Here is a 56183-nt window from a genome sequence, read left to right as displayed (position 1 = left end):
CGGCGGACCTCGAAGCGGGCCAGCGAGGCGAGCATGGAGGCGCGGAATTCGCCGTCGGCGGTCGTGAGGTCGATCTCGCCGTCGACGGTGAGGAGGCGGGCCCCGGTGTCGATGATCGTCGCGAGGTCGCGGGGGTCGCGGAGGAGGCGGTCGAGGTCGACGGCGACCACGATCTCGGCCTCGCCGCGGCGAAGGGCGGCGAGCATCCGGGCCCATTCCGTGCCTTCGCCGCGCTGCTTGAAGGCCGATGTGTCGTTGTCGCGGTAGCGGGCGACGACGTCGTAGCCGCGGACGGCGGCGAGGGCCTCGCAGCGCTCAATCTGGCGGTCGATGCCTTCGCGGACGTCTTCGGACTGGCGGGCATAGATCGCGACGCGGGCGGAGGGGGAGGTCAAAGCGGTCATGTACTTATCGTAGGTTTCGCCAACGCAACAGGCTCATTGCCGCGGCGTCCGATGCCACGGTCGTGCTCGAGGCGGGCCTGCGCTCGGGCTCGATCAACACCGCCGGGCACGCCGCAGAGCTCGGCCGGCCACTCGGCGCCGTCCCCGGACCCGTGACGAGCCCGGCCTCGGCGGGGTGCCATCGACTGTTCCGGGAGTACGACGCCGTGTGCGTCGTCGACGCCGAGCAGATGGCGGAGCTCGCGGGCGGGGGAGAGCCGGTGCGCGCCCGTGGCGATGTGCGTCCGAACGGGGCGAGGCGCCGCGGGGGTCCCGCGGATCTGGATCAGGATGTCGCGGCGCCCTCACCCGACGTACTGCGAGTCACCGATGCACTGAGCACTCGGAGTCCGCGCAGCATCGACGAGATCGCGCGCCGCTCGGGCATGTCGGTGCGCGAGGTCATGGGCGTGCTCGGGCCGCTCGAGCTCCACGGCGTCGCGATGCGTCGCGACGACGGCTGGATCCGGCGGTCGAAGGGGTGAATGCTGTGTCGACGGACGTCAGTCGAGTCAGCGCTCCGACCACCAGCGCGGCAGGTCGGCGATCGAGTCGAGCACGGCGTCGGGCGTGACCTCGCTTGCGAGGTCGGCCTCGGTGAACTTGCCGGTGCGCACCAGCACGCCGACGAGACCCGCGCGTTGGGCGCCCTCGACGTCGGTGAGAACGTCGTCGCCGACCATCACAGCCTGGTCGGGAGCGAGGTTCAGGTCGTCGACGGCCGTGCGGTAGAACGCCGGGTCGGGCTTTCCGAGCACCACCGCCTCCCGGCCGCTCGCGTACTCGAGGGCGCGCACGTACGCGCCGGCGTCGAGACGCAGGCCGTCGTCGGCGCGCCAATACCTGGTCAGGCCGAGCGCGACCAGCGGGGCGCCGGGGTCGGCCATCAGCAGGCGGAACGCACGATTGAGCGTCGCGAAGTCCCATCCGCTCCCGAGGTCACCGACCATGACGGCGTCGGCGCCCTCCTCGGCCGAGACGGGCAGCGGTTCCAGGCCCGCGAACTCGGCCGACGTGGCGTCCGGCACGAACAGCGCCGGGCGTTCGACGCCCTCCCGACGCAACCACGCCGCCGCGACGACGCCGGGCGTAAGGATGCTCGAGGCGTCCGCGGTGATGCCCATGCGCGCAAGCTTCTCGACGATTGCGCTCCGCGGACGCGAGGTGGTGTTCGTCAGATAGCGATGCGCAATGCCCTCGCGCGCGAGCCACGAAACCGCCTCGGCGGCACCGGGCACCGCCTCGTCGCCCACGTAGACGACACCGTCGAGATCCAGCAGGACACCCGCCATGCCTCCATCATGCACGCCGAACGCGACCCTATGCTGGGCGAGGACGCCAGAGCGCGAGGAGGCCCGGATGCAGCTCGGACGATATCCCTCGGCCCGACATGTCGTGGCCCACGTGAGCGACACGCACCTGCTCGCTGCCGGCGCCCCACTCGGCGGCGTGGCCGACACCGTCACGGCGCTCGAACGCACGACGCGCCAACTGGCTCGGCTCGACGGCACCCTCGACGCGATCGTCGTGACCGGCGACGTCACGGACCTCGGCGAACCCGACGCGTACCGGCGCGTGCGGGCCGCCCTCGAACCGCTGGCCGCAGAGACGGGCGCCGAACTCATATGGGTCATGGGCAATCACGACGAGCGCGCGGTGTTCCGGTCCGAGCTCCTCGACGAGCCCGCCACCGACCAGCCGGTGCACCAGGTCACGCAGGTCGGCGGACTCCGCATCATCGCGCTCGACACGAGCGTGCCCGGCTACCACCACGGCGCGCTCGACGCGGCATCCCTCGCCTGGCTGGACGCGGTGCTCGCCGATCCCGCACCCGAGGGCACCCTGATCGCCATGCACCATGCGCCCATCGCGACGCCGCTCGCGCTCATGGACGTGCTCGAACTCCGCGACCAGGACGAGCTCGCCGACATCGTGCGCGGACGCGACGTGCGGATGATCCTCGGCGGTCACCTGCACTACGCCACCAGCGGCATGTTCGCCGGCATCCCCGTGTCGGTCGCGGGCGCGACCGCCTACACGATGGATCTCTCCGCACCGCCCGGTGAACTCGTGGGACTCGACGGCGGCCGCTCGTTCACGCTCGTGCACGTCTACGACGACTCGATCGTGACGTCGGTGGTGCCGGTCGGGCCCTTCCCGCTCGTGACGAGCTTCGGCGCCGAGTTCCTCGCCGAACTCGAGCGGCTCACGCCCGAGGAACGGCTCGATCGGTTCTCGCGCAAGCGGCCGCCGGGGCCGTGAGCCCGTCATGAACCTCGACGGGATGGTCGACGAGTACCTCGCGCATGTACGCACCGAGCGCGGGTACTCCGACCACACCGTCGCGGCCTACCGCGCCGACCTCGTCGAGCTCGTCGACTTCGCGGACGGGCGCGGCGTGGGCGAGCCCGCGCGCCTCGACCTGGCGCTGCTGCGCGACTGGCTGTGGACGGCGACGGAGCGTGGACTGGCCCGCGCGAGCATCGCCCGGCGAGCGGCCTCCGCCCGCGGCTTCACGGCGTGGATGCTTCGACGCGGCGTGATCGCCGCAGACCCCGGCGTGCGACTCAAGGCGCCTCGTGCGCAACGCACGCTGCCGCGGGTCGTCACCGAACGGGCGCTCGCCGATGCGCTCGCCGCGCTCGCCGATCGCGCGGCAGGCGGTGACCCGGTCGCCGTGCGCGACGCCGCCATCGCGGAACTGCTGTACGCGTCGGCGCTGCGCGTCTCGGAACTCGTCGGACTCGATCTCGCCGACCTCGACCGACGGCGCCGCACGGTGCGCGTGACGGGCAAGGGCGCCAAGGAACGCGTGGTGCCGTACGGTGCCCCGGCCGCCCGGGCGCTCGACCGATACCTGGAAGTGGCGCGCCCGCAGATCCTCGCGGCCGCGGAGGAGCATCGCGCGAACACCGGTGCACCGGCCGCTTCGGCGGTGTTCCTCGGCGCGCGCGGTGGCCGACTCGGCGTGCGGAGCGTGCACCGCCTGATCGCCTCGATGCTCTCGTCGATTCCGGGCGCAGGCCCCAGCGGGCCACACGCGCTGCGCCACAGCGCGGCGACGCACCTGCTCGACGGCGGCGCCGACCTGCGCGCCGTGCAGGAGTTCCTCGGGCACGCGAGCCTCGGCACGACGCAGATCTACACGCATGTCTCGGCGGAGCGGCTCAAGCAGAGCTACCGCACCGCGCATCCGCGCGCCTGAGTCACGGACCCATCGGCAGCAGCACCGCGCGCGGCAGCCCGCCGAGGAACAGGAACGGCGACACGTACTCGCCGTCGACCCGCACGCCGAAGTGCACGCACACCGCGTCGCAGTGACCGCCGGATGCCACGGCGCCCACGACGTCACCGGGGGCCACCTCCGTTCCGGCCGCCACGGTGGCGTCGACCGGCTCGATCGCACTCAGCACGCCGTCGCCGTGATCGATCGACACGACGCCCCGCCCGGCCACCGGCCCCGCGAATCGGATGACGCCGGCCGCCGGTGCGACCACCGGGTCGCCGGATTCCGCGGTGATGTCGATGCCGCGGTGACCGGCCGAGTACGGGGTGGGCGGCGCCCGGAACGGCGCCACCACGGCGATCGGCGGCGCGATCGGCCACTCCCACGGGGCGGACGGCTCGGGCGGCTCGGCGACCACCGACCTCGGCGGGCCGGCGTTCGCCGCCGCCGGCATCAGCAGCACGGCTGCGACGGAGGCTGCGAGCAGCAGGGCGGATGCCACGACCACGAGCGTCGCGTGGCGGCCGCGCCGGGCGGGGCGCCCGCGGCGGCGGCGTGACGGGGGAACCAGAGGGCGGGAAGCGAGCATGCGTCGATGCTCGCCGTGCCCGCGGCATCCGTTCACCGATTCCGTCCGGACTGTGCGCTGGAGGCGCCGCACCGCGGTTGGGGAGGACCGGTGCCGGTGGTAGAGTGTCGAGAGCGCCTCGGCCTGCCGGGGCGACTACGCGTGCCATTTCGGCCGACGACTCCACTCAGTCCCACTCGCACGAGCCGGGCGGAGCCGTGCCGGGCACCAGGGCTTCCGGCCGCCGGTCGGAGCGACAACTGAGAACAGAAGGAGTACGGCTCATGGCCGTCGTCACCATTCGCCAGCTGCTCGACAGCGGCGTGCACTTCGGGCACCAGACCCGCCGTTGGAACCCGAAGATGAAGCGCTTCATCTTCACCGAGCGTTCCGGCATCTACATCATCGACCTGCAGCAGTCGCTCGCCTACATCGACAAGGCGTACGACTTCGTCAAGGAGACGGTCGCCCACGGCGGCACCATCCTCTTCGTCGGCACGAAGAAGCAGGCCCAGGAGTCCATCGCCGAGCAGGCGACCCGTGTCGGCCAGCCCTACGTGAACCAGCGTTGGCTCGGCGGCCTCCTCACGAACTTCGCCACGGTCTCCAAGCGCCTCGCGCGCATGAAGGAGCTCGAGGAACTCGACTTCGAGGGCACCACGAGCGGCTTCACGAAGAAGGAGCTGCTCATCAAGAAGCGCGAGCTCGACAAGCTGCACAAGTCGCTCGGCGGCATCCGCAACCTGTCGAAGACCCCGTCGGCGCTCTGGGTGGTCGACACCAAGAAGGAGCACCTCGCGATCGACGAGGCCAAGAAGCTCGGCATCCCCGTGATCGGCATCCTCGACACGAACTGCGATCCCGACGAGGTGCAGTACCCCATCCCGGGCAACGACGACGCGATCCGCTCGGTGAGCCTGCTCACCCGCATCATCGCCGACGCCGCCGCCGAGGGCCTCATCGAGCGCCACCAGAAGCCCGAGGCCGAGGGCAACGTGTCGGCCGTCGAGCCGCTCGCCGAGTGGGAGCAGGAGCTCCTCCAGGCGCAGACGCCCGAGCAGTCGTCCGCCGAGACCGCAAAGGTCGACGAGGCGACCGCCGAGGCCGCCGAGGTCGCCGAGGTCGTCGACGTGGTGTCGGCGGATGCCACCGCGGAGGCCGCGACCGAGTCCGAGGCCGACGCCGCGGGCGCCGCCGCCGCCGAGACCAAGTAAGACCACTCCACACACGACCACGAGTCCAGGAGACTTCCACAACATGGCCAACTTCACCCTCGAAGACGTCAAGACCCTGCGCGAGCGCCTCGGCACCGGCATGGTCGACACCAAGAACGCGCTCGTCGAGGCCGACGGCGACCTCGAGAAGGCGGTCGAGATCCTCCGCCTGAAGGGCGCGAAGGGCAACGCCAAGCGCGCCGACCGCTCCACCGCCGAGGGCCTCGTCGCCGCCGTCGACAACGGCGACGGCACCGGCACCCTCATCGAGCTCGCCTGCGAGACCGACTTCGTCGCCAAGGGCGACAAGTTCGTCGCGCTCGCCGAGCGCGTGCTCGCCGCCGTGGCGGCCGCACGCGCCGAGACCGTCGAGGCCGCCCTGGCCGCGCCGGCCGACGGCAAGACCGTCGCCGACGTGATCAGCGAGGAGGCCGCGATCCTCGGCGAGAAGGTCGAGCTGCGTCGCATCCGCCTCGTGAAGGGCGAGCACTTCGCGATCTACCTGCACAAGACGTCGAAGGACCTGCCGCCGCAGGTCGGCGTCGTGCTCGGCTACGCGGGCGACGACGCCGACACGGCGCGCAGCATCGCGCAGCACATCTCCTTCGCCGACCCCGAGTACCTCTCGCGCGACGACGTCCCGGCCGAGTCGGTCGAGAAGGAGCGCGCGATCGTGGAGCAGATCTCGCGCGAGGAGGGCAAGCCCGAGGCCGCCCTCCCGAAGATCATCGAGGGTCGCCTCGGCGCCTACTTCAAGCAGGTCGCGCTCCTCGAGCAGGACTACGCCAAGGACAACAAGCTCTCGGTGCGCAAGGTCGTCGAGGACGCGGGCCTCTCGGTGAGCGACTTCGCTCGCTTCAAGGTCGGCGCCTAGCTCAGGTGAGGGAGTCCGGTTCGCGCAAGCGATCCGGACTCCCTTTTCCGTGCGTGGACGGCTCCGCGCACGGAGCCGGCTCGAGCGGATGCCGCCGCGACGTGCACGGGCATCGATGGTCGCCGCGCGACATCCGGCACCGGCGACTACGCCGAGGTCGGTGAGCCAACTAGTTTTGAGACGGGCACGAAGGGACGGGTCGAGGATGACGGAACGCAAGCGAAGGGTGCTGCTGAAGCTGTCGGGCGAGGCGTTCGGCGGCGGGGCGCTCGGCGTCAATCCCGACGTCGTGGCCGCGCTGGCCAAGGAGATCGCGGATGCCGCGCGCACCGTCGAGGTCGCGATCGTCGTCGGCGGCGGCAACTTCTTCCGGGGCGCCGAGCTCTCGCAGCGCGGCATGGACCGCGGACGCGCCGACTACATGGGCATGCTGGGCACCGTGATGAACTCGCTCGCGCTGCAGGACTTCCTGGAGCAGGCGGGTGCCGAGACGCGCGTGCAGTCGGCGATCTCGATGACGCAGGTCGCCGAGCCGTACATCCCGCGGCGTGCGGAGCGACACCTCGAGAAGGGTCGTGTCGTCATCTTCGGCGCCGGCGCGGGGCTGCCGTACTTCTCGACCGACACGGTCGCCGCACAGCGTGCGCTGGAGATCGGCGCCGACGTCGTGCTCGTCGCGAAGAATGGGGTCGACGGCGTGTACTCCGACGACCCCCGCACCAACCCCGACGCCCACAAGATCGACCGGATCAGCTACCAGGAGGCGCTGCAGCGCGGCCTCAAGGTGGTCGACTCGACGGCGTTCAGCCTCTGCATGGACAACGGGATGCCGATGCAGGTCTTCGGCATGGAGCCGAGCGGCAACGTCACGGCCGCCATCCTCGGCGCCGAACTCGGCACCGTGGTGAGCAACGGCGTGCCGGCGTCAACTCGGTAGACTGTCCCGATAGCGAACCGAAAAGGAGCCCCCGTGATCGCGGATGTACTTTCCGATGCCACCGCACGAATGCACAAGGCCGTCGAAGTCGCCAAGGATGACTTCGCGACCGTGCGCACGGGCCGGGCGAACCCCCAGCTGTTCCAGAAGATCATGGTGAGCTACTACGGCACGCCGACGCCACTGTCGCAGCTCGCCTCGCTGCAGAACCCCGAGGCTCGCACGCTCGTGGTGACGCCCTACGACAAGGGCGCGCTGCGCGACATCGAGCAGGCGATCCGCGATACGCCAAACCTCGGTGCGAACCCCTCGAACGACGGCAACATCATCCGCGTGACGCTCCCCGAGCTCACCGAGGAGCGCCGCAAGGAGTTCGTGAAGATCGTGCGCTCCAAGGCGGAGGACGCCAAGGTCTCGGTGCGCAACATCCGTCGCAAGGCGAAGGACGACCTCGACGCCCTCAAGGGCGAGGTCGGCGACGACGAGGTGGCGCGCGGCGAGAAGGAGCTCGAGCACATCACGAAGGCCAACGTCGACGCGATCGACGATGCGCTCAAGCGCAAGGAAGCCGAACTCCTCGAGGTCTGAGGGGGCACACGATGTCGGGCGTCCCAAGGGAGGATCAGTCGGACGCCGGGGGGCACGACCGAACCGCGCGTGAAGACTTCCGTGCGCAGGTGCATGCACGGAAGGCCGACCTCGAACGGCAGCTCGAGGCCTCGAAGGCGCAGTTCGACCAGGCGCAGGAGAAGATCCAGGCGCGCACCGGTCGCAACCTGATCCTCGCGATCCTCATCGGCCTCGTGTTCGGCGGGGCGCTGCTCCTCAGCCTCCTCGTGATCAAAGAGCTGTTCATGCTCTTCGCGGTGCTGCTCGCGGGGTTCGCGAGCTACGAGCTCGCACAGGCGCTGCGCAAGGACGACTACCGCGTGCCCCGCATCCCGACCGTCGCGGTCGCGGTCGCGGCGGTGCCGGCGGCCTACTACGGCGGCGCCGGCGGGCAACTCCTCGCCGTGATCATCGGCATCGGCGTGGTCAGCCTCTGGCGGGTGGGCGAGCAGTTGGTTCCGAGCCTGCGTCGCACGGGTCCGAGCCTCCTCCGTGACCTCATCGCGGGCGCGTTCGTCCAGGGGTACGTCACGTTCCTCGCGACCTTCGCCGTCGTCCTCACGGCGGCCGAGGGCGGACAGTGGTGGACGCTCGCCTTCATCGTCACGGCCGTGGCGGCGGACACGGGGGCGTACGCGTCGGGGCTCCTGTTCGGCAAGCACCCGATGGCCCCCGTGATCAGTCCGAAGAAGACGTGGGAGGGCTTCGCCGGGGGAGCGGCGGCGAGTCTCATCGCGGGCGTGCTGCTCTCCACGCTCATGCTCGGCAACACGTGGTGGTTCGGGCTCGTCTTCGGCGCGGCGATCTTCCTCACCGCCACGCTGGGCGACCTCGCCGAGTCGCTCGTGAAGCGGGATATCGGCATCAAGGACATGAGTTCGTGGCTGCCGGGGCACGGCGGCTTCCTCGATCGGCTCGACTCGATCCTGCCCTCGGCCGCCGTCGCGTTCGTGGCGTTCCAGATCTTCGGCTGAGCGTCCGGGATAATGGTCCGGTGGATGCCACCTTCCCCCGCGCGCGAAAGCCTCACCTCGGGTACAACGTCGAACAGGTCGAGGAGTTCCTGCAGGTCGCCCGTCGAGCGTACGACGGAACAGCTCGCCCCGGCGATCCGCCGCTCAGCTCCGAGCGGATCCGGCTGACCGCCTTCGCGATGCAGAAGGGCGGGTACTCCACCGCGCACGTGGATGCCGCGCTCGAGCGCCTGGAGGACGCGTTCGCCGCCGAGGAACGCCAGGTGGCCGCTCGGCTGCACGGCACCGAGGCGTGGCTCGCCGATGCGCGCACGACCGCCCAGGTGATCACGAACCGGCTCGCCCGGCCCGAGGGCGAACGCTTCGACCGGGTGAGCCCGCTCGCCCTCGGGTACCGCGTGCGCGAGGTCGACCGGTTCGCCGACAAGCTCACCCGATACTTCCGCGACGGATGGCCGATCTCGATCGACGACGTGCGCACGGTGGTGTTCACCACGCAGCGCGGCGGCTACCGCGAGTCCCAGGTCGACCTCGTGCTCGACGCCGTCGTCGACGTCATGCTCGCGGTTCGGTGAGCCGTTCGACGAGGTCGCGACGGCTCGGATACACTCGACGCATCGTGGGCAGGCACATGGGAACGAACGAGGCGACCGTCGCCGTGCGACCGCACACGAGGGGCTCCAGTACGCGGGGTCCGGTCAAGCAGGCGGCCATCGTGCTCTTCGCCTTCGCCGCCTCGGTCAGCTTCCTCCTCGTGAACGTCGTCGACCCCTTCTCGGGCGCCACCGCCTCCTCCGACTACGCCCACGATGGCGATCGGTTCGGCGGTGCCGAGGTGCAGGCGTACGACGTCGAGGGCGACTACACCATGGGCGTCGCCCGCGAGGGATACGTCGTCGAGAAGAAGCCCGAGGTGCGACTCGCGCCCGCCTCGACGTCCTCCGACAGCGGGTGGGCGCCACCCGCCATCACCCCCGATCCGGGTTCGGCGCAGGCGTACGCCGCCGGCGCGGTGGCCGCGCGCGGCTGGCCGTCGACGGAGTTCGACTGCCTCGTCGCGCTCTGGAACAAGGAGTCGGGTTGGCGGGTGAACGCCTACAACGCCTCGAGCGGAGCGTACGGCATCCCGCAGGCGCTGCCGGGTTCCAAGATGGCGACCGCCGGCGCCGACTGGGAGACGAACGCCGCGACCCAGATCGAATGGGGCCTCGGCTACATCCAGGGCCGCTACGGCTCGCCCTGCGGCGCCTGGGCGCACTCGCAGGACGTCGGCTGGTATTGAGCCGACGGCCGGCCGTGCGGCCCGCAGTCGGCCGCAGCGGGAGGCATCGAACGGATGCCTCGAGCCACCGATCGGCGACCCTAGACTGGAACCATGGCGCGCTCGAACCGATCCCGGGGACGTGCGGCCCGGGCGCGTGAGCCGCATCCCGAACTCGACGTCGAGCGCATGACGGCCGGCTGGCGACGCACCGAGGTCCGCGGCGGACGCGAATGGAACGTCCAGCCCGTCTCCGAGTTGCAGGCCGTGAAGGCGTATCTCTGCCCCGGCTGCGGACTCGAGGTGGCGCCCGGCATCGCCCACCTCGTGGTGTGGCGTGCCGACGGCGTGCTCGGCGACGCCGCCGACCTGGCCGCCCGCCGCCATTGGCACACCCACTGCTGGAGGATCGTCACCCCGTGAACCACGAGAACCAGGTCGAGATCAGGGCCGGCGTCGAGCTGCCGGCGCTCCGCGAGGAGATCGAGCTGCACACCGCCGACGGGCTCACGCTCGTGGGGGAGCTGGCCACGCCGGTCGACCGGCCGCCGGTCGCCACGCTCGTGACGCTGCATCCGCTGCCGACCGCCGGCGGGTTCATGGATTCCCACATCCTGCGGAAGGCGGCCGCCCGGTTGCCCGCCCTGGCCGACCTGGCGGTGCTGCGGTTCAACACCCGCGGCACCACCTCGCCGCGCGGCACGAGCGAGGGCTCGTTCGGCGAGGGCATCGAGGAGCGGGCGGATGTCGCGGCCGCGATGGCGTTCGTCGCCGAGCGCGGCCTGCCGAACCCCTGGCTGGTGGGCTGGTCGTTCGGCACCGAGCTCGCGCTCAAGTACGGGCTCGAGCACGGCATCGCCGGGGCCGTGCTGCTCTCGCCGCCGCTGCACCGCACGAGCGAGGAGGAACTCCGTCGCTGGAACGCCTCGTCGGCGCCCATCGTCGCCCTCATCCCCGAGCACGACGACTTCCTGAAGCCCGATGCCGCTGCCGAGCGATTCGCAGTGCTGCCGCGCGTGCGCCGCATCGACGTGGCGGGCGGCAAGCACCTCTGGGTCGGCGAGTCGCAGACCCGCCGGGTGCTCGAGGAGATCGTCGCGGCCGTCAATCCGTCGGCGCTGCCGTTGCCGACCACCTGGCCCGCGGCATCCGCCACCGGGTGAGCACCGGCCGACGGGCTCGGCCGAGCCTGCGTCGAGCGCGGGATCAGAGCTCGTTCTGGCGCGGGATCACGACCTGCTTGATGATGAGCAGCATCGACGCCGCGAACGGGATGGCGATGAGCGCGCCGAGGATGCCGAGGAGCGATCCGCCCGCGAGGGCCGCGACCACGACGAGCGCACCGGGCACCTTCACGGCGCGGGTCATGATGCGCGGGCTCAGGAAGTACGCCTCGACCTGCATGTAGATCAGGTAGTAGATCGCGGCGACGAGCGCCGTGAGCGGGGAACCGAGGCCCGGGATGAGGCACACCAGCACGATCAGCACCGAGCCCGAGAGGGTGCCGACCAGCGGCACGAGCGAGAACAGGAACGCGAGGAAGGCCAGGACGGCCGGGAACGGCGCCTTGATGATCGAGAGGAAGATGAAGCTCAGGATGCCGTTCACGGCGGCGAGCGACACCTGGCCGAGCACGTAACGCCCCACCGACTGGGTGATCTGCTCGGTCAGGTCGGCGAACCGCGCGCGCTTCGAGGCGGGCACGAGCTGGTAGCTCGCGCGCTTCATGCTGTTGAGGGATGCCGCGAAGTAGAGCGTGAGGATGAGCACGATCACGACCGCGAACAGGCCCGTGCCGAAGGCGATCGCCACCTGCAGTACGCCGCCCGCGAGCTCGCTCAGCTTCTCGGGGTTGGTGAAGAAATCGGTGATCGCCGCCGACACCTGCTGCTGCAGGTCGCTGATCGCGAGCTGCGGGAACTGCTCCTCGAGCGACTCCACCCACTCGAAGCTGCTCACCCGCCGGAAGATGGCCGGGATCTCCTCGACGAGCTGGCCCACCTGGTCGACGATGATCGGCACCACCGCGAGCACCAGCGCGGCGAGCAGGAGGCCGACACCGGTCATGACGATGACGATCGCCGCCCAACGCGGAAGCCCCCGGCGCTCGAGCCAGCTGATCGCCGGGTCGAGGCCGAGGGCCAGGAAGAGTGCCGCGCCGACGTACGCGATGATCGTCGACAGGGTCGCGATGGACGTGAGGATGAGCAGGCCGACGCCGACCCCGAGCGTTCCGACGAGTCCGATTCGGAACGCGTTCTGGATCTTCATCGGCTGACGCGGGTCGCCCGGACTAGCGGCGCGACTCCGCGGCCACCTGCTCGGCCTGCGTCAGCACGCCGCGCAGGCTCTCGAAGTAACCGGCCACCGCATCGCGCTCGATCTTGATCTGCGAGAGGCGGTCCTCGGCGTCGGCGACGAGGGCACGCGTGCGCTCCTCGGCGTCGGCGATGAGCTTGCGGGCCTGGTCGTGCGCCGCGGAGATGCGCTCGCGCGCCTCCTCGTCGGCCCGGTCGCGGACGGCGGCGATCTCGGTGCGAACCTTCGTCTCGAGTCGCTCGGCCTCGGCGCGGCTCTCGGCCGTGCGGGCCACGGCCTCGGCGAGTTCGGCGTTGGCGTCGTCGAGGAACTTCTGCGTCTGCGCGGCGGCCTCCTGGTGCGCCGTGAGCATCTCCTGCTCGGCCTCGTCGCGCTTGCGGGTGAGTTCGGCCTCGAGGTCGAGGTGGGCCTTCTCGATCTCGCGACGCATCCGGTTGACCTCGTGGGTGGTCTTCTTGCGCATCGAGGTCAACTGGTTGTCGAGGTCGATACGGGCCTGCTCGGCCTCGGCCTCGAAGTCGGCGCGCGCCTGCTCCTGCTCGAGGGCGAGGTCGGCACGCATCTGGTCGAGGTCGGCGGCGTGCTTGGCGCGGATGCGCTCGAGCTCGTGCTGCAGCTTGAGGCGCGCGGCCTCCGCCTCGCGCTCGCGGTCGACCTTGGCCTGCTCCTTCTGCTGCGCGAGCTCCTCACGGCTGGCCTCGAGCTCGCGATCGAGGTCGGTGCGGGCCTGCTCGAGCTCGTGCACGAGGGCGGCGCGCCGCTCGGCGATCTCGGCCTCGATGCCGGCGCGTGCCTCGGCGGTCTCGCGCTCGAGGTCGAGTCGCGCCTGCTCGGTCTCGCGGGCCAGGTCGATGCGGGCCTGCTCGGTCTCCTTCGCGAGCTCGGCCCGGGCACGGTCGAGCTCGATCGCGACCTCGGCTCGCGTCTGCTCGGTCTCCTGGGCGAGGCCGGCGGCGGTGGCCCGGGCCTCGTTGGCCTCGGTGTTCGCGGCGACGAGGATCTCGGACGCCTTGCGCTCGGCCGCCGCGACGGTGGCCGCCGCCTCGCGCTTGGCGCTCGACCGGAGCTCGGCGGACTCGGTGGCCACGGCGCCGCGGATCGCGGCGGCGTCGCGAGCGGCCTCCTGGCGGAGCTGCTCGCTCGCCTCGTGCGCGCGGGAGACCATGTCGTCGGCCTCGGCCCGCGCGTTCTCGAGCACGCGGTTGGCCTGGGAGCGGGCCTCGCTGAGGGTGCGCTCGGCGACCTCGTGCGCGTCGGAACGCATGAGGTGCGCCTCGTCCTCGGCGGCCCGGCGGAGCTTCTCGGCGTCGATGTCGGCCTGCGCGATGAGGCGCGTCGACTGCTCTTCGGCCACGCGAAGCGTGTTCTCGAGCTTGGTGCCGAGTCCGGAGAACGTCGGGCTGCCGACCTCCTCGAGCTCTGCGGTGAGTTCGTCGATGCGGGCGAGGAGACGCTTGTTCTCCTTGGCCTGCTCGGCGAGCTGGTTGTTCGCGTTGATGATGTCGCGTCGGAGCCCGTTGAGGCTCTTGTCGACTTCATCCTTGTCGTATCCGCGGAACACCTGCGTGAACTCGGTCTCTTCGACGGCCATTCTTCCTCCGGGCTCTGTCCCGCGTTCGTGGGGGCTCATGCGGGATGTGTCGATTGTACGGGCACGGGCGACTCCTCGTGCACGCTGCCCACAGGCTGTGGTTAGGAGACTCCCAGACACCGCCGGTAGTGTGGAATGTCTTTGTTCGAAGCCGCCGCCGGCGGCACCGGAGGTTTGTTCGTGCGCTTCGCCCTCGCCATCGTGGCCTTCGTCGCCGCGGCCGTGATGATCGGGTTCGGCATCGCCCAGCGCACCGTCTATCTCGACCCCGATCGCGTGACGCTCTCAAGCGAGTTCGAGGGGCAGGCGGCCTACGTCGTCGTCGAACCCGAGGCGCTCGGCGCCTACCCCGGCAAGCAGACGCTGACGGTGTCGGGTTCCGAGACGGTGTTCCTGGCGTACGGCCGTGCTTCCGACGTCGAGGCCTGGCTCGGCGACGAACCGTACGTCGCCGTGCGCTACGACGCCGAGACCGAGGCGCTCACGAGCGAGGTCGTGACGGGGGCACCCGTGGCCGACGACGGCTCGACCGGCACGGAGACGCCGACGACCCCGCCGGCGACCCCCGAGGCCGAGGCCGAGGCCACGCCCGACCCCGCGGCGTCCCCGGCCGGATCCGACCTCTGGCTCGACGAGTTCACCGACGAACGATCCCTCACCACCACGATCGACGTGCCCGAGGGCATCTCGGTGCTGCTCGCGAGCGACGGCACGGCGCCCGCGCCCACCGACCTCGAGGTCTCCTGGCCGCTCGACAACTCCACCCCGCTGGCGGGTCCGCTGATCGCCGGCGGCGCGCTCGTGTTCCTCGTCGGCGTCGCCCTGCTCATCTCGGGCTTCGTGCACCACCGCCGCTCGCGTGGTCCGCGCCGCAACCTCCCGGGCGGGCGGCGCGGAAAGCTCCCGAGCGCGCCCAAGCCGCCCTCGATCCGTCGCAGCCAGGTGACGGGCGGGAGCCGCCGCGCCATCGGGCGGGCCAAGCGCATCGCCCTCGTCCCGTTGATCGCCGTGCCCGCGCTCGCGCTGACGGCCTGCTCGCCCGACTACTGGCCGAGCTTCGACCAGGCACCCCCGTCGACCGCTCCGGCGACGACGTCGACGCCCTCGCCCACGGACGCACCCGTCGAGGAAGAGGACGAGGCCATGGAGCCCGCGGTCACCGTGCCGCAGATGGAGCGCATCATGCGCCGCGTCGCGGTCTTCACCGACGAAGCCGACAAGGCCCTCGACGCCGAGGCCATCGCGCAGCGCTTCGACGGCCCGGCACTCGAGGCCAGGCTGGCCAACTACGCGATCCGGGCGACCCTGCCCGACCATGCCGCGCCCGTGGCGGTCCCGGCGTCGCCGCTCACCCTGACGCTGCCCCAGCAGGTGGCGGGCTGGCCCGCGAGCGGACGCACGGTGCTCACGATCGCGCAGAACTCCGACCCCACGATCGCCCCGACGGCGCTCGTGCTGCAGCAGGCGACGCCGCGCGACAACTACAAGATCGTCTACGCCATGTCGCTCGCGCCCGACGCCGACGTGCCCGAGGTGGCACCCGCGTCGATCGGCGCCCCGCTCATCTCGCCCGAGTTCAAGGGTCTCGTGATGCTGCCCGGCCAGGTCGCCGCGGCCTACGCCGACGTGCTGCTGCTGGGCGACGCATCCGAGTACTACGAGTTCTTCGACCCCGAGGGCGACGTGCTGCAGGAGCAGCTCGGCGTCACCGGCCAGGCGGCCGCGGCCGCCGACCTGCCCGAGACGGCCGACATCGCGTTCTCGAACGCCGTCGGGGACGGCCCGACGGTGGCCCTCGCCACGAACGACTCGGGCGCGCTGGTGACCGTGTCGATCGAGCAGACCGAGAAGGTCGCGCCCAACGACGGCGGTACGATCGGCTTCCAGGAGGGCGCCCCGGGCGCCGCGCTCTCGGGCTTCACCGAGAAGAGCGCGAAGGGCGTGCAGCGCGTCATCGGCGTGCAGCTCCTGTTCTACGTGCCGAGCGTCGGCTCGGATGAGAAGATCCGCCTTCTCGGCTGGTCCGAGAGCCTGATCGGAGCATCGGAGGTACCGTGACCGACCCCACCCCGCCGAGCGCACTGCGCGGAGCCGTCGACCTCTCCGCGCTCGTGCAACGTTCGCAGACCACCCCGCAGCACGGGCAATCGACGCAGGCGCCGGCCGGCGGCGACGCGATCGTGTTCGAGACGGATGACGCGGCATTCGGCTCCGTGCTCGAACTCTCGCGCACCGTTCCGGTCGTCGTCGTGCTGTGGGCCTCGTGGAGCGAGCAGTCGACGCAGCTCGTCGCCACGCTCGAGCGGCTGGTGCGTGCGCGCGAGGGGCGTCTCGTGCTCGCCGCCGCCGATGCCGATCGCAGCCCTCAGCTCGTGCAGGCGTTCCAGGCCCAGGGCATTCCCATGGTCGTCGCGGTGGTGGCCGGCCAGCCCGTGCCGCTGTTCGCGGGGGTCCAGCCCGACGAGGTGATCGGGCAGGTGTTCGACCAGCTGCTCGAGCTCGCCGCGCAGCACGGCGCGTCCGGACGGGTCGAGACCGGCGCGGAGCCCGGCGCCGAGTCCGCCGAACCGGCCGAGCCGCCCCTGCCGCCGCTCCACCAGGAGGCGTACGACGCGATCGAGCGCGGCGACTTCGACGCCGCGGCATCCGCCTACCGAACGGCGATCGCGCAGGATCCGCGCGACGCGCTCGCCGTGGCCGGCCTGGCCCAGGTCAACCTCCTCGCACGCCTGCAGGGCAAGACGCTCGACGAGATCCGGGCCGCCGCGGCATCCGCCCCGGACGATGTCGATGCGCAGCTCGACGTGGCCGACCTCGACCTCTCGGGCGGTCACGTCGAGGACGCGTTCGACCGGCTGCTGACGCTGTTCCCGAAGCTCGACGCCGACGGCAAGAAGCGCGTGCGCGAACGCCTCGTCGAGCTGTTCGAGGTCGCCGGCACCGAGGATCCGCGCGTCATCGCGGCCCGTCGACGGCTCACCAACCTGCTGTTCTGAGGTCCGGCGCCGGCGAGCCGACCCGACCAGCGGTCACTCCGGCGCGAACCACACGGCCGCGAGCGGCGGCAGCGTGAACACGCCCGACGCGGGACGACCCGCCCACGGGGCATCCGTCGCGTCGACCGCGCCGAGGTTGCCGACGCCCGAACCGCCGAACTCCGTGGCATCCGAGTTCAGCACCTCGCGCCAGCGCCCGGTCGAGGGAAGCCCCAGACGGAAGCCCACGTGCGGGCGCCCCGCGAAGTTCACCACGCAGAGCAGCGGCCGGCGGTCGCGGTCGTAGCGGAGGAACGCGATCACGTTCTCGGCGGCGGCCCCGCCCTCGATCCACTCGAAGCCCGCGGCGTCGTCGTCGAGCTGCCACAGTGCCGGGGTCGACCGGTAGGCGCGGTTCAGCGAGCCGACGAACTCGGCGAGTTGCCGGTGGCTCGGCTGGTCGAGGATCCACCAGTCGAGGCCGCGCTCCTCGCTCCACTCCGAGAGCTGACCGAACTCCTGCCCCATGAACAGCAGCTGCTTGCCCGGGTGCGCCCACATGTAGGCGAGGTAGGCGCGCGTGTTGGCGAGCTGCTGCCAGTGGTCGCCCGGCATCTTGCGCAGCAGCGACCCCTTGCCGTGCACGACCTCGTCGTGGCTGATCGGCAGCACGAAGTGCTCGCTGAACGCATACAGGAACGAGAACGTGAGCTCGCCATGGTGATGGGACCGGTACATCGGGTCCTTCCGGATGTACTGCAGCGTGTCGTGCATCCAGCCCATGTTCCACTTGAAGCCGAAGCCGAGCCCGCCCGACGTGGTCGGTGCCGTCACGCCGGGCCAACTCGTCGACTCCTCGGCGATCATCACGATGCCGGGATTGCGCTTGTACGCCGTCGCGGTTGCCTCCTGCAGGAACCCGATGGCCTCCAGGTGCTCGCGGCCGCCGTGGATGTTCGGCAGCCACTCGCCCGGTTCGCGCGAGTAGTCGAGGTACAGCATGGACGCGACCGCGTCGACGCGCAGGCCGTCGACGTGCATCTCCTCGAGCCAGAACAGGGCGTTCGCCACCAGGAAGTTGCGCACCCGCGGGTTTCCGTAGTCGAAGACGAGCGTGCCCCAGTCCTTCTGCTCGCCGCGACGCGGGTCGGGGTGCTCGTAGAGCGGTTCGCCGTCGAAGCGCGCGAGCGCCCAGTCGTCCTTCGGGAAGTGGCCCGGCACCCAGTCCATGATCACCCCGATGCCGGCGCGGTGCAGCCGATCGATGAGGTGTTTGAGGTCGTCGGGGGAGCCGAAGCGGCTGGTCACGGCGAAGTAGCCGGTCACCTGGTAGCCCCAGGAACCGCCGAAGGGATGCTCCGCCAGCGGCATGAACTCGACGTGCGTGTAGCCCAGCCAGTCGAGGTACTCGATGAGCTCGTCGGCGATGTCGCGGTAGCCCTTGCCGGGGCGCCATGATCCGAGGTGGAGCTCGTAGATGCTCATGGGGAGCTCGTGCGGATTCGCGTGCGTCCGTCGCGACATCCACTCGTCATCGCCCCACACGTGCGAACTCGTGCTCACCACCGATGCGGTGGCGGGCGAGACCTCGGCCTGCCGGGCCATCGGGTCGGCCTTCATGACCCACTCGCCGCTCGGCGTGAGGAGTTCGAACTTGTAGATCGTGCCCGGCGGCAGGTCGGGCACGAACAGCTCCCAGACCCCCGTGCCGCCCATGCTGCGCATGGCATGGCCCGCGCCGTCCCAGCGGTTGAATTCGCCGACGACGCGCACCGCGCGCGCGTGCGGGGCCCAGACCGTGAAACCCGTGCCGCGCACCCCGGCGCCCGCGCCCCAGTGCTCGCGGTGGTGCGCGCCGAGCACGCGCCAGAGCTCCTCGTGCCGGCCCTCGCCGATGAGGTGCAGGTCGAGGTCGCCGATCGTCGGGGCGAACCGGTACGGATCGTCGCTCGTCCACTCGTCGTCGCCGTAGCGCGCCCGCACCCGGTAGCCGGTGGGGCCGAAGTCGCCCTCGCCCGCCCAGATGCCGTGCCCGATGTGGCCGAGCGACACGACCCGGCCGTCGTCGAGGATCGCCTCGACGGCGTCGGCGAGCGGCCGGCGGGCGCGGATGACGGTGTGCACGCCAGGCGTGCCGGCCACGTCGAACCCGTGCTGGCCGAGCACGGCGTGCGGGTCGAAGTACCGGCCCTCGGCGACGGCCGCCAGCACGTCGTCGTGCACCGCGGGGCCGGTGCGAGGCATCCGGTCGGTCGTCTCGGGCTCGTGCTCGGGCTCCGTCTCTGGCCGGTCAGGCATCGTCGCCCCCATCCGCGTCTCGCACGACGTGCAGGACGTGCGCGGGTTGCGTGAACGCGTCGAGCCGGACGTAGTTCGCGGCGCTCCAGGTCCAGCGATCGCCGGTGACGAGGTCGGCGACCTCGAAGCGGGCGCCGGGCTCGAGGCCGATGGCGGCGAGGTCGAGATGCACGGTGGTCTCCCTGACGGAGTGGGGGTCGACGTTCGCGACGACGATGATCGTGTCGTCGACGCCGCTGGGCGTGAAGCGCCCCTCGAGGTGCTTCGAGTACACGAGCACGGCGTCGTCCTCGCTCGCGTGGATGCGGAGGTTGCGCAGCTGGCCGAGCGCCGGGTGCTCGGCGCGGATGCGGTTCAGGATGCCGAGGTACAGCGCGAGCGAGCGCCCCTCGCGCTCGGCGGCGGCGAAGTCGCGCGGCTTGTACTCGTACTTCTCGTTGTCGATGGCCTCCTCGGCGCCGGGCCGGGCCACCGATTCGAACAGCTCGAAGCCCGAGTACACGCCCCAGGTCGGCGCGGCGGTCGCCGCGATGGTCGCGCGCACCGTGAACGCCGCCGGACCGCCGAACTGGAGGTACTCGGTGAGGATGTCGGGAGTGTTGACGAACAGGTTCGGCCGCATGAAGTCGGCGGTGTCCTGCGTCACGCTCGTCAGGAACTCCTCGAGCTCGGCCTTGGTGTTGCGCCAGGTGAAGTACGAGTACGACTGCTGGAAGCCCACCATCGCGAGGGCCTGCATCATCGCGGGCCGCGTGAACGCCTCGGCGAGGAACACGACGTCGGGGTCGGTCGCATTGATGTCGCCGATGAGCCGCTCCCAGAATGCGAGCGGCTTCGTGTGCGGGTTGTCGACGCGGAAGATGCGCACGCCCTGCTTCATCCAGTGCCGCACGATGCGGGTCACCTCGACGACGAGGCCCTCGAAGTCGTCGTCGAAGTCGATCGGGTAGATGTCCTGGTACTTCTTCGGCGGGTTCTCCGCGTAGCGGATGGTGCCGTCGGGCAGCTGCGTGAACCAGTTCGGGTGCTCCGTCACCCACGGGTGGTCGGGGGAGGCCTGCAGCGCGAGGTCGAGGGCGATCTCGATGCCGAGCGCGGCGGCCCGCCGCACGAACGCGCGGAAGTCGGCGAGCGAGCCGAGGTCGGGATGCACGGCGTCGTGGCCGCCGGGGGTGCCGTCTCTGAGTGGGCCTCCGATCGCCCACGGCGAGCCGGGGTCGAACGGGCCCGGGTCGAGCGTGTTGTTGCGGCCCTTGCGGTTCGTGACGCCGATCGGGTGGATGGGCGGGAGGTACACCACGTCGAAGCCCATGGCGGCGACGCCGTCGAGGCGCTTGGCCGCGGTGCGGAACGAGCCGCTGCGCCAGCGGCCGTCCTTGAACCGGCGCGCTCCCTCGGAGCGCGGGAAGAACTCGTACCACGAGCCGACGCCCGCGCGGCGGCGCTCCACGAGGATCTCGTGCTCGGGGGAGTCGGTCGCGAGCCGCGTGAGCGGGCGCGGGCCGAACTCCTCGAGGATCGGGTCGTCGATGAGGGCGCGGCGGTGGGCCGCGGATGTCGCGCCGTCGCGCAGCGCGGCGGCGAGCGTCGTGAGCCGCGTCCGCACGGCGCGGGTGCGGGATGTCTCGGCCGCCGCGCGGTCGAGGAGGCGCGCGCCGATCTCGAACATGAGCTCGACGTCGACGCCCGCATCCACCTTGAGCGCGGCGTCGTGCCGCCAGGTCGCGACCTCGTCGTCGAATCCCGTCACGTGCCAGTGCCAGATGCCCTGCTCTTCGAGCAGCGCCTTCGCCTCCCAGCGGTCGGTGCCCGGCGCCAGCGGCGACATCCGCTCGCGCGTGACCCTGCCCGACGGGCTCGTGAGCACGAGCATGGCGCCGACCATGTCGTGCCCCTCTCGGAACACGGTCGCCCGGAACGGCACGACCTCGCCCTCGAAGGCCTTCGGTCTCCACCGCGCGTCGGGGAGCGCGGGGGTGACCCGGGTCACCGGAATCCGGCCGGCCAGCACTGCGTTGGTCGTCACGTTCCGACCGTAGCGCGGATCGGTCGACCAGGCGCGGTGATCGCCGTGCGGCGTGATCGCGTTTCCCGTGACTGAGGAGATCGCGGCGTCCGAGGGCGGATTCTGCGGGGACGACCTGAGAACGCCGGATCTCCTCGGTTACGGGTGGGAGGCCGCGGTGTGGGCGCGGGGGCTCAGCCGCCGAGCGTCGGCGGGCGGAGCTCCTCGGGTGCGGAGCCCACGCCGGCGAGCACGCGATCCGGGCGAACGAGGGCGATCGGGTGGTCGAGGGAGCCCGCTCGGCCGCCGTCGAGCAGTTCCTCCTCCCGCACGACGACCACGGGCAGGCCACGCCAGCGCGGCCCCTCGAGGTCTGGCGTGGCATCGCCGGCCCGGGTCCGCACGACCCAGCACCACCCGGTGCCGGGCAGGCGTGCGGAGAGCCGGCGTCCGTCGGCGAGCTCGGGATCGGGAAGGCGTCGTCCCGCACCGGGACCCGCGTCCATCGGTCCGTCGGGATAGGCGGTCTCCAGCATCCCCGCTCCACGACCGAGCCGCGCGTGCAGGCGGGGGAGTGCGAGCGCGCGAGGGGCGATCCATCCGAGCACGCGTCGGATTCCGCGGTTGCGCACGGTGATCAGCGCCGTCATCCTGGCCACGGTCGCGACCATCTTCGCTCCGGCGGCGCGGCGCTCGCGCTCGTAGCTGTCGAGCAGCGCTTCGGCGGCCGCCCGACTTTGTGCCCGCCCGGACTCGGCGAGCTTCCAGACCAGGTTGTGGGCGTCCTGGATGCCGGTGTTCAGGCCCTGCCCGCCCACGGGGCTGTGCACGTGCGCGGCGTCTCCGGCGAGGAACACCCGACCCCGCCGGTAGGCGTCCGCGACGCCGTGGCTGAGCGTGAATCGCGAGGTCCAGCCGACATCTCGGGCGCCGAAGTCGAGCCCGGTGCGCTCGGCGATCAGGTCGTCGAGGTACGCCGCGTCGATCGTCCTCTCCTCCGCGTCGTCGACGTGCGCGATGATCCGCCAGCGACCGGGCTCCGGCACGGGCACGATGATCAGGAGGCCCTCCGGCGCGAGATAGGCGTACCCCTCGTCCTCGACCAGCGGCGCCGTGCCCGCGACATCCGCGAGCAGGAATCGCACCCCGGATTCGCGACGGTCGAGTCGCAGCCCGATCTGGTCGCGCACGGTGCTGCGGCCGCCGTCGCAGCCGATCACCCATCGGGCTCGGACCTCCTGCGGTTCGCCGCCGACCTCGATCCTCGCAACGACGTGATCGCCTCGGTCGTCGAGGTCGGCGAACGTGGTGCCCCACTCAACGGCGCCACCGAGGTTCTGGAGGTGCTGCTCGAGTACCTGCTCGGTGGCGTACTGCGGGATCGACAGCCAGAACGGGTAGGACGTGTCGCCCCAGGGGAGTCCGAGGAGGTCCACCCTCGTCGGGCGCCTCCCGGGCCCGGCGTGTGCGTTCAGGGCGGCGAACGGCACCCCGGCCTCGAGCATCGCGTCGGCGACTCCCATCGTCTCGAGCACCTCCATGGTGCGGGCGTGCGTGACAAGGGCCTTCGAATGCGTCGACAGTCCCTGCTTGCGGTCGACGATGCGCACCGTCAGTCCGAGTCGGAGGGCCTCGCAGGCCGCGGTCAGGCCGGTCGGGCCGGCGCCGACGACGAGCAGGTCGACGTCGACGGGCGAGGGCGGCTGGGGGAGGTCGGGCGCACGGTTCGGGGAAGGGGTCATGTCGACATCGTATCAAAATGAGACACGTATGTCTCGTTTCGGCTGGGTTCCGGATATGGTGGAAACCATGGATGCCTCCTCGCCCGCCCCGACGCGCCGAAGCGACGTCGCCCGCCACCGTGAGATGCTCATCGCCGCGGCCACCGAGGAGTTCACCCGCAATCCCGAGGCCTCGATGGGCGACATCGCTCGGGCGGCCGAGTTGACGCGGGCGACCGTCTACCGCCACTTCGCGAACCGGGAGGCGCTCGAGGCGGCCATCCGCTCGGATGCGCTCGACCGGGCCTCCGGGGCGCTCGCCGACTGCCGACTCGACGACGGCACGGCGGTGGAGGTGCTGGGCCGGGTGATTCGAGCGCTGAGCGCGCAGGCCATGAGTCTCCGGTTCATGGTGCTGCAGGCTCCTGATTCCGACCCGGAGTTCCTCGCCCGGCGCGCACAGGTGTTGTCGCCCCTTGCAGACGTCGTCAGGCGGGGGCAGCGCGAGGGTCTCCTCGATGATCGTCTCTCACCCGAGTGGATCGTCACGACGATGGCGTCGCTGCTCGTCGCGGCGGTGCGCGCCGCGCCGTCGCCCGACGTCGAGGTGGCGGAGTTGGTGCATCGCACGCTGATGTTCGGGGTCGCGAAGCCCGCGGGCGACTGAGCGCCTCATGGAGCACACGGCGAGGGTGTTTCCCGAACCGGAGCGTCGGGCGTCAATCGGGAAGAGCCTGGACACCCGCTGCACCCGCGGCAGCACGGAGCCGCTCGTCCAGCGTGGCAAGCGGCATCCCAGTGCGCTCGGCGAGTTCGAGGTAGGCCGCGTCGTACGCGCTGAGTTTGTGCGCTGAGGCGACGGCCAGGATCGATGCCATCGATGGCGCCGGAGCCACCTCGATCGGGAGTGACCGCAGCGTCGAGGCGAACAGCACGGCCTTCGCCTCGACCAGTCGTCTCCTCCGCTGGGCGACGGTCAGTGCGTTCGCGATCTCGAAGACCCAGATCGACGGCGCGATCGCGCTGTCGGTGCGAAGCCGAGTCAGGAGCTCATCCGTTTCTACGGTCGACTCGTCCTCGAAGCACCATGCGAGCGTGACCGAGGCGTCGAGTACGAATGACATCAGTACCGACGTCCGTTCTCGATGAGGTCGCGCGTGTGAAGGCCGTCGAGTCGCACTCCCTTTCGGGCTTCGAGCAGCGCATCGACGAGGTCGTCGACCGCAGGACGCACGTCGAAGGGTACGAGTTTCGCGACGGGCCGGCCGTGCTTGGTGATGACAACCGTCTCACCGTCGCCGGCGCGTTCCAGCAGCGACGAGAAGTGCGTCTTGGCGTCGTAGGCGCTGATCGTGCTCATGTAATCAGACTAGTCGTAGACTAGTTTTTCCTCAAGGATCTGCCCGCACATACGGGAGTTGGCCGCGGGTCGTGGCCTCACGAATCCCCGAGTGTTCGGATCAGGGGTCCGTGGTGAAGACCACTTCGACAGCAATATCGACTGCTGGTGACGCCGTCCCCGCAGACCAGCCTGTTCACCCTCGCGGCACTGGCGGCCGATATCGAGGAGCTCACCGGGTTTCCGGTCGATGTCGTCGCTGACTCCGGCGTGTCCGGCTCGGCCGCCGCAACGCGCATCGTGCAGGAAGCCGTTCCTCTCTGATGGATGAATCGACGGGCAGAGGTGCGCGGTTCAGCCGAGCACCTCGACGCGAGACATCCGATCGGTCCGAGCGCGACCGTCTGAATGTCGTGACCGAACTCGCCGAGATCGACGAACGGCTCGAACGAGTGCGCCGGTCGGATCGCAAGGACTTCCATGACGGATCACCGTCATATGACTCGGCGTCGATCGCCGTCGTGCGGCTGACCGGGTTGCTCGAGCGGTCGGAGTTCTCCGACCTTCGTGAGGTGCTGACCGAGGAGGAATCCCGAAGTCTCCGGACGATCCGCAACATCATCTCGCACGGTGGCTACGCCGACATGAACGGCGACGTGTTCTGGGCGACCGTCATCACGCATCTGCCCGACCTCGTGCGCCGGCTCCGCGACGCGTGACCGTCCGAGACGGCACCCCAAGGCGCCCGGAATCCGACGTTCACACGTTCGTCACGCGCTCGCCTTAGGGTGAAACCCGTGAAGCCCATCCGCAAGTTCACCGTCCGTGCCGTCGTCCCGGGCGCGCTCTCGGCCCTCGAAGAGCTCGCGGGGAACCTGCGATGGTCGTGGCACGAGCCCACCAAACGCCTGTTCGAGCACATCGACCCGGCCGTCTGGCAGGGCTCGCGACGCGACCCCGTCGCCTTCCTCGGCGAGGTGGACCCGGCGCGTCTCGCCGAGCTCGCGGCCGACGGCGACTACGTCGAGTGGGCCGAGCGCGAGCGGGCGGGCCTGCGCGAGTACCTCGCCGAGCCGCGCTGGTTCCAGTCGCTCGGTGCGGATGCGCCGCGACTCGTCGCCTACTTCTCACCCGAGTTCGGCATCACCGCCGCCCTGCCGCAGTACTCGGGAGGACTCGGCATCCTCGCGGGCGATCACCTGAAGGCGGCATCCGACCTCGGGGTCCCGCTCGTCGGCGTCGGCCTGTTCTACAAGGCGGGGTACTTCTCGCAGTCGATCTCGCCCGACGGGTGGCAGCAGGAGCGCTACCCCGTGCTCGACCCCGACGGACTGCCGCTCTCGGTGCTGCGGCGCCCTGACGGCGCGCCCGTGCAGGTGACCCTCGCCCTTCCCGACGACCGGTCGCTGCACGCGCGCGTCTGGAAGGCCGCGGTCGGCCGCATCACGCTGCTCATGCTCGACACCGGCATCCCGGCGAACACCGACGAGCTGCGCTCGGTGACCGACCGGCTCTACGGCGGCGGCGGCGAGCACCGGCTGCTGCAGGAACTCCTGCTCGGCATCGGCGGCGCCCGCGCCGTGCGCGCCTACACCGAGCTCGCAGGGCTGCCGTCGCCCGACGTGTTCCACATGAACGAGGGGCACGCCGGATTCCTCGGGCTCGAGCGCATCGCCACGCACATCGCCGAGGGCCTCTCGTTCGCCGAGGCGCTGCAGGTCGTGCGCGCCGGCACCGTGTTCACGACGCACACGCCCGTGCCCGCCGGCATCGACCGCTTCGACCGGGGACTCGTCGAGCGCTACCTCACGAGTTCGCTGCTGCCGGGCGTGGAGCCCGCCGACGCGCTCGCCCTCGGCGTCGAGCCCGGCGCCGACCCCGAGACGAGCGCCTTCAACATGGCCGTCATGGGGCTGCGGCTCGCCCAGCACGCCAACGGCGTCTCGAAGCTGCACGGCAAGGTGAGCCGGCGCATGTTCGGCGACCTCTGGCCAGGCTTCGACGCCGATGAGGTGCCGATCACGTCGATCACCAACGGCGTGCACGCGCCGACCTGGACCGACCCGGCGCTCGTCGGCCTCGCCGAGTCGACGCTCGGCACCGCCGACACCGAGCACGCCGACTGGCTGAGCCCCGCCCTCTCCGACGGCGAGTTCTGGAACGTCAAGCGACGGATGCGACTGCAACTCGTCGAGGACGCGCGCCGTCGCCTCGCCGCGGCGTGGTCGGAGCAGCACGGCGGCGCGTCGGCGCCGGCCTGGGTGACGCAGGTCCTCGATCCCGACACGCTCACGGTGGGCTTCGCCCGGCGCGTGCCGACGTACAAGCGCCTCACGCTGATGCTGCAGGACCCCGAGCGACTGAAGGCGATCCTCACGAACCCCGAGCGGCCCGTGCAGTTCGTGATCGCGGGCAAGTCGCATCCGGCCGACGACGAGGGCAAGCGGCTCATCCAGCAGCTCGTGCAGTTCGCGCAGCAGCCCGAACTGCGCGAGCGCATCGTGTTCCTGCCCGACTACGACATGGGCATGGCCGAGCTGCTCTACCCCGGCTGCGACGTGTGGCTGAACAACCCGCTGCGGCCGCTCGAGGCGTGCGGCACGTCGGGCATGAAGGCCGCCATGAACGGCGCGCTCAACCTCTCGATCCTCGACGGCTGGTGGGCCGAATACGCGGGCGACGACTACGGCTGGGTGATTCCGTCGGCGGATGCCGCGGGCGATGCGGGGGAGCGCGACGCCCTCGAGGCGTCCGCCCTCTACGACCTGCTCGAGCACCGCGTCGTGACCCGGTACTACGAGCGCGACGGCGACGGCGTGCCCGTGGAGTGGGTGCGCCGGGTGCGGCAGACGCTCGCGACGCTCGCGCCCGACCTCGGCGCCGACCGCATGGTGAAGGAGTACGTCGAGCGGCTCTACCGCCGGGCCGCCGAGCATGCGGCGAAGGTGGAGGCCGACGGCGACCGGGGGGCCCGCGACCTCGCCGCGTTCGACGCGCGGGTGCGGGCCGCGTGGCCGAACGTGCACGTGACGCACGTGGAGTCGGGCGGCGTGGAGTCGCCGCATGTCGGCGACGCGTTGCGACTGCGTGCGTACGTCGAGCTCGACGGGCTCGCGCCCGACGATGTCGCCGTCGAGGTCGTCTACGGTCGCAGCCGCTCCGACGAGACGATCGAGGACGTGCGGCGCACGGCGCTCGAACCCGATGGGGCTCCGGATGCCTCGGGCCCCCGCCTGTACACGGGCACCGTCGTGCTCGACCGCGCGGGAGCATTCGGGTACACGGTGCGCGTGGTGCCGCGGCATCCGCTCATGCTCTCGCCCGCGGAGCTGGGACTGGTCGCGGTCGCGGGCTGAGGGGCACCGGCACCTCCGTCGCGTCGCGTCGCGCCGCGTCATGAATGGCGGATATACGATCGGGCGCGCCGGGTTCGGGTGCGAATCCGCGGGGTGGCGGATCGTATATCCGCAGAATCGGGCACTTCGCCCCTCCGGGCTGAGCAGCGCGGGCGGGTCAACGCTCGCGGGCGATCGGGGCGTAGCGGCCCGAGGTCACCCTGATGAGGTCGTCGGGCGCGAGCTCGAGGTCGAGGCCGCGGCGTCCGCCCGACACGTAGACCGTCTCGCAGAGGATCGCCGACTCGTCGAGCACGGTCGGCAGCGCCGTCTTCTGCCCGATGGGGCTGATGCCGCCCACGACGTACCCGGTCTTCCGCTCGGCCACGGCGGGATCGGCCATCTCCGCGCGCTTGCCGCCGAGCGCCTGCGCGAGCGCCTTGAGGTCGAGCTGCAGCGCGACCGGCACGATCCCGACCGCGAGCGCGCCGTCGACGCTCGCGAGCAGCGTCTTGAACACCCGATCGGGGTCGAGTCCGAGCTTCTCGGCGGCCTCCAGCCCATAGGCCGCGGCCCGCGGGTCGTGCTCGTACGCGTGCACCGTGAACGCGATGCCCGCCCTGGCGAGCGCGACCGTCGCAGGCGTGCCGGCCGAGGCATCCGCTCGCCTGGCCATCATCGCTCCCCGTGGGCGCGGAACAGCACCATCGACAGCGGCGGCACCGCGATGCGCTCGCCCGGCGCGTGGTCGGCGCCGACGTCGACGGGCTCGTCGCCCGAGGAGTCCCACAGTCGCGTGTAGCCCGTGACGCCCTCGTGCGTCGGCAGCGACACCTCGGTCTCGGTCTCGTGCGCGTGCACGACGAGCAGGATGCGGTTGAACGCCTCGAACTCGGGCGTCGACGCCGCGAGGTACTGCAGCGTGCGCTGCTCGGGGGAGTGCCAGTCGTCGATGGTCATCGTCGTGCCCTCGGCGTTGAACCAGTCCATCTGCGAGGCGCTCGGGGTCGATTCACCGAACCGGCCGAACCGCACCGGCCGGATCGCCGGGTTCTCGGCGCGCAGGCGCAGCAGTCGCCTCGTGGTCGCGAGAAGTCTCGCGTCGAGCTCGCTGTCGCTCCACGCGAGCCAGGTGAGCTCGGAGTCGTGGCAGTACGCGTTGTTGTTGCCGCGCTGGCTGCGTCCGTACTCGTCGCCGGCCGTCAGCATCGGCACGCCCGCCGAGAGCAGCAGGGTGGCGAGCAGGTTCCGGATGCTCCGCCGACGCGCCGAGAGGATGCTCGCGTCATCCGTCTCGCCCTCGACGCCGTGGTTGTACGAGTTGTTGTTGTCGGTGCCGTCACGATTGGCCTCGCCGTTGCCGAGGTTGTGCTTCGTGTCGTACGCGGTCAGGTCGGCGAGCGTGAAGCCGTCGTGCGCCGTGACGAAGTTGAGGCTCGCGAGCGGCCCGCGCTCGACCGAGAAGGTGTTCGACGAGCCGGCGAGGCGGGTGGCGAACCGGCCGATGCCGCTGCCGGCGGTGCCGGTCTCGCGCTCCCGACGCAGGTCGCCGAGCCAGAAGTCGCGCATGCGATCGCGGTAGCGGTCGTTCCACTCGCTGAACCCCGCGGGGAAGTTGCCGGTCTGCCAGCCGCCGGGGCCGACGTCCCACGGCTCGGCGATGAGCTTCGTGTCGCCGACCACGGGGTCGTCGAGCATCGCCTGCAGCAGCGGATGCTCGGGCGTGTAGGCGCCGTGGTCGTCGCGGCCGAGTGTCGCCGCGAGATCGAGCCGGAACCCGTCGACCTGCAGCTCGTCGGCGAAGTACCGCATCGAGTCGAGCACGAGTCGTCTGGCCGGCTCGCGGCCGAAGTCGAGCGTGTTGCCGCATCCGGTCGTGTCGACGTACCGGCCGTGCGCGTCGTGCCGGTAGTACGCCGCGTTGTCGATGCCGCGGAACGAGTACGTCGGCCCCTGGCGACCCTCCTCGGCGGTGTGGTTGTAGACGACGTCGAGCACGACCTCGAGGCCGGCCTCGTGCAGCCGCCGCACCATGCCGGCGAACTCGCGCCGCACCGCGTGGGCGCCCTCGGCCTGCGCGGCAGCCGTGGCATACGGCGCATGCGCGGCGAAGAACGCGAGCGTGTTGTAGCCCCAGTAGTTCGGGCGGCCCTGCCGAACGAGTCGCTCCTCGGAGACGAACGCGTGCACGGGCAGGAGCTCGACGGTCGTGACGCCCAGCCCCGTGAGGTATTCGAGCGACGCGTCGTGGGCGAGGCCGGCATACGTGCCGCGAAGCGGCTCGGGGATTCGGTCGTTCAGCTTCGAGAAGCCGCGCACGTGCGCCTCGTACACGACGGTGTGGTCGAGCGGGATACGGGGCTTCGTCGTGCCCGACCAGTCGAAGCCGCCGTCGACGAGCGCCTCGAGCGCGACCCCGCGCCACGACCCGTCGGCGACCGGGACGAGCCCACGCGCGTACGGGTCGAGCAGCGTGTGCGCCGGGTTGAACGCGTGCTCGAGGCCCACGGGGCCGTCGACGCACAGGCCGTAGCGGGCGCCCGGGACGAGCGCCGCGGATGCCGCTTCCCACACGCCGTGCTCGTCGCGCACGAGCGGGGCGCGCGACGTCGCCCAGCCCACGTCGCCGTCGTCGAACACCTCGAGTTCGATCGAGGTCGCGTGCTCTGACCAGACCCGGATCGTGCCGCCGTCGGGACCCGTGCGGACGCCGAGGTCGTGCAGGGGGTCGGGCGCGGGCATGCGATCTACAGTAGTTCGTGTGGAAGCGCTCCCCGCGCCGCGGCGTTCCGTGCTGCGGGTCGGGTGCTGAGGGGGTTTCCGGGAGGAGGTGTGGTCATGGTCTACCTCGACCATGCCGCCACGACCCCCATGCGCCCAGAGGCGATCGAGGCGCTCACGGCCGCCCTGAGGGTCGTGGGGAATCCATCGTCGATCCACAGTGCCGGCCAGGGGGCGAAGCGCCTGCTCGAGGAGTCGCGCGAACGCGTCGCCGCGACGCTCGGGGCCGACGGCATCGAGGTCGTGTTCACCGGCAGCGGCACCGAGGCCGTGAACCTCGCGATCAAGGGGCTGTGGTGGAGCCGGCAGGCGGATGCCTCGACGTCCCGTCCGCGCCCGCGCATCCTCGTCCCGGCGGGGGAGCACCACGCCACGATCGACACCGTCGAGTGGCTGGCCGAGCACGAGGGCGCCGTCGTCGAGGAGGTGCCGGTCGACGAGGTGGGGCGGGTGCGGCTCGACGCGCTCGCCGCGGCACTCGAGCGGGACGCGGCATCCGTGGCGCTCGTCACCATGATCTGGGCGAACAACGAGGTCGGCACCATTCAGCCCGTGGCCGAGGTCGCCCGCCTCGCCGCGCGCGCCGGCGTGCCGCTGCACGTCGACGCGATCGCCGCGTACGGACAGCTGCCGATCGATTTCCACGGTCTGCGCCGGGCGACGGATGCCCCGGCCGGCGCCGGTCTCGTCGCCCTCAGCGTCTCGGCGCACAAGATCGGCGGGCCCGTGGGCATCGGGGCGCTCGTGCTCGACCGGTCGGCGACGATCGAGCCGCTGATCCACGGCGGCGGACAGCAGCGCAAGGTGCGCTCGGGCACCCAGGACGTCGCGGCGGCCGCGGCGTTCGCGGCGGCGGCATCCACGGTGCACGACCGACTCGACGCGGATGCCGAGCGGATGTCGCGACTGCGCGATCGGGTCATCGCGGGCGTCCTGGCGGCGGTGCCGTCGGCGGTGTTGTCGGGCGACGCCAGGCCGGGCGGACGACTGCCCGGCAACGTGCACGTCTCGTTCCCCGGCTGCGAGGGCGACTCGCTGCTGTTCCTGCTCGACATGGCGGGCGTCGCCGTCTCGACGGGGTCGGCCTGCCAGGCGGGTGTGCCCGAGCCGTCGCACGTGCTCATGGCGATGGGGCGCTCCGAGGCGGACGCGCGCGGGGCGCTGCGCATCACGCTCGGACACGGGTCCACCGACGCCGACGTCGATGCGTTCCTCGCGGCGCTGCCGGGCGCCTACGCCCAGGCGGCTCGCGCCGGGCTCGCGGCCCGGGCGACGTCGTTCGACCGCTGAGCGGGCGAGCCCGCGGCATCCGCCCGGCATCCACTCGCGGGCCCGTCGGCATCCGTTCAGCACCGGTTTCGTACACTGGAACGATGCGGGTTCTGGCAGCGATGAGCGGCGGCGTCGACAGCGCCGTCGCGGCGGCGCGCGCCGTCGACGCGGGGCACGACGTGGTGGGCGTGCACCTCGCGCTCAGCCGCATGCCCGGCACCCTTCGCACCGGCAGCCGCGGCTGCTGCACGATCGAGGACTCGATGGACGCGCAGCGCGCCGCGAACGTGCTCGGCATTCCGTACTACGTGTGGGACTTCTCCGAGCGGTTCAAGGCCGACGTGGTCGACGACTTCATCGCCGAGTACTCCGCGGGCCGCACGCCCAACCCGTGCATGCGCTGCAACGAGCGCATCAAGTTCGCCGCGCTGCTCGAGAAGGCGCTCGCGCTCGGCTTCGACGCGGTGTGCACCGGCCACTACGCGACCATCGTGACGGATGCCGCGGGGAACCGCGAGCTCCACCGGGCGAGCGCCTGGGCGAAGGACCAGTCGTACGTGCTCGGCGTGCTCACCGCCGAGCAGCTCGCGCACGCCTACTTCCCGCTGGGCGACACGCCCTCGAAGCAGCTCGTGCGCGAGGAGGCGGCCCGGCGCGGGCTGAGCGTCGCGCAGAAGCCCGACTCGCACGACATCTGCTTCATCCCCGACGGCGACACCCGCGGCTGGCTCGCCGACAAGGTCGGCACGGCCACGGGCGACATCGTCGACCGGTCGGGTGAGGTCGTCGGGTCGCACGAGGGCGCGCACGCGTACACGGTCGGCCAGCGCCGCGGGCTGCGCCTCGGCACGCCCGCGCCCGACGGCCGCCCGCGCTTCGTGCTCGAGGTGCGGCCGAAGGAGAACACCGTCGTGGTCGGGCCGAAGGAGGCGCTCGCGACGGCCGAGATCGCCGGCTCGCGCTACACGTGGGCCGGGCAGCCGCCCGAGGATGCCGCGACGCCGTTCGCGTGCGAGGTGCAGATCCGGGCGCACGCCGACCCGGTGCACGCGATGGCGGTCGTGGCCGGCGGCGAACTGGTGATCACCCCGGAGCATCCGCTCGACGGCGTGGCACCCGGGCAGACCGCGGTGGTGTACGTCGGCACCCGCGTGCTCGGCCAGTGCACCATCGACCGAACGGTGAGCGCGGTCCCCGTCGACGCCTGAGCAGGGTGTCGCGGGCTGCGGGCAATCGCGCCGTCGCGACATCCGTCGATCTCCGGAATCGCCCGGAGGAAATCCCCAGCTTCGGTGCGGACTCTCGCCGCAGGGAGCCGAGTCGCGTAGATTCGCGGCTGGCGCTACCCCCGGCGCCATGCACGTGACGAGGAGATACCAGTGTCCTACCCGCTGTACCCCGCCGATCCGACCGCAGACCCGGCCGAGCCGTTCCGGAAGCTCGACACGGGGCCGATGACTGCCCCGGTGGCCACCGTCGGCCAGCGACCCGGCGCGTGGGAGAACGTCGTCGACGACCGCCCGCCCACGGCCGAGGAGTTGCTCGAACGCCAGCGGGAGCGATTCGGCGGAGTCAAGGTCGGCTCGGCCTTCTTCGGGCTGCTCATCACCGTGGCCGTGGGAGCGATCCTCGGCGGTGTCCTCGCCACCGCCGGCGCGGCACTCGGACTCGGTCCGCTGCTGCTTCCGCGAGTCCCGGCGCGGGTCGCGTCGTTCGACGCCGAGCTGGTCGGCTGGTTCGTCCTGAGCGCGGGGCTCGCGATCGTGCTCGTCGCGTTCTACTGCGGCGGGTACGTGGCGGGGCGCATGGCGCGCTTCAGCGGCTTCGTGCAGGGACTCGCGGTCTGGGCCTGGGCGCTCGTCGTCGCGATCCTCGCAGGCGTGGCCGGCTTCCTCTTCGGCGGCCGCCTGGTCGACGACGTGACCGACCGCGTCGACGGATTCGGACGCCTCCTGTTTCCCGAGGACTTCGTCGTGATCGCGGCCATCATCGCGGCCGTCGTCGTGGCCGTCGCGGGACTGGGCGTCGCCATGCTCGGCGGCATGGCCGGCATGCGGTACCACCGACGCGTGGACCGCGTCGCGCTCGACGCGTAGCGTGCGATCTCGCGGTGCGCGGAGCCTGAACGCGTGCGGAGCCTGAACGCGCCGAGCCTGAACGCGCGCCGAGCCTGAACGCGCGCCGAGCGTTGGCTGCACGTCGCGAGTACGGGAATCGGGCGCCTGTCAAGGCCCCTACCGCAGCGCCCGCATCGTCATAGGGTCGGATCGGCGCCGCAGGCATCACCCATGGGCGGCGCACGACGAGAGGGGACCATCATGAGCACCTCATCCGACCGGCCGGGTCGAGATCCCTACCCGGCGAACACGCCCGCATCCACGCCCGCGGACCCGGTCGTCGATCGCGACCGTGACGGCGTCGACGACCGCCGTGAGGTCGCCGACCGCGACCGTGTGGACGACCGCCGCGAGATCGTGGACCGCGACCGCGACGGCGTGGACGACCGCCGCGAGGTCGTCGATCGCGACCGCCACCTCGTCGATCGCGACGAGGTCATCGCCCGCGAGCGCGAGGCGTTCGGCGGCGTGAAGGCGGGATCGGCGTTCTTCGGCTGGCTCACCGCCACGGGCACCGCCGTACTCCTCACCGCGCTGCTCGCCGCGACCGGTGCGGCGCTCGGGCTCGGCATCGTCGAGTCCGACACGGCCGTCGACGACGCCGCCGTCGACGCCGAGACCGTCGGCTGGGTCGGCGCGATCGCGCTGCTCGTGATCCTGTTCGTGGCCTACTACGCCGGCGGCTACGTCGCCGGCCGCATGGCCCGCTTCAACGGGATCCTCCAGGGCATCGCGGTGTGGGTCTGGGCGCTCGTCATCGCGATCATCGTGGCGCTGGTCAGCGTCGTGCTGGGGAGCCAGTACGACGTGCTCGGCGAGCTGAACGTCTTCCCGCGGTTCCCCGTGGCCGAGGGCGATCTGACTGTGGTCGGCATCATCACCACGATCGTCGTGATCATCGCGAGCCTCGGCGGCGCGATCCTCGGCGGCAAGGCCGGCACGCACTACCACCGCAAGGTGGATCGCGCCGGCCTGGTTCCCGAGCGGTAGCCCGCGAGAGGCGGAGGCGGGGCGCGAGGGCGCCCCGCCTCGTCGCGTATCCGAGGAGATCCGGATGTTCGATGACCGACTGGGCACGATTCGACCTCGGCTGTGCGAATCTCCTCGCATGGCGTTCGCCCGGCGTCCGCGACGGCGTCGGAGGCCGCCCATAGGATGGCGCGTGTGAGCGACATCCCAACCGATTTCGAATCCGCCCGCGCCGAAGCGGAGGAGCTCGCCGAACGCATCGAGCGATATCGCACCACGTACTACTCCGAGGGCGTCAGCCTCGTCAGCGATGCCGAGTACGACGTGCTCTTCCATCGCCTCGAAGCCCTCGAACGCGAGTTCCCCGAGCTCGCCGGTCAAGACAGCCCCACCCAGCAGGTCGGTGCGGCGCTCGTCTCCGCCGGCTTCCCGCCGCACGAGCACGCCGAGCGCATGCTCAGCCTCGACAACGTCTTCACGCTCGACGAGTTCGCCGAGTGGGCGACCAAGGCGCAGGCGGCGGCAGGGCGTCCGGTGCGCTGGCTCTCGGAGCTCAAGATCGACGGACTGGCGATCAGCCTCGCCTATCGCGACGGCGTGCTCGAGACGGCCACGACCCGAGGCGACGGCCGGGTGGGCGAGGACATCACCGAGAACGTCGACCTCATCCCCGCGATCCCGCGGCGACTCGAGGGCGAGGGATATCCGTCGTTCTTCGAGGTCCGCGGCGAGGTGTTCCTCCGATCCGAGGACTTCGAAGCGCTCAACGCGCGGCAGCACGCGCTGCAGGCGGAATTCGCCGACGAGCAGCGGGCCAGGGGCAGGGCGGATGACGCGATCCCGACCCGATTCCCCGAGTTCGCGAACGCGCGCAACACGGCGGCCGGCAGCATCCGCCAGCGACGCGAGAACAAGTCGCCGCAGCAGCTCGAGCTGATGCGCGAGCGCCTGGGGAGGCTCTCGCTGTACCTGCACGGCATCGGCGCGTGGGACGACCCGCCCGTCTCGAGCCAGTCCGAGATCTACGGCCTCCTCGCCGGCTGGGGCCTGCCCGTCTCGCCGCACACGCGGGTGTTCGACACGATCGACGAGGTCACCGCCTTCATCGCGCACCACGGCGAGCACCGCCACGACGTCGAACACGAGATCGACGGCATCGTCGTGAAGGTCGACGAGCTCGCGCTCCACGCCGAGCTCGGCGCGACCAGCCGGGCGCCGCGCTGGGCGATCGCCTACAAGTACCCGCCCGAGGAGGTGCACACGAAGCTCCTCGACATCCGCGTCGGCATCGGCCGCACCGGGCGTGCGACACCCTACGCGGTGATGGCACCGGTGAAGGTGCAGGGCAGCACGGTGCAGCAGGCGACGCTCCACAACCAGGAGGTCGTGAAGGCCAAGGGCGTGCTCATCGGCGACACCGTCGTGCTCCGCAAGGCGGGCGACGTGATCCCCGAGATCCTCGGTGCGGTCGAAGAGCTCCGCGACGGCACCGAGCGCGAATGGCAGATGCCCGCCGAATGTCCCGAGTGCGGCACGCCGCTGCGCCCCATGAAGGAGGGCGACATCGACCTGCGCTGCCCGAACGCGAGGTCCTGTCCCGCACAGGTGCGCGGGCGCGTGGAGCACATCGGGTCGCGCGGCGCCCTCGACATCGAGGCGCTCGGCGAGGTCACCGCCGCCGCACTGACGCAGCCCGAGTTCCCCGAGGTGCCGCCGCTCGTCACCGAGGCGCGGCTGTTCGAGCTCACCATCGACGAACTCGTGCCGATCGTGGTCGTCGTGCGAGACCCCGAGACCGGAGAGCCGAAGGTCGACGAGCAGACCGGCGAGGCGGTGCGGCGCGCCCCGTTCCAGAAGATCACGCGTCAGGCGACCAGATCCCGGCCCGCGGAGTACGGCCCGTCGGGGGCCGCGATCAAGCTCCTCGACGAACTCGAGAAGGCCAAGACCAAGCCGCTCTGGCGCATCCTCGTGTCGCTGAACATCCGCCACGTCGGCCCGGTCGCGGCACGTGCCCTCGCCGACCACTTCGGATCGCTCGAGGCCATCCGCACGGCGTCGCGCGAAGAACTCGCCGAGGTCGAAGGCGTGGGCGGCATCATCGCCGACTCCCTGCTCGAGTGGTTCGAGGTCGACTGGCACCGCGAGATCGTCGACCGGTGGTCGGCGTCCGGCGTGCGGTTCGTCACCGAGGGCCATCCCGGGCCGGGCCGCGCTGCGGAGGCGGGCGGCGTGCTGGCCGGACTCACGGTCGTGGCGACCGGCTCCCTCGACGGGTTCACCCGTGAGGGCGCGCAGGAGGCGATCATCGCGGCGGGCGGCAAGGCGGCCTCGAGCGTGTCGAAGAAGACCGACTTCGTCGCGGCAGGGCCGGGCGCCGGTTCGAAGCTCGCGAAGGCGGAGGAACTCGGCGTTCGGGTCATCGACGCCGCCCAGTTCGCGCGCCTCGTGACCGAGGGACCGGCGGCGCTCGACACGTGACCGGGAGCGGGGAGATCAGGCGATGACGGATGACGCGGGCCGAGGTGCAGACGATGCCGGCACCGGTGCCGACCCGGACGCCGGGTCCGACGCCGACCCGGGGCGCGCTCCCGGCACGAGCCGCCGGGACTTCCTGAGGATCGGCGGCGCCGCGGCCGCCGGCGCCGTGGTCGGTGGTGGCGTGGGCGCGGCGGTCGGTGCCGCCGTCGGCCATCGGGCAGGACTCGACGAGGGTCTCGGCGACGTCGTGCCCCTCACGCCCCGGCAGGAGGCCGGCTTCGACCATCTCGTCGTGCTGATGGGCGAGAACCGGTCGTTCGACAACCTCCTCGGCTTCCTCTACACGCCCGACGACCTGCCCGACGGCGAGGCGTTCGAGGGCCTCGCGTTCGGCGACCACCGCAACACGTCGCCCGACGGCACCGAGGTCGCCGCACACGTCTACGACGGGCCGACCGACGAGATCATGGGTCGCCCGAATCCCGATCCGGGCGAGGAGTTCCCGCACGTCAACACCCAGCTCTTCGGCACCGTCGACCCGGCCACGAACGCCGAGCTGTTCGTCGAGCACATGGAGGCGCCCTACAACACGCCCCCGAAGGGCGCGGAGGCGTCGATGTCGGGCTTCGTGCGCGACTACTGGATCAACTTCATGCGCCTGCGCAAGGGCGTGCCGCCCACCGCCGACGAGGCCCGGCAGATCATGGGCTCGTTCTCGCCGCAGATGCTGCCGGTGCTCTCGACCCTGGCGAAGAACTTCGCCGTCTACGACCACTGGTACTGCGCCGTGCCGTCGCAGACGTTCTGCAACCGGTCGTTCTTCCATGCCTCGACCTCGCACGGCTTCGTCACGAACAAGCACGGCGGCGGCTACGAGAAGTGGCTCGATGCGCCCGCGACGCCGACCATCTTCAACCGCCTCGAAGACGCCGGCATCTCGTGGCGGATCTACTTCGACGAGTTGCAGCTCGTGTCGTTCACGGGCGTGCTGCACGCCCCGGTGCTCGAGCCGTACTGGCGCACCGAGCACTTCGCCACGATGACCGAGTTCTACGAGGACGCGCGCCTCGGCACCCTGCCGGCGTACGCGTTCATCGAGCCGCGCATGACGTACAACCACAACGACTTCCACCCGCCGTTCGGCGCACTCCGGGAGGAGGTCGTCGACGGTCGCCCGGTCATCGACAGCGCCGTCTCCGACGTGCGGGCGGGGGAGGCGCTCGTGCACGAGATCTACGAGGCCATCAAGCGCAGCGACGCGCCCGAGGGCTCGAACGCGATGAACACGATGCTCCTCATCACGTTCGACGAGCACGGGGGCACGTACGACCATGTGCCGCCCCCGCCGGCCACCCCGCCGCACGACGGCTCCGAGGGCGAGATGGGGTTCGGTTTCGACCGACTCGGATGCCGCGTCCCCGCGATCGCGGTGTCGGCCTACACGCGGGCGGGCACCATCGTGCACGATGAGACGCACCACGCCGCCGTCATCGCGACGCTCTCTCGGCTGCACGGGCTCGAACCGCTCACCCGGCGGGATGTCGGAGCCAACGACCTGTTCGGCGCCGTCAACCTCGACGAGCCGCGCCCGCCGATCACGTGGCCGTCGACCATGCCCCAGTACCTCCCGCCGAACCCGCAGGCCGAGGCGCCGCACCCGGCCCACGCGCACAAGGACAAGCCGCTGAGCCCGCCCGCACGGGGGCTCCTCGGACTCCTGCTGGCGAAGTACGGCGCGCCCGGCGCGGAGGAGCCGGCGACGTACGCCGACGCCTACGAACTGCTCCACACGCACGGCATCGGCCTCTTCGGCGCACCCCGTTAGAATCGGTGGGATCCCCATCCCGACACGACGGAGCAGCATGTCCGAAATCAATGCGGAGCAGGTCGCCCACCTCGCGAACCTCGCCCGCATCGCGCTCACCGAGGAAGAGATCGAGCACCTCACGGCGGAGCTCGGCCAGATCATGCAGGCGGTCGAGAAGGTGAGCGAGGTGGCCACCCCCGACGTGCCGCCGACGAGCCACCCCATCCCGATGCAGAACGTCTTCCGCGACGACGTCGTGGGCGACATCCTCACCGTCGAGCAGGCGCTCTCGGGGGCACCCGAGTCCGACGGCTCACGGTTCGTGGTCTCGGCGATCCTGGGGGAGGAACAGTGAGCGAACACCTGATCCGGCTCACCGCCGCCCAGCTCGGCGAGCGCCTCGCCTCGGGCGACGTCTCCTCGGTCGAGGCCACGCGAGCCCACCTCGACCGCATCGCCGCCGTCGACGGCGCGGTGCACGCGTTCCTGCACGTCGACGGCGAGCGCGCCCTCGACACGGCCGCCGACATCGACCGCCGCCGCGCCGCGGGCGAAGAACTCGGCCCCCTCGCCGGCGTGCCGATCGCCATCAAGGACGTGCTCGTCACCGAGGGCATGCCCTCGACGGCCGGGTCGCGCATCCTCGAGGGCTGGGTGCCCCCGTATGACGCGACACCCGTGCGCAGGGTGCGCGAGGCCGGCATGGTCGTGCTCGGCAAGACCAACATGGACGAGTTCGCGATGGGCTCCTCGACCGAGCACTCGGCCTACGGGCCCACGTACAACCCGTGGGACCTCGAGCGCATCCCCGGCGGCTCGGGCGGGGGCTCCGCGGCATCCGTCGCCGCCTTCGAAGCCCCCGTGGCGCTCGGCAGCGACACGGGCGGCTCGATCCGCCAGCCCGCGCACGTCACCGGCACCGTCGGCGTGAAGCCCACCTACGGCGCGGTGAGCCGGTACGGCTCCATCGCGCTGGCCTCGTCGCTCGACCAGGTCGGTCCGGTCACGCGCACGGTGCTCGACGCCGCCCTCCTGCAGGACGTCATCGCGGGCCACGACCCGCGCGACTCGACGTCCATCCCCGAGGCGTGGCCGTCCATGGCCGACGCGGTACGGCGAGCGGATGTCGCGGGCCTCCGCATCGGCGTCGTGAAGGAGCTCGACTCCGACGGCTTCCAGTCGGGCGTGCGATCGCGCTTCCACGAGGCGCTCGAGCTGCTCGAGCGGGGCGGCGCCGAGATCGTGGAGGTGAGCGCGCCGCACTTCGAGTACTCGATCGCCGCGTATTACCTCATCCTTCCCGCCGAGGCGTCCTCCAACCTCGCGAAGTTCGACTCGGTGCGCTTCGGCCTGCGGGTCACGCCCGAGGGCGGCGGCACGGTGGAGCAGGTGATGGGCGCCACCCGTGAGGCCGGCTTCGGCCCCGAGGTGAAGCGGCGCATCATCCTCGGCACCTACGCCCTGTCGGCCGGCTACTACGACGCCTACTACGGCAGCGCCCAGAAGGTGCGCACGCTCGTGCAGCGCGACTTCGACGCGGCGTTCGCCAAGGTCGACGTGCTCGCCACGCCGACCGCGCCGACCACCGCGTTCAAGCTCGGCGAGAAGCTCGACGACCCGCTCGCGATGTACCTCAACGACATCGCGACGATCCCGGCCAACCTCGCCGGGGTGCCCGGCATCTCGGTGCCCGCCGGTCTCGCCCCCGAGGACGGCCTGCCCGTCGGCATCCAGTTCCTCGCGCCGGCGCGCGAGGACGCTCGCCTCTACAACGTGGGCGGCGCCCTCGAGCGGCTCCTGGTCGAACAGTGGGGCGGTCCGCTCCTCGACCGGGCTCCCGATCTTTCGTCACATGAGATGGCCGCGGCCGAGGAGGGTGTCGTCTGATGGCGCGCGCAGAACTGATGGACTTCGACGAGGCGCTCGAGCTGTTCGAGCCGGTCATCGGCCTCGAGGTGCACGTCGAGCTGAACACCCGCACGAAGATGTTCTCCCCGGCGCCCAACCCGGCGAACTCCGAGTTCCACGGAGCCGAGCCGAACACGCTCGTCGCCCCGGTCGACCTCGGCCTGCCGGGTTCGCTCCCGGTGGTCAACGGCGAGGCCGTGCGCAACTCGATCTCGCTCGGGCTGGCGCTCGGCTGCAGCATCGCCGAGTCGTGCCGGTTCGCCCGCAAGAACTACTTCTATCCCGACCTCGCGAAGAACTACCAGATCTCGCAGTACGACGAGCCGATCGCGTTCGAGGGCTCGGTCGAGGTGGAGCTCGAGAACGGCCGGGTCTTCCAGGTGCCGATCGAGCGTGCGCACATGGAGGAGGACGCGGGCAAGCTCACGCACGTGGGCGGTTCCACCGGGCGCATCCACGGTGCGGAGTACTCGCTCGTCGACTACAACCGCGCGGGCGTGCCGCTCGTCGAGATCGTCACCAAGCCGATCTTCGGCGGTGAGGCGGATGCCCCCGCGCTCGCGCGCGCCTACGTGTCGACGATCCGCGACATCGTGATCTCGCTCGGCATCTCCGAGGCGCGCATGGAGCGCGGCAACCTCCGTTGCGACGCGAACGTGTCGCTGCGCCGGCGCGCTGCGGCGGGTGAGCCGGCCGAACCCCTCGGCACGCGCACCGAGACGAAGAACGTGAACTCGTTCCGCTCGATCGAGCGCGCGGTGCGCCACGAGATCCAGCGGCAGGCGGCCATCCTCGCGAAGGGCGGCACCATCACCCAGGAGACGCGCCACTGGCACGAGGACACCGGCACCACGAGCCCCGGTCGTCCGAAGTCCGATGCCGACGACTACCGGTACTTCCCCGAGCCCGACCTGCTGCCGGTGGTGCCGTCGAGGGAGCTCGTCGAGGAGCTGCGGGCCGCGCTGCCCGAGCCGCCCGCGGCACGCCGTCGACGGTTGAAGGCCGAGTGGGGCTTCACCGACTTGGAGTTCCAGGGCGTCGTGAACGGTGGCCTGCTCGTCGAGGTCGCCGAGACCGTCGCCGCCGGCGCGACGCCCGCGGCGGCCCGCAAGTGGTGGACGGGCGAGCTCAGCCGACTCGCGAACGCCCGCGAGACGGATGCCGCGTCGCTCGTGACGCCCGCCGACGTCGCCGAGCTCGCGGCGCTCGTCGAGGCCGGCACGCTCACCGACCGGCTCGCCCGGCAGGTGCTCGAGGGCGTGGCCGACGGCGAGGGCTCGCCGCAGCAGGTCGTCGACGCCCGTGGCCTGGCCGTCGTGTCCGACGACGGCGCGCTGGTTGCGGCCATCGACGAGGCGCTCGCGTCCCAGCCCGACGTGCTCGCGAAGATCCGCGACGGCAAGGTGCAGGCCGCTGGCGCCGTGATCGGCGCGGTCATGAAGGCGATGCAGGGCAAGGCGGATGCCGCACGCGTGCGCGAGCTCGTGCTCGAGCGTGCGGCGAGCACGGGTGCAGACGCATAGCGACCACGCATCGCGCTCACAGCGGGTTCAATGGCGACGGCCGTAGATTGGTCGTCCCCTGAGCGATTGACGAGGACGACATGGGTTTCCTGGACCGACTGTTCGGCGCATCGGACGAGCGCACGGCGCCGCCCTCACGGCAGGTCCCGCCAGCCCGGCCGCTGAGCGAAGATGAGCTGGCCGTCGAGCGGTACCGCTACCTGCTGCGCACGGCGCCGCCCGAGTCGATCGAGGCCGTGCACGCCGAGGCGTTCGCGAAGCTGACGCCCCAGCAGCGTGCCGAGGTCTTCCGCACGCTGTCCGAGCAGGCCCCGCCCGGTGAACGCCTCGTCTCCGACGAACCTGCAGCCCTGGCGCGCGCCGCCACGCGAGCGGAGATGCGCGAGCCCGGCACCATGGAGCGCGCGTTCTCGGGCGCCGGCGCGCGCGGTGCGGCGCCATCCATGGGGCAGATGATCGGCAGCTCGATGCTCGGCACCATCGCCGGCGTGGTCATCGGCTCCGCGATCGCCCAGGCGTTCCTTCCCGACCCGTCCGCGTTCGAGGCGGGCGGCGATGGCGGTGACGTCGCTGCAGATGCCTCCGGCGCCGACGCGTCGGGTGACGCGGGTGGCGACTGGGGCGGTGGCGACTGGGGCGGTGGTGACTGGGGCGGCGGCGACTTCGGCGGCGGCGACTTCGGCTTCTGACGGAGCCGGGAACCGCCGATGACGGCGGTGCGGGCTAGGGTCGCATCATGAGCAAGCAGGACGGCTCGTCGCGTCAGGTCACGACGGGTCCGGTCGACGACTCGGCGACCCCGATCCTGCACGTCGACATGGACGCGTTCTTCGTGTCGGTCGAGTTGCTCAGCCGTCCCGACCTCCGCGGCAAGCCGGTGCTCGTCGGCGGCACCGCCGGTCGCGGCGTGGTGTCCGCGGCAAGTTACGAGGCACGCCGGTTCGGCGTGAATTCCGCCATGCCGATGTCGATCGCGCTGCAGCGCTGCCCGAACGCCGTCGTGCTGCGCGGCGACTACGCCAGCTATTCGAGGTACTCGAAGCGGGTCATGGAGATCTTCGGCGAGATCACGCCGCTCGTCGAGCCGCTGTCGATCGACGAGGCGTTCCTCGACGTGTCGGGGGCCCGGCGACTGCACGGCAGCCCGGCAGAGATCGCCTGGACGATCCGCGAGCGCGTGCGTGCCGAGACGGGGCTCACCTGCTCGATCGGGGTCGCGGCCACGAAGTACGTCGCCAAGGTCGCCTCGAGCCGGGCGAAGCCCGACGGGATGCTCGTGGTGCCCGCCGCCGACACGGTCGCGTTCCTGCACCCGCTTCCCGTCTCGGCGCTGTGGGGCGTCGGCCGGGTCACCGAGGAGTCGCTGCGCCGGCTCGGGCTCCGCACCGTCGGCGATGTCGCCGCGATGCCCCACGACGCGCTCGAACGCGCCGTCGGCCCTGCGCTCGCGGCTCGGCTCGGGCGGCTCGCGAACGGCATCGATCCGCGTGACGTGCACACCACCCGCGCCGAGAAGAGCATCGGCCACGAGAACACGTTCCTCCATGACCTCACCGACCCCGACGAGATCCGGCGCGAGCTGCTCCGCCTCTCGAACAACGTCGCGGTGCGGTTGCGCAAGGCCGGGCTCCTCGGTCGCACGGTGACGCTGAAGCTCCGGTACGGCGACTTCCGCACCGTCACGCGGTCGCGCACGCTGTCCGAGCCGACGGATGTCGCGCGCCGCATCTACGACGAGGCATCCGACGCCCTGGCTGAGCTCGTCGGCCACGGCGAGCGCGTGCGTCTCATCGGCGTCCGCGCCGAGCACCTGCGGCCGTCGGGCGGCGGCGCGATGCTGTGGGATCCCGACGAGGAGTGGCGCGACGCCGAACGCACGATCGACGAGGTCACCGCGAAGTTCGGCACCGGCGCCGTGCGTCCCGCCACGCTCGTGCGGCCCGGAGGGGAGCGTCGGAGCGAACGGCCGCGCCCCGGCACCGACCCCGACGACGACGACGCCGCGGCGGCCGCTGCCGGGTGGGGGTGGTAGCCCGCACCACGGGCGAGTAGCGTGGCCCGCATGGCTGAACTCGTACTGGAACTCGCAGAGACCGTCGCCGGCGTCGGCGTGAAGACCTCGTACGGGGAGACGGTCGACATCGACGGCACCAAGATCGTGCCCGTGGCCCTCGGCTACTACGGCTTCGGGGCCGGCGGCGGCAAGGACGACAAGGGCGACGAGGGCAGCGGCGGCGGTGGCGGCGGCGTTTCGATTCCGCTGGGCGCATATGTCGGTCGCGGCGGCGACGTTCGATTCGAACCGAACCTCATCGGGCTGCTCCTCGTGGTGACTCCGCTCGTCTGGGTGACCGGCAAGGCCCTGAAGGTGGTCATCCGCGCCCTCAAGCGCTGACCCGTGCCGGAGCCGCCACGTCGCGGCGTATACTCGGTGGCGAACACGGGAGTCCGGTGAGCCGGGCTGAGAGGAAGGTTCTCAACCTTCGACCGTCGAACCTGATCTGGGTCATGCCAGCGCAGGGAGGGCATCACATCTCAATCCCGTGCCTCTTTCAACGAACAGAAAGGGCACGAACAGTGCACGCAACCGTCACCTCATCCGAATCCACCGCGACCGGCTCGCGCCGCTTCCGCTGGCGGGTCGTCGACATCGTCGTCGCGAGCGTCGTCGGCGTCGCCGTCGGCGTGATCTTCTGGGCCTGGGGCGTCGTCTGGGGACCGATCTCGGCACCCATCGAGGCGCTCCTTCCCGGCCTCCAGGCCGCGCCGGCCGCCGTCTGGCTCGTGGCGGGCGTGCTCGGTGCGCTCATCATCCGCAAGCCGGGCGCCGCGCTCTACACCGAACTCGTCGCGGCGATCGTCTCCGCGCTCATCGGCAGCCAGTGGGGCGGCCTGCTCACCATCGAGGCCGGGCTCGTCCAGGGCCTGGGCGCCGAACTCCTCTTCGCGCTCTTCCTGTACCGGAACTGGCGCCTGCCGGTCGCGCTGCTCGCCGGTGCCGCCGCCGGGCTCGGCATGGCGATCAACGACCTGATCCTCTGGTACGTGGGCGCAGCGCCGACCTTCGCCATCGTGTACGTCATCTCGGCGATCGTGGGCGGCGCCCTCATCGCCGGGGGGCTGTCCTGGTTGGCCGTGCGCGGTCTCGCCCGCGCGGGAGCCCTCGATCGGTTCGCCGCGGGACGCGAGCTCCGGGCGGCCTGACGTGGCTCCGCACGAGGCGCTCGGAGCCCGTGCGGCCGCGGTCTCCGCGCAGGGGTGGGGCTGGCGGCACGGCGGGCGGCGCACGCCCGCCGTGCACGACCTCGACCTCGAGATCGCGCCCGGCGAGCGGGTGCTGCTGCTCGGTGCCTCCGGATCCGGCAAGTCGACCCTGCTGCACGGCATGGCCGGCGTCCTGGGCGGAGACGACGAGGGCGACGCGACCGGTCGGCTGCTCATCGATGGCCGGCCGGCCGCGGCGACCCGCGGCCGGTCGGGGCTCGTGCTGCAGGACCCCGACGCCCAGGTCGTGATGGCGCGGGTCGGCGACGACGTGGCGTTCGGGCTGGAGAACCTCGGCATCCCGCGCGAGGAGATCTGGCCGCGCGTCGACGCGGCGCTCGACGCGGTGGGCCTCGACCTGCCGCGCGACCACTCCACCGCCGAGCTCTCGGGCGGACAACGCCAGCGCCTCGCGCTGGCGGGCGTGCTGGCCATGCGTCCCGGGCTGATCCTGCTCGACGAACCGACGGCGAACCTCGACCCCGCCGGGGTCCTGGAGGTCCGCGACGCCGTGGCACGCGTGGCCGAGGAGTCGGGCGCCACGTTCGTGGTGATCGAGCACCGCGTGTCCACGTGGCTTCCGCTCGTCGACCGCGTGATCGTGCTCGGCACGGGCGGTGCGCTCATCGCCGACGGCGCGCCCGGCGACGTGCTCGACGCGCGGGCCGCCGAGTTGCGTGCCGCGGGCGTGTGGCTGCCGTCGGAGGTGCCGTGGCACGCGCCGGCCCCCGGCGCCGCGTCGAGGCATCCGCTGCTCACCGCCGATCGACTCGACGTCGCCCGCGTACCGGGCGTTCCCGTGCTCCGCGGCGTGGACGTGCAGGTCGACGGCGGCGGGATCCTCGCCGTGACCGGACCGAACGGCGTCGGCAAGTCGACGCTCGCGCTGACTCTCGCCGGACTCCTGCGCCCCGAGGGCGGCCGGCTCATCGCGGGTCCCGAGCTCGCGAAGGGTGCGCACGGCGAGCCGTGGCGCTGGCGGTCGCGCGAGCTCCTCACCCGTATCGGCACGGTGTTCCAGAGCCCCGAGCACCAGTTCCTCGCGGGTTCGGTGCGCGCCGAACTCGAGGTCGGGCCGCGCGCGCTGAAGCTGCCCGCGGCGGAGGTGGACGCGCGTACCGAAGCGCTGCTGCATTCGTTGCGCCTCGACCGGCTCGAAGGCGTCAACCCGTTCACGCTGTCGGGCGGCGAGAAGCGGCGGCTATCGGTCGCCACGGCGCTCGCCACGAGACCGCGGATGCTCGTGCTCGACGAGCCCACGTTCGGCCAGGACGCGAACACCTGGCGCGAGTTGGCGCGGCTCATCGTGGCCCTGCGCGACGACGGCGTCGGCGTCGTCGCGGTGACGCACGACGAGGCCTTCGTCGACGCCGTCGCCGACCGTCGGCTCGAGCTGCACCGGCCGGCGGGCGACGAACGGGTCGCGCCCGCGGGAACGGCCTCCGGGGAGGCACGTCGATGAGCATCGCCTCCGTTCGCCCCGGCCTGCCGCTCGCGGCCGTGAATCCGGTCGCGAAGGTCGCCGCGACCGTGCCGCTCAGCATCGTGCTCGTGCTCACCCTCGATCCCGTCTCTGCGGCCGTCGCGATCGCCTGCGAACTGCTGGTCTTCGCGCTCGTCGGACTCGGCCCGCTCGTGTGGTCGCCGCGGACGCTTCCGATCTGGATCGCCGCACCGCTCACCGGTCTCAGCATGGTGCTCTACGGGGCGCCGTCGGGTGAGACGTACTGGCAGTTCGGGGTCATCCACGTCACCGAGGGGTCGCTCCTCATCGGCCTCGCCACCATGACGCGCGTCATCGCGATCGCCCTTCCCGCCGTGGTGCTGTTCCTGACCATCGACCCCACCGACCTCGCCGACGGACTCGCGCAGACCCTGCACCTGCCATCGCGGTTCGTGCTCGGGGCGCTCGCGGGCCTCCGCCTCGTCGGGTCGAGCGTGGACGACTGGCGCACGCTCCGGCTCGCTCGCCGGGCCAGGGGCGTCGCCGACCACGGCATCGTCCGGCGCGGGCTCGGCCAGGCGTTCGCGCTGCTCGTGCTCGCCATCCGTCGCGGTTCGACGTTGGCCACGGCGATGGAGGCACGTGGTTTCGGTGCGCCCGTGGACCGCACCTGGGCGAGGACCGCGCGATTCGGCGCGGTCGAGTGGTCGGTCATCGCGGTCGGATGCCTCGTCGCGGCGATCGCGGCGACGGCCGCGATCCTCGCGGGAACGTGGAACGTTGTCTGGGCGGCGTGAGGTCGCGGCCGATCGGGTCGCGACGGCGTCGGTGTCCGCCGTGCTCGAGCGGCTTCGCGGCACCCGCGGTCCCCTCCTGCTCATCGATGGGCCGAGCGGGGCGGGCAAGAGCACCCTTGCCGATGCGGTGCGGACGGCGTGGCCCGGTCGCGCGCCGCGACTCGTGCGCCTCGACGACGTGTACCCGGGCTGGTCCGGTCTCGAGCAGGCGGGCGTCGTCCTGGCCCGCTCGCTGGTGCCGCCCGTGCGCCGTGGCGGGGTGGGCGGTTGGCGTCGCTGGGACTGGGCGCGGGCCAGGCCCGGCTCGCTCGAGCGGCTCCGCCCCGGCGGTCCGCTCATCGTGGAGGGTTGCGGCGCGTTCGTCGTCGGCGACGGGGAGCCCGACGCCCTGCGCGTCTGGGTCGACGCGCCGGATGCGCTCCGAAAGCGGCGGGCGCTCGATCGCGACGACGGCGCCTACGACCCGTTCTGGGAGCTCTGGGAACGCCAGTGGCGCCGGTACGTGCGCCGCCGATCGCCCGAGCGCCGCGCCGACCTCCGCGTGCGTGCGGTGCCCGACGCATCGCCGCGCTAACGTAGACACATGAGCGCAGACACGGCAAAGACCGACTACGTCGCCGAGTTCATCGACGGCCCACTCGAGGGCGACTTCGAGCATCGGGCGCTCGTCGGCGGCAAGCCAGAGACCCGTGTCGGCATGATGGCCGCCGTCGACGGACTCGAGTCCCTCTTCTGGTACGACGCCGTGGAGCAGCGCGAGGTGAACGGCCAGCTGCGCGTGCGCTTCAAGTTCGACGCCGACGACTCCGACCCGGTGGAGTTCGACCAAGACGACAACGACTGACGATCGACGCCCGCCTGCCGTGCGCAGGGGGCGCCGGTGCGCCGTCAGCCCGCTTGGCTCGCGAGGAAGGCGCCGATGAGCGGCGCCGGGTTCGTGAGCCGCCACACCGGACCCGGGTCGCGGATGTCGCCAGACAGCGTCAGCGGCGACGCCAGCTCACCGGTCGCGGTCGACACGGTCACGCGGCCCACCTCGCGTCCGTCGGGCGCGGTCGAGAACGCCTGGACGTCGACGGATGCCTCGCCGAACGCGTTGCCCCACGCGGCATCCGTTCGGCTGACCGACGCGACCACGTCGGCGCGGTCGCCCCACGGCGCCACCGCCTGGGCGTACCGCGTGCCGGCCTCGATGACGGTGACCGGTGCGGCGGCGGCGATCGCCGATTCGACCGCGGCGGCGACGGCGGGGTCGAGCGTCTCGTAGTCGGGCATCAGCAGCATGGCGCCCGTGATGCGCGTCGGCTCCCCGTCGGCGCCCACGGCGACCGGCAGTTCGGTGGTGAACACGTAGCTGAGCGCGGCCTGATCGGTGAAGCTCCGCGTGATCGCGCGGATGTCTCCGCTCTCGGACCGGTCGACGACGTCGGGGACCCGGCGCGCGGCGGGCGGCGCCTGCTCGGGGTCCTCGAGCATCGCCGCGAGCGCCGGATCGGCCAGTACGAGCCCCGCGAGCCGGGCGAGCTCGTCGGCGGTGCCGACGTTGTCGCCCGACAACCCGGTCGCGTCGTCGACGCGGGTCTGGGTGAAGCCGTGTTCGTCGAGCCACTCGTTCGCCTGGTCGACGTAGGGGCCCAGGTCGCCGAACGCCCACCGCACGAGCGTGTCGGCGTGGTTGTTGCTCGACGCGAGCAGCACGGCGCGCACCACGTCGCGCTGGGTCCAGGTCTCGCCGGGGGAGACCTGGAGCACGCGGGATCCCTCGGCCGAGTATCGCAGGTAGTCGGTGTAGTCCGCGGGGCCGATGGGGATGCCGGGACCCTCGCCGTCGGCGGGGAGGGGCAGCGAGTCGAGCGTCACGAGCAGCGTCACGAGCTTCGCCGCGCCGCCGATGGGCACGGCACCGGTCTCGCCTGCGGTCGCGACGGTCTCGCCGGTGCCGTCGTCGGCCAGTACCGCGAGCGCGCTGGCGCCCGTGTCGGGCAGCACGAGTGCGGGAACCTCGGATGTCGCGGCCGCGGTCGGCTCGAGACGCACGTCGACGTCGGGCAGCGGCCCCAGGAGCATGGCCGGGCCGTATACGCCCACGCCGAGGATGGCCAGCGCGCCGACGACGATGCCGACGATGCGGCCGGGGGAGGTCATGGCATCAGCGTAACGCGGCGAGCCTCACGCCCAGCCCAGGTCGTGCAGCCGGTCGTCGTCGATGCCGTAGAAATGCGCGATCTCGTGCACGAGCGTGACGTGGATCTCGTCTCGCAGTTCCGCTTCGTCGTCGGCGATCGCGAGCAGCGGCTCGCGGTAGAGGATGATCCGGTCGGGCATCTCGCCGAGGCCGTATCGGTCGCGTTCCGTGAGCGCGAACCCGTCGTAGAGGCCGAGCAGGTCGAGCGATCCGTCTTCGGGGCGGTCCTCGACGACGAAGACGACGTTCTCGAGTCCGTCGACCATCTCGTCGGGCAGGCGGTCGAGTTCGTCGACCACGAGGGCCTCGAACGCTTCGGCATCGAGGTGCACGCACGGCTCCGATCGGTGGCGGAGAGAAGACTTGGGGTGAGTAACGGGGCTTGAACCCGCGACCTGGTTGTGAATACTGCACCACAACCAGGCGCTCTTGGGGTGAGTAACGGGGCTTGAACCCGCGACCTCCTGGACCACAACCAGGCGCTCTACCGACTGAGCTATACCCACCATGTGTCGACCGCCGAAGCGATCGGGCAACTCAAAAAGATTACTACACCTTGGCCTCGAACTCGTCCACGACGGAGGCGGCGAGCGTCTGCAGCTCCTGGCTCGACGGACCGGGCTCGGCGACGAAGATCGCTCGGCGGTAGTACTGGAGCTCGCGAATGGACTCGAGGATGTCGGCGAGGGCCCGGTGGCCGCCGTTCTTCGCGGGAGAGTTGAAGTACGCGCGAGGGTACCAGCGCTTCGACAGCTCCTTGATGGAGGAGACGTCGACGTTGCGGTAGTGCAGGTGCCCGTCGAGGCGGGGCATGAACTTCGCGAGGAAGGCGCGGTCGGTGCCGATCGAGTTCCCCGCGAGCGGGGCCTTCTGCTCGTCGGGAACATGCTTCAGCACGTATTCGAGCACCTCGTACTCCGCCTCGGCGACGCTCACGCCGTTGGGGATCTCCTCGATCAGTCCGGACTCGGTGTGCATGGCGCGCACGAACTCGCCCATCGACTCGAGGGCGCTCGCGTCGGGCTTGATGACGATGTCGAGGCCGCCGTCGACGGGGTTGAGGTCGTAGTCGGTGATGACGACCGCGATCTCGACGAGCTCATCGACCTCGAGGTCGAGCCCGGTCATCTCGCAGTCGATCCAGACCAGTCGGTCGCTCGAGGTTGCCATGCGCCGAGTCTACCGGGGCGGTCGGACATGGCCGCCGCGGCGGCGGAGCGGGCGTCCCCCCGGAGAGATTCGAACTCCCGACCAAGTGGGTAGAAACCACCTGCTCTGTCCACTGAGCTACGGGGGGCGGTGGAGCGACGCACTGACAGCATATCGACCGGGATCGAATGCCGTCGTCAGTCGTCGGCGGGCACGTGCTCGTCGTCGACGCCCGGGCTCGGGGCATCCGGCGCGCGGCGGCTCGGGGCATCCGCCGATGGCCGGTGCAGGGCGAGTGCGATGAGCGGGAACAGGAGCACCGAGAGCATGCCGGCGCCGACGAGCGCGGCCGCGGTGCCGCTCGAGAGGTCGCCCGCGTCGACGCCGATGGCGGTGACGGCGACGATGATCGGCAGTCCGGTTGCGCCGAACAGCGCCGTCGCGGCGAGATCGCGACGACTCGACCCGGGCGGTGCCGCGAACATCGACGGCACGCCGCGGACGACGAGGAACAGGACGAGGAAGACCGGCAGGAGCACGAGGGTGCGCACGTCGCCGACCAACGCCTCCAGGTCGAACGTGACCCCTGTGGCGATGAAGAAGATCGGCACGAGGAACCCGTAGCCGAGTGCCTCGACCTTGCCCTCGATGAATTCGACGTCTCGGTCGGGCGCGCCCGACAGGATGAGGCGGTAGAGCACCCCGGCCGTGAACGCCCCGAGCAGTATGTCGAGTCCGAGTTCGACGCTGAGCGCGATGAGCGCCACGAGGACGAGCACGACGAGGCGAACGGCGAACTGGCCGCTCGTGTGCATGGTGGCGCCGATGATGCGGTGGAGGCGTCGGCCGACGCCGCGCGCGGCGAGCCAGATGGCGGCACCGGCGATCAGGGCGAACGCGACGAGCACGAGCGCGGCGGTGAGGGGCGAACGACCGCTCAGGAAGAGCGAGATCGCCAGCAGCGGGCCGAATTCGCCGATCGCGCCGAGCGCGATCACCGAGATCCCGAACGGCGTCCGAAGATCTCCGGAGTCTCGGAGGACGGGCATGATCGTGCCGAGCGCCGTCGACGTGAGCGCGATGCCGATGAATCCGGCGGCGGCGAGGTCGGGTGAGAGCAGTGCGGCGATCCCGATGCCGGCGGCGAGCGAGATGATCCAGCCGATCGCCGCCCTGGTGAGCGGCCGGCCTCGGATGGCGCGGAAGTCGATCTCATTGCCGGCGAGGAAGAAGAGCATGGCGAGGCCGAAGTCCGCGAGGAACGCCATCAGCTGGTCGGGCACGATCCAGCCGAGCATCGCCGGACCGAGCAGGAGCCCCAGCAGGATCTCGAACACGACGAGCGGAATCGCGATCCAGCGGGAGACGGCCCGCACCAGGAGCGGAGCCGTGATGGCGACGGCGGGGAACAGCACCAGCGTGCCGATCGTGTACTCCACCGCGCCCCCCGGATCCAGCTCGCGCCCATCTGCGCCTGCCGAGATGGTATCGGAGCGAGCGTCTCGGGGTGCGGGTCCGCGGTCCGTGCGTTTCGGCGTTTCGTGCACGAAACATCGCGGCGGTATCGTCGTGGCATGCGCGACCTGCAGGCGAGAATCATCGAAGAGCTCCACGTCAGCCCGGCCATCGACCCCGCCGAGCAGGTGCGCGCCCGGATCGACTTCCTGAAGACCTACCTGCGCACCACCGGTGCGGCCGGCTTCGTCCTCGGCATCAGCGGTGGGCAGGACTCCTCGCTCGCCGGCCGGCTGTGCCGGCTGGCGGTGGAGGAACTCGCCGCGGAGGGCGACCCGGTGCGGTTCGTCGCGGTTCGCCTGCCCTACGGCGTGCAGCGCGATGAGGCCGACGCGCAGGTGGCGCTCGACTTCGTGCAGCCGGCCGAGACGATGGTCTTCAACATCATGGAGCCCGTCGACGAGCTCGCCGAGGAGGTCGGCGAGGCGACCGGCATCGCCCTGACCGACTTCGGCAAGGGCAACGTCAAGGCCCGCATGCGCATGGTCGCCCAGTACGCGATCGCGGGTGAGGCCCGCCTGCTCGTGGTGGGCACCGACCACGCCGCCGAGGCGGTCACGGGGTTCTTCACGAAGTACGGCGACGGCGGCGCCGACATCCTGCCGCTCACCGGCCTGACGAAGCGGCAGGGTCGGGCCATGCTCCAGCACCTCGGAGCCCCCGAGCGGCTCTACCTCAAGGTCCCCACGGCCGACCTCCTCGACCACGATCCCGGTCAGGCCGACGAGGCGAACCTGGGCCTGAAGTATCACGACATCGACGCGTACCTCGAGGGCGAGGAGATCGACGCCGGGATCGCCGAGCGCATCGAGGCGCGATTCCTCGACACGCGCCACAAGCGGGCGGTGCCCGTCTCGATGTTCGACGATTGGTGGATCTGACCGCCTGACCCTCGGGCGCGCCGCCCGATCCTCAGGCGCGCGCGTCGTCGAGGGTGGGCGTCGGAGCCGTGTCGTTCGCCCGTGGCGCCGGGTCGATGGTGGCGGTGCCCTGATACCGTGCGTGGTGCTGCTCGGCGACCCAGGCGTCCTGCGCCTCGACCGCGGCCTGCTCGGGCTCCTGGCGTTGGGTCCGCCACCGCACGAGGTCGTCCTGGAACTGCTTCCGGGTGCGTGACGGATGCCGCTCCCACGCGAGCAGCCGGTCGCGGAACTCGACGACGGCGGGGTCGAGCTGGTAGCCGAACGTGGCGGACGCCCGCTTGAGTTCGTGCAACTGGTGGGCCGCCCAGTTCGCGGCGACGTCGGATCCGCGGACGGGCAGCAGCCGCACCTGGATGTCGGCCTGCCCGACCATGCGGTCGGCGAGCACCTGTTCCTGCGGCGTGAGCGAGTTCCACACCGAGGCCTCGGTCGCGGAATCGACGAGCGCGGCGATCGCCGCGGCCTTGGCCTCGCGGTCGCGCTGCGCCACGACGCGGCGAACCGCGGTGCCGGCGATCCAGGCCGCGAGAAGGCCCGACGCGAGCACCGAGACGAACAGCACCACCGCGGCGAACACGGTCGGGCGCGCGGCGCTCGAGGTGAGCCATGAGATGAGGTCGTTCCACCACTCCATGAGCGAAGGCTAACGTCGCCGATGCGCCACGCGGTCGATGCCGCACGGCGTGCCCGGATCAGGGGTCGGGGCGGTCAACGGAAGCACTCGGCGGCGTCGGGCGCCGACCAGAACTCCCCGAGGGGCATCGACCGGATGCCGCCGGCCACGAGTCGGCGTGCCGCCCAGCGTTCGAGCCCGCCGACCTCATGGCGCTCGATATGCCCCAGCACGGGTCCGCCGGTGCGCGAGACCCGCCAGAGCGACGGCGCCGCCTGCGTGATCGTGAGCCCGGGCACCCGGGCGGGGAAGCTCTCGCGGGGCCGTGCGAGCATGGTGACGGACATCGTCGCTCCTCTCCTCGTGCAGCCGGCCCTGCGTCTGGTTCGACGGTACGCGGACCCACCGTCATCCGTCGCGGGGCGACGGACCACGGTGGGAGGTTCGCGGGCCGGCCCTGCTCAGGCGAGCACGGTGCCGTGCGCGGCGAAGGGCTCGATGCGTGAGATCTCGTCGTCGGTGAGCGCCGGCGCGTCGAGGGCCGCGATGTTCTGCTCGAGCTGCGCCACGCTCGAGGCGCCGATGAGTGCGCTCGCGACGAGCGGCTCGCGCAGCACCCACGAGAGGGCGAGCTGGGCGATCGTCTGGCCCCGCTCGGTTGCGATCTCCTCGAGACCGCGCACGCGTTCGAGGTAATCGGGGCTGATGCGCTCCGCCGAGAGGAATCGGCTGGTCGCCGCACGAGAGTCCGCAGGCACGTCGCCCGAGAGGTAGCGATCGGTGAGCAGGCCCTGCGCCAGCGGCGAGAACACGATGCTCGCCGCGCCGACCTCCTCGAGCACCGGGAAGAGGCCGTCCTCGATGTGGCGGTCGAACATCGAGTAGCGCGGCTGGTGGATCGTGAGCGGCACGCCCTCGGACTCGAGGGCCGCCGCGGCCGCGCGGGTCTGCTCGGGGTCGTAGTTGGAGATGCCGACGTAGAGCGCCTTCCCCTGGCGCACCGCGTGGGCGAGCGCGCCCATCGTCTCCTCGACGGGGGTCTCGGGATCGGGTCGGTGAGAGTAGAAGACGTCGACGTAGTCGAGTCCGAGCCGGCCGAGGCTCTGGTCGAGCGAGGCGAGCAGGTGCTTGCGCGACCCGAAGTCGCCGTACGGTCCGGCCCACATGTCGTATCCGGCCTTCGACGAGATGATGAGCTCGTCGCGGTACGGCGCGAGGTCGGTGGCGAGCAGACGGCCGAAGTTCTCTTCGGCGCTCCCGGCGGGCGGACCGTAGTTGTTCGCGAGGTCGAAATGGGTGACGCCGAGGTCGAACGCTCGCCGTACGATCACGCGCTGCGTGTCGAGCGGGCGCCCGTGGCCGAAGTTGTGCCACAGGCCGAGCGAGAGCGCGGGGAGCTTCAGTCCGCTTCGGCCGACCCGGTTGTAGCGCATGCGGTCATAGCGTTCCTGAGCGGCGACGAAGGTCATGCCGTTACTCTATGGCGATGGAGAGCTACGTTCTGGCCGGGGGCTGCTTCTGGTGCCTCGGGGCTTGTCAAGTTGTCTGTGTAAGCGGGTACGGGGATGGTGGTTAGAGGTGGGGGTTGATGCGTTCGGGGTAGACGAGCGCGAGTTGTTCGAGGGCCTGTTTCCAGTTCGTGGTGATGTTGCCCTCGATGAGCCTGCCGCTGGCCTTGCGTTTGTCGGCGGGTAGCCCGCGTTCCTTCTCGCGGGCTCGGGCGCGCTTGTCCTCGATGTCGCAGAT

General features: G+C 71.3%; 55 protein-coding genes, 2 tRNA genes, 2 pseudogenes and 1 riboswitch (1 of these 60 running past the window's edge). Of the genes and pseudogenes, 37 read left to right on the top strand and 22 right to left on the bottom strand.

Going from position 1 to position 56183, the window contains the following annotated elements; translation table 11 throughout:
* Positions 1-404, bottom strand: partial view of a recombinase family protein gene (locus EZM51_RS16410; protein WP_136709385.1) — the start only. The gene continues 1039 nt to the left of window position 1, outside the view; the window shows 404 of its 1443 coding nt (coding positions 1-404); the start codon lies at positions 402-404; its stop codon lies off the left edge, out of view.
* 14 nt (positions 405-418) lie between these two features.
* Between EZM51_RS16410 and EZM51_RS21270 the strand changes: the two are divergent.
* Positions 419-598, top strand: a pseudogene (locus tag EZM51_RS21270) (DNA-processing protein DprA); the annotation flags it as partial.
* Positions 599-634: 36 nt separating this feature from the next.
* Positions 635-928: a hypothetical protein gene (locus tag EZM51_RS21265; protein ID WP_282568152.1), complete on the top strand. Its 294-nt coding sequence runs from the start codon at positions 635-637 to the stop codon at positions 926-928.
* Between the two features lie 27 nt (positions 929-955).
* Here EZM51_RS21265 and EZM51_RS16400 read toward each other — a convergent pair whose 3' ends face one another.
* A complete protein-coding gene (locus tag EZM51_RS16400; RefSeq protein ID WP_136709384.1) occupies positions 956-1735 on the bottom strand; it encodes a TIGR01458 family HAD-type hydrolase in 780 nt (259 codons plus the stop codon).
* 67 nt (positions 1736-1802) lie between these two features.
* Between EZM51_RS16400 and EZM51_RS16395 the strand changes: the two genes are divergently transcribed.
* Both EZM51_RS16395 and EZM51_RS16390 read left to right on the top strand, forming a co-directional pair.
* Positions 1803-2705 (top strand): phosphodiesterase, encoded by a 903-nt coding sequence (locus tag EZM51_RS16395; protein ID WP_136709383.1) that lies wholly within the window; start codon positions 1803-1805, stop codon positions 2703-2705.
* 7 nt (positions 2706-2712) lie between these two features.
* Positions 2713-3648 carry a tyrosine recombinase XerC gene (locus tag EZM51_RS16390; protein ID WP_136709382.1) on the top strand — a complete coding sequence of 312 codons (936 nt, stop codon included), beginning with the start codon at positions 2713-2715 and terminating at the stop codon, positions 3646-3648.
* A gap of 1 nt (position 3649) precedes the next feature.
* On the opposite strand, the gene EZM51_RS16385 is transcribed toward EZM51_RS16390, so the two are convergent.
* On the bottom strand, positions 3650-4258 hold the full coding sequence (locus tag EZM51_RS16385) for a M23 family metallopeptidase (protein ID WP_136709381.1): 609 nt from the start codon (positions 4256-4258) through the stop codon (positions 3650-3652).
* 263 nt (positions 4259-4521) lie between these two features.
* Here EZM51_RS16385 and rpsB point away from each other — a divergent pair, with 263 nt between their 5' ends.
* The 9 genes from rpsB to EZM51_RS16340 all read left to right on the top strand — a co-directional run bounded on the left by rpsB (position 4522) and on the right by EZM51_RS16340 (position 11269).
* Positions 4522-5451, top strand: a complete 930-nt coding sequence (gene rpsB / locus EZM51_RS16380; RefSeq protein ID WP_136709380.1) for a 30S ribosomal protein S2 — start codon at positions 4522-4524, stop codon at positions 5449-5451.
* A 43-nt stretch (positions 5452-5494) separates the two neighbouring features.
* A complete protein-coding gene (gene tsf, locus EZM51_RS16375; RefSeq protein ID WP_136709379.1) occupies positions 5495-6325 on the top strand; it encodes a translation elongation factor Ts in 831 nt (276 codons plus the stop codon).
* Between the two features lie 205 nt (positions 6326-6530).
* Positions 6531-7262, top strand: coding sequence for a UMP kinase (gene pyrH, locus EZM51_RS16370; protein WP_136709378.1), 732 nt, complete (start codon positions 6531-6533; stop codon positions 7260-7262).
* A gap of 33 nt (positions 7263-7295) precedes the next feature.
* Positions 7296-7850, top strand: coding sequence for a ribosome recycling factor (gene frr, locus EZM51_RS16365; protein WP_136709377.1), 555 nt, complete (start codon positions 7296-7298; stop codon positions 7848-7850).
* Positions 7851-7939: 89 nt separating this feature from the next.
* On the top strand, positions 7940-8845 hold the full coding sequence (locus tag EZM51_RS16360; RefSeq protein ID WP_248305711.1) for a phosphatidate cytidylyltransferase: 906 nt from the start codon (positions 7940-7942) through the stop codon (positions 8843-8845).
* A gap of 20 nt (positions 8846-8865) precedes the next feature.
* Positions 8866-9420, top strand: a complete 555-nt coding sequence (locus tag EZM51_RS16355; RefSeq protein ID WP_136709375.1) for a DivIVA domain-containing protein — start codon at positions 8866-8868, stop codon at positions 9418-9420.
* Positions 9421-9476: 56 nt separating this feature from the next.
* Positions 9477-10127 carry a lytic transglycosylase domain-containing protein gene (locus EZM51_RS16350; RefSeq protein WP_136709454.1) on the top strand — a complete coding sequence of 217 codons (651 nt, stop codon included), beginning with the start codon at positions 9477-9479 and terminating at the stop codon, positions 10125-10127.
* Positions 10128-10220: 93 nt separating this feature from the next.
* Entirely contained in the window at positions 10221-10529 is a 309-nt protein-coding gene (locus EZM51_RS16345; protein WP_211195959.1) for a hypothetical protein, read from the top strand.
* Positions 10526-11269: an alpha/beta hydrolase gene (locus EZM51_RS16340; RefSeq protein ID WP_211195958.1), complete on the top strand. Its 744-nt coding sequence runs from the start codon at positions 10526-10528 to the stop codon at positions 11267-11269. Before EZM51_RS16345 ends, EZM51_RS16340 begins: the two co-directional genes overlap by 4 nt.
* 43 nt (positions 11270-11312) lie before the next feature.
* Here EZM51_RS16340 and EZM51_RS16335 read toward each other — a convergent pair whose 3' ends face one another.
* Together EZM51_RS16335 and EZM51_RS16330 are read right to left on the bottom strand one after the other, a co-directional pair.
* Positions 11313-12377: an AI-2E family transporter gene (locus tag EZM51_RS16335; protein ID WP_136709374.1), complete on the bottom strand. Its 1065-nt coding sequence runs from the start codon at positions 12375-12377 to the stop codon at positions 11313-11315.
* Between the two features lie 22 nt (positions 12378-12399).
* Positions 12400-14016 (bottom strand): DivIVA domain-containing protein, encoded by a 1617-nt coding sequence (locus tag EZM51_RS16330; RefSeq protein WP_136709373.1) that lies wholly within the window; start codon positions 14014-14016, stop codon positions 12400-12402.
* Positions 14017-14151: 135 nt separating this feature from the next.
* Here EZM51_RS16330 and EZM51_RS16325 point away from each other — a divergent pair, with 135 nt between their 5' ends.
* Entirely contained in the window at positions 14152-16074 is a 1923-nt protein-coding gene (locus EZM51_RS16325) for a hypothetical protein (RefSeq protein WP_136709372.1), read from the top strand.
* Entirely contained in the window at positions 16071-17012 is a 942-nt protein-coding gene (locus tag EZM51_RS16320) for a tetratricopeptide repeat protein (RefSeq protein WP_136709371.1), read from the top strand. The genes EZM51_RS16325 and EZM51_RS16320 overlap by 4 nt, the downstream gene beginning before the upstream one ends.
* 33 nt (positions 17013-17045) lie before the next feature.
* Here the strand turns inward: EZM51_RS16320 and glgB are convergent, their stop codons facing one another.
* The 3 genes from glgB to EZM51_RS16305 all read right to left on the bottom strand — a co-directional run bounded on the left by glgB (position 17046) and on the right by EZM51_RS16305 (position 23036).
* Positions 17046-19235 (bottom strand): 1,4-alpha-glucan branching protein GlgB, encoded by a 2190-nt coding sequence (gene glgB / locus EZM51_RS16315; RefSeq protein WP_136709451.1) that lies wholly within the window; start codon positions 19233-19235, stop codon positions 17046-17048.
* 46 nt (positions 19236-19281) lie between these two features.
* On the bottom strand, positions 19282-21315 hold the full coding sequence (locus tag EZM51_RS16310; protein ID WP_211195957.1) for a maltotransferase domain-containing protein: 2034 nt from the start codon (positions 21313-21315) through the stop codon (positions 19282-19284).
* Positions 21316-21488: 173 nt separating this feature from the next.
* Entirely contained in the window at positions 21489-23036 is a 1548-nt protein-coding gene (locus EZM51_RS16305; RefSeq protein ID WP_136709370.1) for an FAD-dependent monooxygenase, read from the bottom strand.
* Between the two features lie 67 nt (positions 23037-23103).
* On the opposite strand from EZM51_RS16305, the gene EZM51_RS16300 reads away from it, so the two are divergent.
* Positions 23104-23682, top strand: coding sequence for a TetR/AcrR family transcriptional regulator (locus tag EZM51_RS16300; protein WP_169053946.1), 579 nt, complete (start codon positions 23104-23106; stop codon positions 23680-23682).
* A 52-nt stretch (positions 23683-23734) separates the two neighbouring features.
* Here the strand turns inward: EZM51_RS16300 and EZM51_RS16295 are convergent, their stop codons facing one another.
* Together EZM51_RS16295 and EZM51_RS16290 are read right to left on the bottom strand one after the other, a co-directional pair.
* Positions 23735-24139, bottom strand: coding sequence for a type II toxin-antitoxin system VapC family toxin (locus EZM51_RS16295; protein WP_136709368.1), 405 nt, complete (start codon positions 24137-24139; stop codon positions 23735-23737).
* Positions 24139-24375, bottom strand: a complete 237-nt coding sequence (locus EZM51_RS16290) for a type II toxin-antitoxin system prevent-host-death family antitoxin (protein ID WP_136709367.1) — start codon at positions 24373-24375, stop codon at positions 24139-24141. Before EZM51_RS16290 ends, EZM51_RS16295 begins: the two co-directional genes overlap by 1 nt.
* A gap of 147 nt (positions 24376-24522) precedes the next feature.
* Between EZM51_RS16290 and EZM51_RS20635 the strand changes: the two genes are divergently transcribed.
* The 3 genes from EZM51_RS20635 to glgP all read left to right on the top strand — a co-directional run bounded on the left by EZM51_RS20635 (position 24523) and on the right by glgP (position 27710).
* Entirely contained in the window at positions 24523-24678 is a 156-nt protein-coding gene (locus EZM51_RS20635; protein ID WP_169053945.1) for a hypothetical protein, read from the top strand.
* 89 nt (positions 24679-24767) lie between these two features.
* Positions 24768-25073 carry an antitoxin gene (locus EZM51_RS16285; protein ID WP_136709366.1) on the top strand — a complete coding sequence of 102 codons (306 nt, stop codon included), beginning with the start codon at positions 24768-24770 and terminating at the stop codon, positions 25071-25073.
* A 78-nt stretch (positions 25074-25151) separates the two neighbouring features.
* Positions 25152-27710 (top strand): alpha-glucan family phosphorylase, encoded by a 2559-nt coding sequence (gene glgP / locus EZM51_RS16280; RefSeq protein WP_136709365.1) that lies wholly within the window; start codon positions 25152-25154, stop codon positions 27708-27710.
* Between the two features lie 157 nt (positions 27711-27867).
* Here the strand turns inward: glgP and ybaK are convergent, their stop codons facing one another.
* Both ybaK and glgX read right to left on the bottom strand, forming a co-directional pair.
* Positions 27868-28365 carry a Cys-tRNA(Pro) deacylase gene (ybaK, locus tag EZM51_RS16275; RefSeq protein WP_136709364.1) on the bottom strand — a complete coding sequence of 166 codons (498 nt, stop codon included), beginning with the start codon at positions 28363-28365 and terminating at the stop codon, positions 27868-27870.
* Complete coding sequence (gene glgX / locus EZM51_RS16270) at positions 28365-30431, bottom strand: glycogen debranching protein GlgX (protein WP_136709363.1); 2067 nt, start codon at positions 30429-30431, stop codon at positions 28365-28367. The genes ybaK and glgX overlap by 1 nt, the downstream gene beginning before the upstream one ends.
* Before the next feature lie 96 nt (positions 30432-30527).
* On the opposite strand from glgX, the gene EZM51_RS16265 reads away from it, so the two are divergent.
* The 17 genes from EZM51_RS16265 (at position 30528) to EZM51_RS16185 (ending at position 48896) form a co-directional block, all read left to right on the top strand.
* On the top strand, positions 30528-31760 hold the full coding sequence (locus tag EZM51_RS16265; RefSeq protein WP_136709362.1) for a cysteine desulfurase family protein: 1233 nt from the start codon (positions 30528-30530) through the stop codon (positions 31758-31760).
* A gap of 83 nt (positions 31761-31843) precedes the next feature.
* Positions 31844-32950, top strand: coding sequence for a tRNA 2-thiouridine(34) synthase MnmA (gene mnmA, locus EZM51_RS16260; RefSeq protein WP_136709361.1), 1107 nt, complete (start codon positions 31844-31846; stop codon positions 32948-32950).
* 171 nt (positions 32951-33121) lie between these two features.
* Positions 33122-33838, top strand: coding sequence for a hypothetical protein (locus EZM51_RS16255; protein WP_136709360.1), 717 nt, complete (start codon positions 33122-33124; stop codon positions 33836-33838).
* A 222-nt stretch (positions 33839-34060) separates the two neighbouring features.
* Positions 34061-34849, top strand: coding sequence for a hypothetical protein (locus EZM51_RS16250; protein WP_211195956.1), 789 nt, complete (start codon positions 34061-34063; stop codon positions 34847-34849).
* 165 nt (positions 34850-35014) lie between these two features.
* Entirely contained in the window at positions 35015-37309 is a 2295-nt protein-coding gene (gene ligA / locus EZM51_RS16245; RefSeq protein WP_136709359.1) for an NAD-dependent DNA ligase LigA, read from the top strand.
* Positions 37310-37331: 22 nt separating this feature from the next.
* On the top strand, positions 37332-39134 hold the full coding sequence (locus EZM51_RS16240; RefSeq protein WP_136709358.1) for an alkaline phosphatase family protein: 1803 nt from the start codon (positions 37332-37334) through the stop codon (positions 39132-39134).
* Positions 39135-39171: 37 nt separating this feature from the next.
* Entirely contained in the window at positions 39172-39471 is a 300-nt protein-coding gene (gatC, locus tag EZM51_RS16235) for an Asp-tRNA(Asn)/Glu-tRNA(Gln) amidotransferase subunit GatC (protein ID WP_136709357.1), read from the top strand.
* On the top strand, positions 39468-41003 hold the full coding sequence (gatA, locus tag EZM51_RS16230; protein WP_136709356.1) for an Asp-tRNA(Asn)/Glu-tRNA(Gln) amidotransferase subunit GatA: 1536 nt from the start codon (positions 39468-39470) through the stop codon (positions 41001-41003). The genes gatC and gatA overlap by 4 nt, the downstream gene beginning before the upstream one ends.
* Positions 41003-42547 carry an Asp-tRNA(Asn)/Glu-tRNA(Gln) amidotransferase subunit GatB gene (gatB, locus tag EZM51_RS16225; protein WP_136709355.1) on the top strand — a complete coding sequence of 515 codons (1545 nt, stop codon included), beginning with the start codon at positions 41003-41005 and terminating at the stop codon, positions 42545-42547. Before gatA ends, gatB begins: the two co-directional genes overlap by 1 nt.
* 80 nt (positions 42548-42627) lie before the next feature.
* A complete protein-coding gene (locus EZM51_RS16220) occupies positions 42628-43236 on the top strand; it encodes a hypothetical protein (protein WP_136709354.1) in 609 nt (202 codons plus the stop codon).
* A 47-nt stretch (positions 43237-43283) separates the two neighbouring features.
* Positions 43284-44579 carry a DNA polymerase IV gene (locus EZM51_RS16215; protein ID WP_136709353.1) on the top strand — a complete coding sequence of 432 codons (1296 nt, stop codon included), beginning with the start codon at positions 43284-43286 and terminating at the stop codon, positions 44577-44579.
* Between the two features lie 30 nt (positions 44580-44609).
* Positions 44610-44942 carry a hypothetical protein gene (locus EZM51_RS16210; RefSeq protein WP_136709352.1) on the top strand — a complete coding sequence of 111 codons (333 nt, stop codon included), beginning with the start codon at positions 44610-44612 and terminating at the stop codon, positions 44940-44942.
* Between the two features lie 35 nt (positions 44943-44977).
* A riboswitch (TPP riboswitch) is annotated at positions 44978-45087 on the top strand.
* A gap of 37 nt (positions 45088-45124) precedes the next feature.
* On the top strand, positions 45125-45751 hold the full coding sequence (locus EZM51_RS16205; RefSeq protein WP_136709351.1) for an ECF transporter S component: 627 nt from the start codon (positions 45125-45127) through the stop codon (positions 45749-45751).
* Between the two features lies 1 nt (position 45752).
* Positions 45753-47273, top strand: a complete 1521-nt coding sequence (locus EZM51_RS16200) for an ATP-binding cassette domain-containing protein (RefSeq protein ID WP_248305710.1) — start codon at positions 45753-45755, stop codon at positions 47271-47273.
* Complete coding sequence (locus EZM51_RS16195) at positions 47270-48052, top strand: energy-coupling factor transporter transmembrane component T (protein WP_136709350.1); 783 nt, start codon at positions 47270-47272, stop codon at positions 48050-48052. Before EZM51_RS16200 ends, EZM51_RS16195 begins: the two co-directional genes overlap by 4 nt.
* Positions 48036-48626 carry an ATP-binding protein gene (locus EZM51_RS16190; protein ID WP_211195955.1) on the top strand — a complete coding sequence of 197 codons (591 nt, stop codon included), beginning with the start codon at positions 48036-48038 and terminating at the stop codon, positions 48624-48626. Before EZM51_RS16195 ends, EZM51_RS16190 begins: the two co-directional genes overlap by 17 nt.
* A gap of 9 nt (positions 48627-48635) precedes the next feature.
* On the top strand, positions 48636-48896 hold the full coding sequence (locus tag EZM51_RS16185) for a hypothetical protein (RefSeq protein ID WP_136709349.1): 261 nt from the start codon (positions 48636-48638) through the stop codon (positions 48894-48896).
* Between the two features lie 44 nt (positions 48897-48940).
* On the opposite strand, the gene EZM51_RS16180 is transcribed toward EZM51_RS16185, so the two are convergent.
* The 6 genes from EZM51_RS16180 to EZM51_RS16155 all read right to left on the bottom strand — a co-directional run bounded on the left by EZM51_RS16180 (position 48941) and on the right by EZM51_RS16155 (position 52825).
* The gene (locus EZM51_RS16180; protein ID WP_136709348.1) at positions 48941-50197 is read right to left on the bottom strand and encodes a serine hydrolase; all 1257 of its coding nucleotides are present in this window, start codon (positions 50195-50197) and stop codon (positions 48941-48943) included.
* A 24-nt stretch (positions 50198-50221) separates the two neighbouring features.
* The gene (locus EZM51_RS16175) at positions 50222-50569 is read right to left on the bottom strand and encodes a metallopeptidase family protein (protein ID WP_136709347.1); all 348 of its coding nucleotides are present in this window, start codon (positions 50567-50569) and stop codon (positions 50222-50224) included.
* Between the two features lie 98 nt (positions 50570-50667).
* Positions 50668-50743: transfer RNA gene (locus tag EZM51_RS16170), tRNA-His, on the bottom strand.
* A gap of 43 nt (positions 50744-50786) precedes the next feature.
* Positions 50787-51407, bottom strand: coding sequence for an oligoribonuclease (gene orn, locus EZM51_RS16165; protein ID WP_136709346.1), 621 nt, complete (start codon positions 51405-51407; stop codon positions 50787-50789).
* Between the two features lie 54 nt (positions 51408-51461).
* Positions 51462-51534, bottom strand: a tRNA-Arg gene (locus EZM51_RS16160).
* Between the two features lie 49 nt (positions 51535-51583).
* The gene (locus tag EZM51_RS16155) at positions 51584-52825 is read right to left on the bottom strand and encodes a cation:proton antiporter (RefSeq protein WP_136709345.1); all 1242 of its coding nucleotides are present in this window, start codon (positions 52823-52825) and stop codon (positions 51584-51586) included.
* A gap of 135 nt (positions 52826-52960) precedes the next feature.
* Here EZM51_RS16155 and nadE point away from each other — a divergent pair, with 135 nt between their 5' ends.
* Positions 52961-53782, top strand: a complete 822-nt coding sequence (nadE, locus tag EZM51_RS16150; protein WP_136709344.1) for an ammonia-dependent NAD(+) synthetase — start codon at positions 52961-52963, stop codon at positions 53780-53782.
* A 31-nt stretch (positions 53783-53813) separates the two neighbouring features.
* Here the strand turns inward: nadE and EZM51_RS16145 are convergent, their stop codons facing one another.
* From EZM51_RS16145 to EZM51_RS16130, 4 genes and pseudogenes are all read right to left on the bottom strand, one after another.
* On the bottom strand, positions 53814-54458 hold the full coding sequence (locus EZM51_RS16145) for a hypothetical protein (RefSeq protein WP_136709343.1): 645 nt from the start codon (positions 54456-54458) through the stop codon (positions 53814-53816).
* 74 nt (positions 54459-54532) lie between these two features.
* Entirely contained in the window at positions 54533-54784 is a 252-nt protein-coding gene (locus tag EZM51_RS16140) for a hypothetical protein (RefSeq protein ID WP_136709342.1), read from the bottom strand.
* Between the two features lie 114 nt (positions 54785-54898).
* Positions 54899-55906, bottom strand: coding sequence for an aldo/keto reductase (locus EZM51_RS16135; RefSeq protein WP_136709341.1), 1008 nt, complete (start codon positions 55904-55906; stop codon positions 54899-54901).
* Positions 55907-56009: 103 nt separating this feature from the next.
* Positions 56010-56183 (bottom strand): annotated as a pseudogene (locus tag EZM51_RS16130) (IS256 family transposase); the annotation flags it as partial.

It is taken from the genome of Agromyces sp. H66 (genome assembly GCF_004959775.1).
Lineage (GTDB): Bacteria > Actinomycetota > Actinomycetes > Actinomycetales > Microbacteriaceae > Agromyces.
Note: the sequence above shows the minus strand (reverse complement) of the source record. Positions and strands in the feature narration are given on the sequence as shown.

Bases quoted from the DNA above. Each gene is read 5' to 3' on its own strand.
- EZM51_RS16350 (WP_136709454.1), top strand. From the start codon at position 9,477: ATGGGAACGAACGAGGCGACCGTCGCCGTGCGACCGCACACGAGGGGC.
- EZM51_RS16215 (WP_136709353.1), top strand. From the start codon at position 43,284: ATGAGCAAGCAGGACGGCTCGTCGCGTCAGGTCACGACGGGTCCGGTC.
- EZM51_RS16295 (WP_136709368.1), bottom strand. From the start codon at position 24,139: ATGTCATTCGTACTCGACGCCTCGGTCACGCTCGCATGGTGCTTCGAG.
- rpsB (WP_136709380.1), top strand. From the start codon at position 4,522: ATGGCCGTCGTCACCATTCGCCAGCTGCTCGACAGCGGCGTGCACTTC.
- tsf (WP_136709379.1), top strand. From the start codon at position 5,495: ATGGCCAACTTCACCCTCGAAGACGTCAAGACCCTGCGCGAGCGCCTC.
- EZM51_RS16390 (WP_136709382.1), top strand. From the start codon at position 2,713: ATGAACCTCGACGGGATGGTCGACGAGTACCTCGCGCATGTACGCACC.
- EZM51_RS16250 (WP_211195956.1), top strand. From the start codon at position 34,061: ATGAGCACCTCATCCGACCGGCCGGGTCGAGATCCCTACCCGGCGAAC.
- EZM51_RS16345 (WP_211195959.1), top strand. From the start codon at position 10,221: ATGGCGCGCTCGAACCGATCCCGGGGACGTGCGGCCCGGGCGCGTGAG.
- EZM51_RS16400 (WP_136709384.1), bottom strand. From the start codon at position 1,735: ATGGCGGGTGTCCTGCTGGATCTCGACGGTGTCGTCTACGTGGGCGAC.
- EZM51_RS16325 (WP_136709372.1), top strand. From the start codon at position 14,152: ATGTCTTTGTTCGAAGCCGCCGCCGGCGGCACCGGAGGTTTGTTCGTG.
- EZM51_RS16185 (WP_136709349.1), top strand. From the start codon at position 48,636: ATGAGCGCAGACACGGCAAAGACCGACTACGTCGCCGAGTTCATCGAC.
- EZM51_RS16385 (WP_136709381.1), bottom strand. From the start codon at position 4,258: ATGCTCGCTTCCCGCCCTCTGGTTCCCCCGTCACGCCGCCGCCGCGGG.
- gatB (WP_136709355.1), top strand. From the start codon at position 41,003: ATGGCGCGCGCAGAACTGATGGACTTCGACGAGGCGCTCGAGCTGTTC.
- EZM51_RS16135 (WP_136709341.1), bottom strand. From the start codon at position 55,906: ATGACCTTCGTCGCCGCTCAGGAACGCTATGACCGCATGCGCTACAAC.
- EZM51_RS16265 (WP_136709362.1), top strand. From the start codon at position 30,528: ATGGTCTACCTCGACCATGCCGCCACGACCCCCATGCGCCCAGAGGCG.
- pyrH (WP_136709378.1), top strand. From the start codon at position 6,531: ATGACGGAACGCAAGCGAAGGGTGCTGCTGAAGCTGTCGGGCGAGGCG.
- EZM51_RS16140 (WP_136709342.1), bottom strand. From the start codon at position 54,784: ATGTCCGTCACCATGCTCGCACGGCCCCGCGAGAGCTTCCCCGCCCGG.
- EZM51_RS16300 (WP_169053946.1), top strand. From the start codon at position 23,104: ATGGATGCCTCCTCGCCCGCCCCGACGCGCCGAAGCGACGTCGCCCGC.
- EZM51_RS16220 (WP_136709354.1), top strand. From the start codon at position 42,628: ATGGGTTTCCTGGACCGACTGTTCGGCGCATCGGACGAGCGCACGGCG.
- gatC (WP_136709357.1), top strand. From the start codon at position 39,172: ATGTCCGAAATCAATGCGGAGCAGGTCGCCCACCTCGCGAACCTCGCC.
- EZM51_RS21265 (WP_282568152.1), top strand. From the start codon at position 635: ATGGCGGAGCTCGCGGGCGGGGGAGAGCCGGTGCGCGCCCGTGGCGAT.
- ligA (WP_136709359.1), top strand. From the start codon at position 35,015: ATGGCGCGTGTGAGCGACATCCCAACCGATTTCGAATCCGCCCGCGCC.
- EZM51_RS16195 (WP_136709350.1), top strand. From the start codon at position 47,270: ATGAGCATCGCCTCCGTTCGCCCCGGCCTGCCGCTCGCGGCCGTGAAT.
- EZM51_RS16330 (WP_136709373.1), bottom strand. From the start codon at position 14,016: ATGGCCGTCGAAGAGACCGAGTTCACGCAGGTGTTCCGCGGATACGAC.
- EZM51_RS16305 (WP_136709370.1), bottom strand. From the start codon at position 23,036: ATGACCCCTTCCCCGAACCGTGCGCCCGACCTCCCCCAGCCGCCCTCG.
- nadE (WP_136709344.1), top strand. From the start codon at position 52,961: ATGCGCGACCTGCAGGCGAGAATCATCGAAGAGCTCCACGTCAGCCCG.
- ybaK (WP_136709364.1), bottom strand. From the start codon at position 28,365: ATGGCCAGGCGAGCGGATGCCTCGGCCGGCACGCCTGCGACGGTCGCG.
- EZM51_RS16335 (WP_136709374.1), bottom strand. From the start codon at position 12,377: ATGAAGATCCAGAACGCGTTCCGAATCGGACTCGTCGGAACGCTCGGG.
- EZM51_RS16290 (WP_136709367.1), bottom strand. From the start codon at position 24,375: ATGAGCACGATCAGCGCCTACGACGCCAAGACGCACTTCTCGTCGCTG.
- EZM51_RS16240 (WP_136709358.1), top strand. From the start codon at position 37,332: ATGACGGATGACGCGGGCCGAGGTGCAGACGATGCCGGCACCGGTGCC.
- orn (WP_136709346.1), bottom strand. From the start codon at position 51,407: ATGGCAACCTCGAGCGACCGACTGGTCTGGATCGACTGCGAGATGACC.
- EZM51_RS16395 (WP_136709383.1), top strand. From the start codon at position 1,803: ATGCAGCTCGGACGATATCCCTCGGCCCGACATGTCGTGGCCCACGTG.
- EZM51_RS16210 (WP_136709352.1), top strand. From the start codon at position 44,610: ATGGCTGAACTCGTACTGGAACTCGCAGAGACCGTCGCCGGCGTCGGC.
- EZM51_RS16145 (WP_136709343.1), bottom strand. From the start codon at position 54,458: ATGGAGTGGTGGAACGACCTCATCTCATGGCTCACCTCGAGCGCCGCG.
- glgX (WP_136709363.1), bottom strand. From the start codon at position 30,431: ATGCCCGCGCCCGACCCCCTGCACGACCTCGGCGTCCGCACGGGTCCC.
- EZM51_RS16180 (WP_136709348.1), bottom strand. From the start codon at position 50,197: ATGACCTCCCCCGGCCGCATCGTCGGCATCGTCGTCGGCGCGCTGGCC.
- mnmA (WP_136709361.1), top strand. From the start codon at position 31,844: ATGCGGGTTCTGGCAGCGATGAGCGGCGGCGTCGACAGCGCCGTCGCG.
- glgB (WP_136709451.1), bottom strand. From the start codon at position 19,235: ATGCCTCGCACCGGCCCCGCGGTGCACGACGACGTGCTGGCGGCCGTC.